At 29.1% G+C, this 57,671-nt stretch carries 52 protein-coding genes and 1 riboswitch (1 of these 53 running past the window's edge); of the genes, 13 read left to right on the top strand and 39 right to left on the bottom strand.

Going from position 1 to position 57,671, the window contains the following annotated elements; genetic code table 11:
• Positions 1 to 911 carry the 3' portion of a transposase gene (locus Q5O44_RS10945; RefSeq protein WP_368074945.1) on the top strand. 115 nt of this gene lie to the left of the window's left edge, so the window shows 911 of its 1,026 coding nt (coding positions 116-1,026); the start codon falls outside the window, past its left edge; the stop codon is at positions 909 to 911.
• Positions 912 to 1,099: 188 nt separating this feature from the next.
• On the opposite strand, the gene Q5O44_RS10940 is transcribed toward Q5O44_RS10945, so the two are convergent.
• The 3 genes from Q5O44_RS10940 to Q5O44_RS10930 form a co-directional block, all read right to left on the bottom strand.
• On the bottom strand, positions 1,100 to 2,797 hold the full coding sequence (locus Q5O44_RS10940; protein ID WP_022168466.1) for a PAS domain-containing sensor histidine kinase: 1,698 nt from the start codon (positions 2,795 to 2,797) through the stop codon (positions 1,100 to 1,102).
• A 153-nt stretch (positions 2,798 to 2,950) separates the two neighbouring features.
• Positions 2,951 to 3,700 carry a TraX family protein gene (locus Q5O44_RS10935; RefSeq protein ID WP_022168465.1) on the bottom strand — a complete coding sequence of 250 codons (750 nt, stop codon included), beginning with the start codon at positions 3,698 to 3,700 and terminating at the stop codon, positions 2,951 to 2,953.
• A gap of 439 nt (positions 3,701 to 4,139) precedes the next feature.
• Entirely contained in the window at positions 4,140 to 4,946 is an 807-nt protein-coding gene (locus Q5O44_RS10930) for a cation diffusion facilitator family transporter (protein WP_022168464.1), read from the bottom strand.
• A gap of 428 nt (positions 4,947 to 5,374) precedes the next feature.
• Here Q5O44_RS10930 and Q5O44_RS10925 point away from each other — a divergent pair, with 428 nt between their 5' ends.
• From Q5O44_RS10925 to Q5O44_RS10895, 7 genes are all read left to right on the top strand, one after another.
• Positions 5,375 to 5,914, top strand: a complete 540-nt coding sequence (locus Q5O44_RS10925) for a chromate transporter (RefSeq protein ID WP_022168463.1) — start codon at positions 5,375 to 5,377, stop codon at positions 5,912 to 5,914.
• Complete coding sequence (locus Q5O44_RS10920; protein ID WP_022168462.1) at positions 5,914 to 6,477, top strand: chromate transporter; 564 nt, start codon at positions 5,914 to 5,916, stop codon at positions 6,475 to 6,477. The genes Q5O44_RS10925 and Q5O44_RS10920 overlap by 1 nt, the downstream gene beginning before the upstream one ends.
• A gap of 182 nt (positions 6,478 to 6,659) precedes the next feature.
• A complete protein-coding gene (gene nadA, locus Q5O44_RS10915) occupies positions 6,660 to 7,565 on the top strand; it encodes a quinolinate synthase NadA (protein ID WP_022168461.1) in 906 nt (301 codons plus the stop codon).
• A gap of 17 nt (positions 7,566 to 7,582) precedes the next feature.
• Entirely contained in the window at positions 7,583 to 8,884 is a 1,302-nt protein-coding gene (locus Q5O44_RS10910) for an L-aspartate oxidase (RefSeq protein WP_308002294.1), read from the top strand.
• The gene (nadC, locus tag Q5O44_RS10905) at positions 8,865 to 9,701 is read left to right on the top strand and encodes a carboxylating nicotinate-nucleotide diphosphorylase (protein ID WP_022168459.1); all 837 of its coding nucleotides are present in this window, start codon (positions 8,865 to 8,867) and stop codon (positions 9,699 to 9,701) included. Before Q5O44_RS10910 ends, nadC begins: the two co-directional genes overlap by 20 nt.
• Before the next feature lie 384 nt (positions 9,702 to 10,085).
• On the top strand, positions 10,086 to 12,317 hold the full coding sequence (gene pflB / locus Q5O44_RS10900) for a formate C-acetyltransferase (protein WP_302637859.1): 2,232 nt from the start codon (positions 10,086 to 10,088) through the stop codon (positions 12,315 to 12,317).
• A gap of 165 nt (positions 12,318 to 12,482) precedes the next feature.
• Entirely contained in the window at positions 12,483 to 13,724 is a 1,242-nt protein-coding gene (locus tag Q5O44_RS10895) for a L,D-transpeptidase (RefSeq protein ID WP_022168457.1), read from the top strand.
• A gap of 49 nt (positions 13,725 to 13,773) precedes the next feature.
• On the opposite strand, the gene Q5O44_RS10890 is transcribed toward Q5O44_RS10895, so the two are convergent.
• From Q5O44_RS10890 to Q5O44_RS10880, 3 genes are all read right to left on the bottom strand, one after another.
• Positions 13,774 to 13,983 carry a heavy-metal-associated domain-containing protein gene (locus Q5O44_RS10890; protein WP_022168456.1) on the bottom strand — a complete coding sequence of 70 codons (210 nt, stop codon included), beginning with the start codon at positions 13,981 to 13,983 and terminating at the stop codon, positions 13,774 to 13,776.
• A 151-nt stretch (positions 13,984 to 14,134) separates the two neighbouring features.
• The gene (locus Q5O44_RS10885) at positions 14,135 to 16,564 is read right to left on the bottom strand and encodes a heavy metal translocating P-type ATPase (protein ID WP_022168455.1); all 2,430 of its coding nucleotides are present in this window, start codon (positions 16,562 to 16,564) and stop codon (positions 14,135 to 14,137) included.
• Positions 16,565 to 16,575: 11 nt separating this feature from the next.
• On the bottom strand, positions 16,576 to 16,842 hold the full coding sequence (locus Q5O44_RS10880; RefSeq protein WP_022168454.1) for a metal-sensing transcriptional repressor: 267 nt from the start codon (positions 16,840 to 16,842) through the stop codon (positions 16,576 to 16,578).
• 311 nt (positions 16,843 to 17,153) lie between these two features.
• Here Q5O44_RS10880 and Q5O44_RS10875 point away from each other — a divergent pair, with 311 nt between their 5' ends.
• A complete protein-coding gene (locus tag Q5O44_RS10875; RefSeq protein WP_022168453.1) occupies positions 17,154 to 17,711 on the top strand; it encodes an NUDIX hydrolase in 558 nt (185 codons plus the stop codon).
• Positions 17,712 to 17,748: 37 nt separating this feature from the next.
• Here the strand turns inward: Q5O44_RS10875 and Q5O44_RS10870 are convergent, their stop codons facing one another.
• Positions 17,749 to 18,588 carry a metallophosphoesterase gene (locus tag Q5O44_RS10870; protein ID WP_022168452.1) on the bottom strand — a complete coding sequence of 280 codons (840 nt, stop codon included), beginning with the start codon at positions 18,586 to 18,588 and terminating at the stop codon, positions 17,749 to 17,751.
• Between the two features lie 182 nt (positions 18,589 to 18,770).
• Between Q5O44_RS10870 and Q5O44_RS10865 the strand changes: the two genes are divergently transcribed.
• The gene (locus tag Q5O44_RS10865) at positions 18,771 to 19,271 is read left to right on the top strand and encodes a hypothetical protein (protein ID WP_022168451.1); all 501 of its coding nucleotides are present in this window, start codon (positions 18,771 to 18,773) and stop codon (positions 19,269 to 19,271) included.
• A gap of 44 nt (positions 19,272 to 19,315) precedes the next feature.
• Here Q5O44_RS10865 and Q5O44_RS10860 read toward each other — a convergent pair whose 3' ends face one another.
• The 3 genes from Q5O44_RS10860 to Q5O44_RS10850 all read right to left on the bottom strand — a co-directional run bounded on the left by Q5O44_RS10860 (position 19,316) and on the right by Q5O44_RS10850 (position 25,113).
• Positions 19,316 to 20,137, bottom strand: coding sequence for a MerR family transcriptional regulator (locus Q5O44_RS10860; RefSeq protein WP_022168450.1), 822 nt, complete (start codon positions 20,135 to 20,137; stop codon positions 19,316 to 19,318).
• A gap of 613 nt (positions 20,138 to 20,750) precedes the next feature.
• Positions 20,751 to 24,290, bottom strand: coding sequence for a pyruvate:ferredoxin (flavodoxin) oxidoreductase (gene nifJ, locus Q5O44_RS10855; protein ID WP_022168449.1), 3,540 nt, complete (start codon positions 24,288 to 24,290; stop codon positions 20,751 to 20,753).
• 142 nt (positions 24,291 to 24,432) lie between these two features.
• The gene (locus Q5O44_RS10850; protein ID WP_022168448.1) at positions 24,433 to 25,113 is read right to left on the bottom strand and encodes a Crp/Fnr family transcriptional regulator; all 681 of its coding nucleotides are present in this window, start codon (positions 25,111 to 25,113) and stop codon (positions 24,433 to 24,435) included.
• A 280-nt stretch (positions 25,114 to 25,393) separates the two neighbouring features.
• Here Q5O44_RS10850 and Q5O44_RS10845 point away from each other — a divergent pair, with 280 nt between their 5' ends.
• Both Q5O44_RS10845 and Q5O44_RS10840 read left to right on the top strand, forming a co-directional pair.
• Positions 25,394 to 26,641 carry an FprA family A-type flavoprotein gene (locus Q5O44_RS10845; protein ID WP_022168447.1) on the top strand — a complete coding sequence of 416 codons (1,248 nt, stop codon included), beginning with the start codon at positions 25,394 to 25,396 and terminating at the stop codon, positions 26,639 to 26,641.
• 109 nt (positions 26,642 to 26,750) lie between these two features.
• Positions 26,751 to 28,277: a bifunctional UDP-sugar hydrolase/5'-nucleotidase gene (locus Q5O44_RS10840; RefSeq protein ID WP_302637853.1), complete on the top strand. Its 1,527-nt coding sequence runs from the start codon at positions 26,751 to 26,753 to the stop codon at positions 28,275 to 28,277.
• 154 nt (positions 28,278 to 28,431) lie between these two features.
• On the opposite strand, the gene Q5O44_RS10835 is transcribed toward Q5O44_RS10840, so the two are convergent.
• From Q5O44_RS10835 to Q5O44_RS10765, 15 genes are all read right to left on the bottom strand, one after another.
• Positions 28,432 to 29,184 (bottom strand): ABC transporter ATP-binding protein, encoded by a 753-nt coding sequence (locus Q5O44_RS10835; RefSeq protein ID WP_022168445.1) that lies wholly within the window; start codon positions 29,182 to 29,184, stop codon positions 28,432 to 28,434.
• A gap of 15 nt (positions 29,185 to 29,199) precedes the next feature.
• Positions 29,200 to 29,991, bottom strand: coding sequence for an ABC transporter ATP-binding protein (locus Q5O44_RS10830; RefSeq protein WP_022168444.1), 792 nt, complete (start codon positions 29,989 to 29,991; stop codon positions 29,200 to 29,202).
• Between the two features lie 12 nt (positions 29,992 to 30,003).
• The gene (locus tag Q5O44_RS10825; RefSeq protein WP_022168443.1) at positions 30,004 to 31,563 is read right to left on the bottom strand and encodes an ABC transporter substrate-binding protein; all 1,560 of its coding nucleotides are present in this window, start codon (positions 31,561 to 31,563) and stop codon (positions 30,004 to 30,006) included.
• Between the two features lie 39 nt (positions 31,564 to 31,602).
• Complete coding sequence (gene nikC / locus Q5O44_RS10820) at positions 31,603 to 32,391, bottom strand: nickel transporter permease (protein WP_368074948.1); 789 nt, start codon at positions 32,389 to 32,391, stop codon at positions 31,603 to 31,605.
• Between the two features lie 34 nt (positions 32,392 to 32,425).
• The gene (locus Q5O44_RS10815; protein ID WP_022168441.1) at positions 32,426 to 33,370 is read right to left on the bottom strand and encodes an ABC transporter permease; all 945 of its coding nucleotides are present in this window, start codon (positions 33,368 to 33,370) and stop codon (positions 32,426 to 32,428) included.
• Between the two features lie 187 nt (positions 33,371 to 33,557).
• Positions 33,558 to 33,917 (bottom strand): metal-sensing transcriptional repressor, encoded by a 360-nt coding sequence (locus Q5O44_RS10810; RefSeq protein WP_022168440.1) that lies wholly within the window; start codon positions 33,915 to 33,917, stop codon positions 33,558 to 33,560.
• A gap of 227 nt (positions 33,918 to 34,144) precedes the next feature.
• Positions 34,145 to 34,951 carry a phosphonate ABC transporter, permease protein PhnE gene (phnE, locus tag Q5O44_RS10805; protein WP_022168439.1) on the bottom strand — a complete coding sequence of 269 codons (807 nt, stop codon included), beginning with the start codon at positions 34,949 to 34,951 and terminating at the stop codon, positions 34,145 to 34,147.
• Position 34,952: 1 nt separating this feature from the next.
• Positions 34,953 to 35,777 carry a phosphonate ABC transporter, permease protein PhnE gene (phnE, locus tag Q5O44_RS10800; RefSeq protein WP_022168438.1) on the bottom strand — a complete coding sequence of 275 codons (825 nt, stop codon included), beginning with the start codon at positions 35,775 to 35,777 and terminating at the stop codon, positions 34,953 to 34,955.
• Between the two features lie 2 nt (positions 35,778 to 35,779).
• Positions 35,780 to 36,544 (bottom strand): phosphonate ABC transporter ATP-binding protein, encoded by a 765-nt coding sequence (phnC, locus tag Q5O44_RS10795; RefSeq protein ID WP_022168437.1) that lies wholly within the window; start codon positions 36,542 to 36,544, stop codon positions 35,780 to 35,782.
• 112 nt (positions 36,545 to 36,656) lie between these two features.
• Positions 36,657 to 37,667 carry a phosphate/phosphite/phosphonate ABC transporter substrate-binding protein gene (locus tag Q5O44_RS10790; protein WP_022168436.1) on the bottom strand — a complete coding sequence of 337 codons (1,011 nt, stop codon included), beginning with the start codon at positions 37,665 to 37,667 and terminating at the stop codon, positions 36,657 to 36,659.
• 267 nt (positions 37,668 to 37,934) lie between these two features.
• Positions 37,935 to 39,524 (bottom strand): AarF/ABC1/UbiB kinase family protein, encoded by a 1,590-nt coding sequence (locus Q5O44_RS10785; RefSeq protein WP_022168435.1) that lies wholly within the window; start codon positions 39,522 to 39,524, stop codon positions 37,935 to 37,937.
• A 20-nt stretch (positions 39,525 to 39,544) separates the two neighbouring features.
• On the bottom strand, positions 39,545 to 39,862 hold the full coding sequence (locus Q5O44_RS10780) for a phasin family protein (RefSeq protein WP_022168434.1): 318 nt from the start codon (positions 39,860 to 39,862) through the stop codon (positions 39,545 to 39,547).
• A 728-nt stretch (positions 39,863 to 40,590) separates the two neighbouring features.
• Positions 40,591 to 41,319: a hypothetical protein gene (locus Q5O44_RS10775; protein WP_022168433.1), complete on the bottom strand. Its 729-nt coding sequence runs from the start codon at positions 41,317 to 41,319 to the stop codon at positions 40,591 to 40,593.
• The gene (locus tag Q5O44_RS10770; RefSeq protein WP_022168432.1) at positions 41,312 to 41,785 is read right to left on the bottom strand and encodes a hypothetical protein; all 474 of its coding nucleotides are present in this window, start codon (positions 41,783 to 41,785) and stop codon (positions 41,312 to 41,314) included. Before Q5O44_RS10770 ends, Q5O44_RS10775 begins: the two co-directional genes overlap by 8 nt.
• Positions 41,786 to 42,004: 219 nt before the next feature.
• On the bottom strand, positions 42,005 to 42,274 hold the full coding sequence (locus Q5O44_RS10765) for a hypothetical protein (RefSeq protein ID WP_022168431.1): 270 nt from the start codon (positions 42,272 to 42,274) through the stop codon (positions 42,005 to 42,007).
• Positions 42,275 to 42,424: 150 nt separating this feature from the next.
• Between Q5O44_RS10765 and Q5O44_RS10760 the strand changes: the two genes are divergently transcribed.
• Positions 42,425 to 42,691, top strand: a complete 267-nt coding sequence (locus tag Q5O44_RS10760; protein ID WP_022168430.1) for a hypothetical protein — start codon at positions 42,425 to 42,427, stop codon at positions 42,689 to 42,691.
• A gap of 108 nt (positions 42,692 to 42,799) precedes the next feature.
• On the opposite strand, the gene Q5O44_RS10755 is transcribed toward Q5O44_RS10760, so the two are convergent.
• From Q5O44_RS10755 to Q5O44_RS10690, 14 genes are all read right to left on the bottom strand, one after another.
• Positions 42,800 to 44,965: a UvrD-helicase domain-containing protein gene (locus Q5O44_RS10755; protein ID WP_022168429.1), complete on the bottom strand. Its 2,166-nt coding sequence runs from the start codon at positions 44,963 to 44,965 to the stop codon at positions 42,800 to 42,802.
• A gap of 62 nt (positions 44,966 to 45,027) precedes the next feature.
• Positions 45,028 to 46,212: a cation:proton antiporter gene (locus tag Q5O44_RS10750; RefSeq protein ID WP_022168428.1), complete on the bottom strand. Its 1,185-nt coding sequence runs from the start codon at positions 46,210 to 46,212 to the stop codon at positions 45,028 to 45,030.
• A 106-nt stretch (positions 46,213 to 46,318) separates the two neighbouring features.
• Positions 46,319 to 46,933, bottom strand: coding sequence for a thiamine phosphate synthase (thiE, locus tag Q5O44_RS10745; protein ID WP_022168427.1), 615 nt, complete (start codon positions 46,931 to 46,933; stop codon positions 46,319 to 46,321).
• Positions 46,934 to 47,007: 74 nt separating this feature from the next.
• Positions 47,008 to 47,598, bottom strand: coding sequence for an energy-coupled thiamine transporter ThiT (thiT, locus tag Q5O44_RS10740; RefSeq protein ID WP_022168426.1), 591 nt, complete (start codon positions 47,596 to 47,598; stop codon positions 47,008 to 47,010).
• 18 nt (positions 47,599 to 47,616) lie between these two features.
• Complete coding sequence (thiM, locus tag Q5O44_RS10735) at positions 47,617 to 48,417, bottom strand: hydroxyethylthiazole kinase (RefSeq protein WP_022168425.1); 801 nt, start codon at positions 48,415 to 48,417, stop codon at positions 47,617 to 47,619.
• 32 nt (positions 48,418 to 48,449) lie between these two features.
• Complete coding sequence (gene thiD, locus Q5O44_RS10730; RefSeq protein WP_022168424.1) at positions 48,450 to 49,259, bottom strand: bifunctional hydroxymethylpyrimidine kinase/phosphomethylpyrimidine kinase; 810 nt, start codon at positions 49,257 to 49,259, stop codon at positions 48,450 to 48,452.
• Positions 49,260 to 49,505: 246 nt separating this feature from the next.
• Positions 49,506 to 50,852 (bottom strand): magnesium transporter, encoded by a 1,347-nt coding sequence (mgtE, locus tag Q5O44_RS10725; protein ID WP_022168423.1) that lies wholly within the window; start codon positions 50,850 to 50,852, stop codon positions 49,506 to 49,508.
• A gap of 489 nt (positions 50,853 to 51,341) precedes the next feature.
• A riboswitch (TPP riboswitch) is annotated at positions 51,342 to 51,443 on the bottom strand.
• 86 nt (positions 51,444 to 51,529) lie between these two features.
• Positions 51,530 to 53,287, bottom strand: coding sequence for an aminopeptidase P family protein (locus Q5O44_RS10720; RefSeq protein WP_022168422.1), 1,758 nt, complete (start codon positions 53,285 to 53,287; stop codon positions 51,530 to 51,532).
• Positions 53,288 to 53,495: 208 nt separating this feature from the next.
• Positions 53,496 to 53,639 carry a hypothetical protein gene (locus Q5O44_RS10715; protein WP_022168421.1) on the bottom strand — a complete coding sequence of 48 codons (144 nt, stop codon included), beginning with the start codon at positions 53,637 to 53,639 and terminating at the stop codon, positions 53,496 to 53,498.
• Positions 53,640 to 53,699: 60 nt separating this feature from the next.
• Positions 53,700 to 53,867, bottom strand: a complete 168-nt coding sequence (locus Q5O44_RS10710; RefSeq protein ID WP_022168420.1) for a hypothetical protein — start codon at positions 53,865 to 53,867, stop codon at positions 53,700 to 53,702.
• A 38-nt stretch (positions 53,868 to 53,905) separates the two neighbouring features.
• On the bottom strand, positions 53,906 to 54,766 hold the full coding sequence (locus tag Q5O44_RS10705) for a hypothetical protein (protein WP_022168419.1): 861 nt from the start codon (positions 54,764 to 54,766) through the stop codon (positions 53,906 to 53,908).
• A gap of 91 nt (positions 54,767 to 54,857) precedes the next feature.
• Entirely contained in the window at positions 54,858 to 55,433 is a 576-nt protein-coding gene (locus Q5O44_RS10700) for a hypothetical protein (RefSeq protein WP_022168418.1), read from the bottom strand.
• 56 nt (positions 55,434 to 55,489) lie between these two features.
• Positions 55,490 to 56,041 carry a hypothetical protein gene (locus tag Q5O44_RS10695; protein WP_022168417.1) on the bottom strand — a complete coding sequence of 184 codons (552 nt, stop codon included), beginning with the start codon at positions 56,039 to 56,041 and terminating at the stop codon, positions 55,490 to 55,492.
• 191 nt (positions 56,042 to 56,232) lie between these two features.
• Entirely contained in the window at positions 56,233 to 57,438 is a 1,206-nt protein-coding gene (locus Q5O44_RS10690) for an NAD(P)/FAD-dependent oxidoreductase (RefSeq protein ID WP_022168416.1), read from the bottom strand.
• Positions 57,439 to 57,671 lie beyond the last annotated feature (233 nt).

Genomic DNA, 57,671 nt, shown 5'->3' with positions numbered 1-57,671 from the left:
TACTTCGTCAATGTAAAGCATTGAGCAAAAATAATCCCACATTTAATGCTCATTCATTTGCTTGCAGTAAAATGCCTAAAGTTTCTTATGCAAACCCTGATATTAAACTTTCATATATGAATGGTCATTATTGTTATGCTTTAAAAACTTCAATAGTTACAAATGGTCTAGGTATAATCAGAGATATAGATTTCCTAAATGATAAATCAACTAATATCACCGAAGCAGCTACCGCTAGCGAAGCTAAAGATACATATGATTCAAAATCTCTAATTCCAACATTAAATAAATTCTTCTCCAAACATGATTTTAAATACAAATACTTTCTTGGCGATGCTAGTTTTGATGCTGTTGATAATTATAAATACCTTTATAAAGATAAGAATATAATTCCCATAATCCCGCTACGCAGGGCGCCATCATCTCCTATGCCTGGATTTAATGAAAATGGTGTACCAACTTGCCCAAATGATAATAAACTACTTATGAAATTTGATGGAATAACACGTGAAAAAGGACGTTCAGATAGGATTAAATGGATTTGTCCCAAATCTAAAAAAACTAGAATCAATGGGAAAACTCAATATATCTTAACTTGTGAAAATCCTTGCACAACATCTAAGTGTGGCAAGATTTATCAAGTTCCCATTGATAATAATATAAGAATGCATACTGTTATCCCAAGAAATTCAAGCAAATGGAATAATCTTTATAAAACAAGAACCATCATTGAAAGAACAAATTTCATGATGAAGTATCCACTTGCTTTACAGTACACAAAACTTAACAACACAGAATCACTTAAATCTGAAGTGATTTTATCAGCTATAACACAACTAATCGTTGTGTTAATAGCTAACAATATGAATAATACCCAAAATATATTATCAATAAAAAAAGTTATATCTTAAAATTTGGTAATTATTTTAGGCTTTTTTAGTGTGCGCTTTTTTAGAAATTTTTATGCATACTCCAATTATTTCCTATATTTAGCTTTTATCAATAGTTTTGTTCAATTTTTAAAGTTAGTTTTGCAATCAACTATAATTCTTTAATATAATTCCTATAATACACTATTAATATCTTTTAATAAATGTACTTATGTATATATATCAGAAAATTCAATATTACATTTCTCTATAAGACTATCTTTCTGTATTATAGGATTATTTATTTTTTCCTCTGTAATATTTATCGGTAAATAAAACGAAAACTGAGTACCATTATCTATATTATCTAAAAATATTTCTCCCCCATGCATTTCTATAAACTTTCTACATAAAAATAATCCTATACCGCAACCTTCATTTTTCCTATTTAACGAATTATCTACTCTATAAAATCTTTCAAAAATCTTTTCTCTATCTTTAAACTCTATATTAGAACCATAATTTTTAACAGATATATATACTCTATTTAAATCTACATTTCTCTTTATTTTTATTTCAATATCTGTATGGAGCTGAGAAAATTTAATGGCATTAGATATTAAATTAAGCATAATTCTTTCAATTTTATCTTCATCACAAGCTAAAATTATTTCCTCACTATCTGTATCAAAAATTATATTTCTTTTCTTTTCACTTGCATATAATACAGTAGACATAACTATTTCTTCTAAAACACTAACAATATTACAATTTACTAAATTCAATTTATCTGAATCACTATTTACTTTCGTTATATCCATAACATTGTTCACCAATCTCAATAATCTATATGAATTTTGCTTTAATATGTTTAAATATTCTTTATATTTTTCATCACCTAATGGCTTATTATGTAAATTCAATAATTGCACAATAGCAAGTATTATATTAATAGGAGTTCTAAATTCATGAGACATATTAGATAAAAATTCCACCTTCATGGCTTCTAATTTAATAAACTCCTCTAATTCCCTTTTCTTATCGGTTATATATTTAATTTCACTTTTATTTTCTATCTGTTTAACTATATATCCTATTTTACTTAAAGTTTCATTTAAATAAGATTCCTCTTTAGTAAAACAATTTTTACTTTCATCATAAGTTATTACTACTAACCCAAATAATTTATTCGCTAGTTCTATATGCCTAATTTCTAAACTTTCTTTTTTTTCTTTAAACATTTCTAATTTATTATATATTTCTTCATATTTATCTTTAATAATTTCTTTACTACATAACTTATTTTCTATTTCTTTATTTATATGTATATCTACATTAAAATTATTTTCTTCTTCATTTTCGCTTAAATAAAATTTAAATTTCTCACTATCTTTATCATATAAAAATATAGATATATTCTTATATTCAACAATATTTTTTATTTCTTTTAACAATAAATGAATAGTTTTTTTAGTATTATATCTTTTTTCTTCATCTATATTTAAATAACTCATTAAGTTTGATTCAATTTCTAATTGTACATTCTTATCTAATGATATCTCTCGTGCTACTCCTCCTATAATTTCTTTTTTATTCTCTTTATGTAAAATAAATTTATATACCTTATGCCATATTTCATTATCATCTATTTTACTATACTCTTCATTATAAATATCAGCTTTTTTCTCTATAACTTCTATATCTGTTTTATCACATTCCTTAGCAATATCATACTCTCTAAATTCATAATCACTTTTTCCGATTATTTGCTCTTTACTAAGTCCCAACTTTTCTGCACCTAGTTTATTTATGTATATATATCTTTTTTGGTCATTTTTTAACCATATTTGATAAGGTAATTTATCTAATAATTCTTCCAAGTCCTCTATAGTATAATTTCTTGTTATTTTCTCCTTTGTATCCGACACTAAATTCTCCCCCCAATTGTTGTTTATTTTAATATTATTATAAAATTATAAATAATTCCATATGCTATACTTAAAAAATATCTAAACATAATAATATAAAATAATAGAGAGTATATCTTATTTATATATACTCTCTATTATTTAACTTATACTTTATAATATAGCCTTTAATAGACCTAAAATAATTAAATGTAATGGATAAAAAATATAAAATACCCATTTACTGAATTTTTTATGCTTCTCTGCAAATTTACCCTTCTTGCCATTATATAAATATAAAATAGGTAAAGCTAAAATCATTCCCAATTGAAAAAATCCATAAGTAATAGGATATCCTGCACTATAATATATCCAACACATAATACCTACAAAAATAAAAGTTATTGAACAATGACCTATTGCCTGCTTTTTAAAATTTCCTCTATGTTTCCAAAAATTTAATGTCATAAATATAGCAATACACATCCAATCACCTAAAAAAGCCATAATACTTAACGCTGTAATGCTTAAATATTTTAATAATCTATTTTTTATCTTATGGTAGGCTATTAATGCTATTAAACTTAAGCACAATGTATATATTACACCTGTATTCCCTAAAATGCTTATATTTTCTGTTTCAAAAAATATGAATGGTACATGTGATATTAAAGCAAAAATAGCTAATCTAAGAACATATTTCTTAACATTTTTTGTATAATAATATCCTTCTGCAACAAAGAAACACATTATTGATGCCGTTATTCTTCCTATAACATGCATTATCTGCCCAAATACTGAATATGTTGGAACAAAAGCCCATGCAATATGATCTATAAGCATAGCAGCAATGGCTATAAACTTTATAGTTGTCCCACTTAATCCTTTTACCTTAGTTTTTTCTTCCACTAATGTTTCACTCAAAAATACCCCACCTTTTTAAATATTACATATCCATATTTTACTATATTGCAAATGTAATTAAATGGCAAACTAATTAGTTAAGTGGCCTTTGGCTAGTTAAGAATTAAAAATGAAAAATGAAGAATTGAGGAGGAAACTCCTTAGGAGTTTCTTAAACATATATTTAAAAGAATTTCGTAGAAATTCTATCCTTAATTTTTTATATACTTGTATATAAAAAATTTAATTAGTAAATAAGCGTAGCGATATTTACGACTTAACTTAGCCATTTATGACGACTTAATTAAGTGAATTAGCGTAGTGTTGTTCACTGATTAACTTAATTTCTAAACTCCTTATAGGAGTTTATTCCATAATTCATCATTCATCATTCATCATTCATAATTAATAGATTGCTTTACAATCTATAAAAAAAACGAAGGATTTCTCCTTCGCTTTTTTAGATGGCCCATTTTTTGTCTCCAGTGAAAGAAACATTCAGCCATTTATTATAATCTATATGTTTTATCGCATCATAAACTTTTTCTCTAACACAATCCATTTGATCTAAATCTTTTAATTTACTTTCTTCATTATATATAAAATCTATTTCAATTCTTAACTCTCCACCAATTTTTGATACTCTTGATATTGAATCTTCAAATTTATATTCTTTTTCAATTTCTTTTACAATTAAATATATATCATCATTTATTTCATCATCTGCTTTTACACATAATATTTCTTTAAATGCATTTATAAAAGATTGTACAGGCATCTTTATAAATACAACTGATACCATTATTACCATCATTGGATCTATATACACATTTAGTCCACTAAACCTTGTATTTCTAAGAATCATTGCTATTACAAATCCAACTAATACACCAATACTTAATAAAGTGTCCATAAGCCATTGACTTGCTTCAACTTTAATTAATTCAGAAGAAATTTTATCACCCTTTTTCTTCATGAAAATATATACACCACCGCATCCTATTACTGAAACAATAGAATATATTAATGCTGATCCATATTCTACAGTATTTCCTCCATGCACTACATCCTGTATAGCTCCTATCAGAGAATATAAACACATTCCCCCTATGATAAGTGATTTAAAGGATATAACTAAAGGCTCTAATATATATTTTCCAAAAGGATATTTATCTAACTCCTTCTTTGCAATAAAATTATTTATATATAAAGACAACATTGTTAATGCTAAACTGATAAATGAATATAATCCATCGAATATAATCATTTCAGATTGTGCAGTTCATCCCCATGCTATACCAAATAGTGCAAAGAATAACGCACCTACCATTGATATTTTTAAAATTTTATTTTCTAGTTTCATTATCTTCACCTCTATTCAAGTTTTATTATATACAAATATAATACGCTAAATTATCATTCTTTGTAATGATTAAAATGCTGCCTTTTTGCAACTTTTCCCTTATATTTAAACTTAGATTCTTATATCAAAAAGCATAAATGTACTTAAATAAAGCTTCAAATACGGTACTATTATTAGTTTTTTTCTTATTTTCATATTATTACTACTTAATCTACACGCATTTTACAATAAAATATGTAATATCGTTATATTTATTATATATTTTGCTATTTCATATTGTGATATACTATTTCTTGAATATTATTAAATTAACATAGGAGAGATCTAAATTTATGAAGACATTAATTGATTTATTCTTCACTTTCTGCCGAATTGGAGGTTTAACTTTTGGTGGTGGTTATGCCATGCTTCCAATTATACAAAAAGAAATTGTTGAAGAAAAAAAATGGGCTACTGAAGAAGAAGTTCTAGATTATTATGCTGTAGGCCAATGTACTCCAGGTATAATTGCTGTAAATACAGCAACTTTTATAGGCTATAAAGTTCATGGAATAATTGGTGCAATAGTTGCAACCTTAGGAGTTGTTTTTCCTTCATTAATAATAATAACTATTATTGCTGCATTATTAAAAAACTTCGCAAACTATTCTATTGTACAGCATGCTTTTTCTGGTATACGTGTAGTTGTTATTGCTTTAATCGTTAGTGCCATATTAAAACTAGCTAAAACATCTATTAAAAATTCTACAACATTAATAATTGCTATTATAGCATTTATATTAGTAGCATTTGTTAATTTATCACCAATTTATATAGTAATTGCAGCAGCATGTATTGGATTAATATTAAAATTTATAAGAGGTAGAAAATAATGATTTATATAACTTTATTTTATGAATTCTTTAAAATAGGACTATTTGCCATAGGTGGAGGTCTTGCTACACTTCCTTTCTTATACGATCTTTGTGGAAGATACTCTTGGATAACTACAGATAACATTGCTGATATGGTTGCCATATCTCAATCTACACCAGGTCCACTTGGAATAAATATGGCTACATATGCAGGATATCAAGGCGGAGGTCTTTTAGGCGGAATTATTGCCACTATAGGGCTTATTACACCATCAATAATTATAATTATTATAATTGCTCATATTTTAAACAAGTTTAAAGAAAGTCATTATGTAGAATCAGTATTTTATGGTTTAAGACCTGCTGTTACAGGGCTTATAGCTGCTGCTGGTTTTGCAGTATTTAAAATTGCTATTCTTAATATAGAAAAATTCAATTTAACAAATAAGCTTTTAGACATAATTAACTATAAGGCTACACTACTATTAATAAGTATTTTTGTAGTAATGAAATACTTTAAAAAACACCCTATATTTTATATATTCTTAGGAGCAATAGCTGGGATATTATTAAAAGTATAATTATCTATAATGAAAAAGAACTAATTTAATATGATTGTTCATTGCAATAGCAGTTTAAACAATCATCATTTAATTAGTTCTTTTTACTTTTCTCTTTTTAAAGTTTACAATTTTTACATGCAATGTTATATTATTAACATGTGTATATACATCTGACAACTATATGAGAGAGGTAATTTAAAATGGACTTAAAAAAAGAAATACAACTATTAAAAACAGAAAAAAACGCTTTAATATTGGCGCATTATTATCAGCGTCCAGAAGTTCAAGAAATCGCTGATTATGTAGGGGACTCATACTATTTAAGTAAGATTGCAAAGGATAGTCCTAATAAACTTATAGTATTTTGTGGTGTTAAATTCATGGCTGAAAGTGCAAAAATACTTTCCCCTGAAAAAACTGTACTTCTTCCTGCTTTTGATGCTGGATGCCCAATGGCTGATATGGCTGATGTAGAGGGCTTAGCAGAACTTAAAGAAAAACACCCAGATGCTGCTGTAGTATGTTATATCAACTCAACTAGTGATGTGAAAGCTCTTTGTGATGTAACAGTAACTTCCTCAAATGCTTTAAAAGTAATTAAAAAGCTTCCTCAAAAGAAAATTATATTCCTTCCTGACAAGAATTTAGGAGGATATATTGCAGAACAAATGCCAGAAAAAGATTTTATATTATGGAACGGATTTTGTGTTACTCATAAAAAGATTAGTAGTGAAAACATATTAAAATCTAAAAATGCAATAAATGATATTGTTGTTTTAGCTCATCCAGAATGTGAAAAAGAAATTAGGGATTTAGCAGACTATATAGGAAGTACAGGTGAAATGATAAACTATGCTACTAATTGCCCTGCTAAAAACTATCTTGTTTGTACTGAAGAAGGGATTCACTATGAATTAAGCAAAAGAAATCCTGATAAAAACTTCTATTTCCCTGGTACAAGCACCCTATGTCCTAATATGAAAAAAACCAGGCTAGAAGACATTGCTAACGTATTAAAAAATAATTGCAACGAAATAACTATAGAAGAAGAGGTTAGATTAAAGGCTTTAAATTGTTTATTAAATATGCATGAATTGGCTAGGTGATATATATGAATAAGATAATTAATATTGATACTGATATTGTAATAGTTGGTTCAGGAATTGCCGGATTATATTCTGCACTAAATATTCCTGAAAAATATAGCATAACTATTGTCACAAAAAAAGCTCTAGAAGATAGTAACAGTGCCTTAGCTCAAGGTGGAATATGTGTTTCTAAAGGCGAGTATGATATTAAACCATATATTGAAGATACTTTAAAGGCAGGTAAATATGAAAATGATATTGATGCTGTCACTGCTTTAGTTAATGAATCAAAGGAAAATGTAGACAAGCTTATTGAGTATGGAGTTGATTTTGATAAGCAACATGGAGAACTTTGTTATACTAAAGAAGCTGCTCACTCTACCAATAGAATTCTTCATGTTAAAGATGAAACTGGCAGATATATAATGGAATCTCTTTGTGAAAAGATCAAGCTAAGAAAAAATACTTTTATTTTAGAAAATACATTATGTTCAGATATCATTGAAAATAATAACAGTTGTCATGGAATAATTGCACTGAATAATAATATTCAATACAATATTCACTCACAATTTGTAATTATGGCTACAGGAGGAATTGGTGGATTATTTAAAAATTCTACTAATAGAAGACATATAACTGGAGATGGACTTAGTATTTGTAAAAAACATAATATTAAGTTAAAAAACTTAAACTATGTGCAATTCCATCCAACTGCTCTTTATATTAAAGGCTCTAGTGACAGAAGGCTTCTTATATCTGAGAGCGTTCGTGGAGAAGGTGCCTTAATAAAAAATAAACAAGGTGAACGCTTTATTGATGAACTACTTCCTCGTGATGTGGTTGCTAATGCTATTTATAATGAACTTAATTCTTCTGGTGAAGAGTGTGTTTATCTTGATTTAAGCACTATGAAACCTGAATATATAAAAAATAGATTTCCTTATATATATAAAGAATGCTTATCTCATGGTATAGATATTACCAAAGAATATATCCCTATCCATCCAGTACAGCATTACTTTATGGGAGGAATAGATGTTAACTTAAACAGTGAATCCTCCATGAAAAAACTTTATGCTGTTGGAGAATGTAGCTGCACTGGAGTTCATGGTGCCAATAGGCTTGCTAGCAACTCTTTACTAGAAGGATTGGTTTTTTCTAAACGAGCTGTTAATGATATATTAAGCAAATTTAAAGAAAATCAAGCACCATACGAAGCAACAAACATTAAAGCTTCATCTATGAGATTAGCAGAAGCAGAATTATTTGATACTGCTATTAATTTATTTAAAGATATGATTGGAGAAAAGAAAAATGAATTGGTTAATTGTTGATGAAATAATTAAAAATGCACTTAAAGAAGATATTCCTTCTGAAGATATAACAACCACTCCACTGGTAACAGAAAATAGTCTTTGTAGTGTAAACTTAATATCAAAAGAAGATGGTATTTTAGCTGGTGCCGAGGTATTTGCAAGAGTCTTTGCTCTACTAGGTGATGTAGATGTTTCTTTTAATAAAGAAGATGGAGATACTTTAAAAAAAGGTGAAATAATTGCTATTATCAAAGGTAAAACAAAAAATGTCCTTTTAGGAGAAAGAGTTGCTTTAAATTTATTACAAAGAATGTGCGGTATAGCAACTTTAACAAATAATTTCAACAAAAAACTTGTAGGAACTAAGACTAAATTAGCTGACACTCGTAAAACTACTCCTAATCTTAGGATTTTAGAAAAATATTCAGTAAAAATTGGTGGTGGAATAAATCATCGCTGTAATTTATCTGATGGAATATTAATAAAAGATAATCATATAGATGCTGCTGGTTCAATTACAAATGCTATAAATTTAATAAAAAAGAATTCTTCTTTCGTAAGAAAAATTGAAGTTGAAACAGAAAATTTAGATATGGTTAAAGAAGCACTGGAATGTAATGCTGATATAATAATGCTAGATAATATGTCTATAGATGAAATGAAAGAAGCTGTAGAACTTATTGGTAATAAAGCTATTATTGAAGCTTCCGGTAACGTAAATATGGAAACCATTCGCTCTATTGCAGAAACTGGTGTAGACTTAATTTCCGTAGGGGCTTTGACACATTCATACAAATCTTTTGATATTAGTATGAAAAATTTAATTTTACTTTAATCCTTTTTTGTTATACAATTTAATAGAATAAAATATATAAAGATATTGTTAAAATATTAACGATATCTTTTTGTTTTCTTATCGAATTATAGTATTTTTAAATTTCTAAGACATTTTTTAAGTTTTTATATTTTATTGAATTTTCAGTAAATTCAAACTTCTAAAAAATAATAACTTACTTTATTTTCCATTATGGTTTACCCTAGTATTTTCAAGGGTTTTCGGCTTTTTTTCTTTTTTTTTAATCGTTTAAATTTCTATTGCATTTTTCTAATAAAAATGATATATTTTATTTAACAACTATTATTAATTAATAGTATTTTTTACCAAATTGATTGTTTAACAATCGTTAAATTTTTTGTTTACAAAAAGAGGGGAGCAAACATGATGAAGGAATGGAATAACTTTAAACCAGGTAACTGGACTAAGGAAATCGATGTAAGAAACTTTATTCAACTTAACTACACTCCATACGAAGGAGATGATAGTTTCTTAGCTGGTGCTACTGAAGCTACAACTAAGTTATGGGCTGAAGTTAGTGAATTATTCAAAAAAGAAAGAGAAAACGGTGGAGTTTTAGATGTAGATACTGAAACAGTTTCAGGAATCAACGAATATGCTCCAGGATATATAGATCAAGCATTAGAAAAAATCGTTGGTGTTCAAACTGATGCACCTTTAAAGAGAGCTGTTATGCCTCAAGGTGGTATAAGAATGGCAGAAAGCGCTGCTAAATCTTACGGATATGAAGTATCTGCTAGAATATCTGAAATATTCTCAAAATACAGAAAAACTCATAACCAAGGTGTTTTCGATGCTTATACTGATGAAATGAGATTAGCTAGAAAATCTGGTATAATCACTGGTCTTCCAGATGCTTACGGTAGAGGAAGAATCATAGGTGACTACAGAAGAGTTGCTCTATACGGAGTTGACAGATTAATCGAAGATAAATTAGTTCAAAAGAAATCTTTAGAAGTTAAAACTATCGATGAAGATGTAATCAGATTAAGAGAAGAAATTTCTGATCAAATAGTTGCATTAAAAGAATTAAAAGCTATGGCTGCTTCTTACGGATTAGATATATCAGGACCAGCTTCAAACGCTAGAGAAGCTGTACAATGGTTATACTTCGGATTCTTAGCTGCTATAAAACAACAAAACGGTGCTGCTATGTCATTAGGTAGAACTTCTACTTTCTTAGACATCTACATCGAAAGAGATTTACAAAACGGTGTTATCACTGAAGAAGAAGCTCAAGAAATAATGGACCACTTCGTAATGAAGTTAAGATTAGTTAAGTTCTTAAGAACTCCAGAATACAACGACTTATTCTCAGGAGATCCAACTTGGGTTACTGAATCAATCGGTGGTATGGGATTAAACGGTAAAACATTAGTAACTAAGAACTCATTCAGAGTACTTAACACACTTTACACTTTAGGACCATCACCAGAACCAAACTTAACAGTTTTATGGTCAACTAGATTACCTCAAGGATTCAAAGATTTCTGTTCAAAGGTATCAATTGACACAAGTTCAGTTCAATACGAAAATGATGATTTAATGGCTCCATACTGGGGAGATGACTACGCTATCGCTTGTTGTGTATCTGCAATGAGAGTTGGTAAGCAAATGCAATTCTTCGGTGCAAGAGTTAACTTAGCTAAGACTTTACTATACGCTATAAACGGTGGTAGAGACGAAAAATCAGGTGTTCAAGTTGGACCTCAATTAGCTCCATTAACTGGTGAATATATAACTTACGACGAAGTAATGAACAGATTTGAAATAATGACAGACTGGTTAGCTAACCTTTATGTTAATACTTTAAATGTAATTCACTACATGCACGATAAATACTCATATGAAAGCTTACAAATGGCTTTACATGATAGAGATGTATTCAGAACTATGGCTTGTGGTATAGCTGGTTTATCTGTTTGTGCAGATTCATTATCAGCAATCAAATACGCTAAAGTTAAGCCAATAAGAAACGAAGAAGGAATAGCTGTTGATTTCGAAGTTGAAGGAGACTTCCCTAAATACGGAAACGACGATGATAGAGCTGATGAAATTGCTGTATACTTAGTTGAAAACATGATGAAGAAAATCAGACAAAACAAGACATACAGAAATGCATACCACACTCAATCAGTATTAACTATAACTTCAAACGTTGTTTACGGTAAGAAGACTGGTACTACTCCATGTGGTAGAAAAGCTGGTGAACCATTTGCTCCAGGTGCTAACCCAATGCACGGAAGAGATAACAGTGGATCTTTAGCTTCATTAAACTCAGTTGCTAAATTACCATATGAACATTCACAAGATGGTATCTCAAATACATTCTCAATAGTACCAGATGCTTTAGGAAAAACTCCTGAAGATAGAATCACTAACTTAAGTGCTATGATGGATGGATACTTCGGTCAAGATGCTCATCACTTAAACGTAAATGTATTTAACAGAGAAACTTTATTAGATGCTATGGATCACCCAGAAGAGTATCCACAATTAACTATCAGAGTTTCAGGATACGCTGTTAACTTCATTAAATTAACAAGAGAACAACAATTAGACGTTATAAACAGAACATTCCACAAATCAATGTAATTTATAATGTTTAATATGTAATAAGGGATAGCTTAGTCTATCCCTTATTTTTTATTTATGGAGGATTTACTAAATATGAAATAAAAAAATATACTAAAGAATAATGCAACTCTAATAATTACAATATTTCTAGCGTTAACCATTGCCATACTCTCTGCAAAATGTATGCTTTCTTCAAATAAAGATTATTTATCTATCATTAATAATCTTATTGAAGAACAAAATTATGATGATGCTTTAAACAAGATAAAAGAATTGCAAAATGATGACTCTATCACTTTAACTGATGAAGAAAATACTTCTTTAAACAACCACGAAAGCTTATTAAAAGATTATTTAAAGCTTGACCTTATTGATAGCCTTACAGAATATAATACTCAAATGCAGCTATTGCTTTCTAATCCATTATTGGAAAATAAATCATTTACAAAGATGTTTATATCATTAAAAAATTATGATGCTCTTCTTCAAATTGAGCTTGCTAGCTTTAATGACACAAAGAAAATAATCTTTGAAAGTATGGAAGAAAATATAGAAGAAGCTAAAAATTGCTTTAATCAATTAAAGGAAAAATATCCAAATGAAGATTATATCCAATTAGAAGAAGCCTTAAAAGCAAAAGAAGAACAAATAGCCATTGAAAAAGAAGAAGCTGCTAGATTAGAAGCTGAAGAAAAGGCTTTGGAGGAAGCCGCAAAATTAGAAGCTGAAAAAATATTAGAAACTGAAAATAACATAGAAACATCATCAATTACTTCTTCAAGTGAATCACACTCTTCTAATACTGTTTCTCAACCTAAAATAGCTTATACAAGTGCAGCTGCCAATTCAAGCCAGCTAATCACAGTTGTAAGCACTGGCGGTTCTAGTGCAGAACTAACATTATGGCAAAAAGATTCATCTGGTAACTGGTTTGAATATGACAGCATGTTCGCTCGTTTAGGTTCTGGAGGTATGAAATCTGCTAGCTTAGTTTACGAAATGGATATGTGTACTCCTACTGGAATTTATAGTTTATCAGAAGCCTTTGGCATAAACTCCAATCCTGGTTCTGGACTTCCTTATAGAGTTCTTGATGGATCAGAATACTGGGTAGATGATGAAAACTCACCATACTATAATACAATGCAATTTGGTGAGCCTAATGGTAGATGGTCTTCTGCTGAACACTTAAGTAGCATGGGTAGATCTTACTACTACTCTATTGTAGTTGATTATAACAGATGGCCTGTTATTCCTGGTAAAAGCTCAGCTATTTTCCTGCATGTTGATGTTGGTGTTCCAACTTGGGGCTGCATTGCCGTTGAAGAATCGAAAATGGTGAAAATCTTAAATTGGATTAGTTCTTCCGCAAACCCAAAAATCATTTTAGACTTTAGCTACGATAATATTTATAATAATTATTAATACATAATAATTAAAAAAGGTTCAGAATTTTACATCTGAACCTTTTTTATTATAAAACTTCTATTTTAACTACATCATATCCTTCATCTTCAATTACTTCTTTTAAAGCTTCATCATTAGCTGTAGTTTCAACTATTGCATTTTTTCCTTCTAAGCTAACTTCAACTGAAGTAACTCCATCTAAATCTTCTAAAGCTTCCTTAACATGACCTACACATTTATTACAGCTCATTCCTTCAATTAATATTTTCTTTTTCATAAAATCATCCCTTCTAATTTAATTATGAATTATGAATTACGAATGATGAATTTATGATGAAACTCACAGAGTTTCTAAAAGATACTATTTTTCTAAACTCCCTTAAAGGAGTTTATTCCTTAATTCATAACTCATCATTCATAATTCATAATTATTTAAATTTTTTCAGTCTTAATGCATTTAAAAGTACTGATACTGAACTAAAGCTCATGGCTGCTGCTGCAATCATTGGGTTTAACAATGGACCTCCAAAGATATGAAGTACTCCCATGGCAACTGGTATTCCTAAAACATTATATCCAAATGCCCAGAATAAATTTTCTTTAATATTCTTAATAGTTGCCTTGCTTAATCTTATTGCAGTAACAACATCTTTTAAATCACTTTTCATAAGAACTATATCTGCTGATTCAATGGCAACATCAGTTCCTGAACCAATGGCTATTCCTACATCTGCCTGTACAAGAGCAGGTGCATCATTGATTCCGTCACCAACCATAGCTACTTTTCTATTTTGTCCCTGTAGCTTTTTCACTTCATTTGCCTTATCTTCTGGCAGTACTTCAGCTAAAACTATATCTATTCCCACTGATTTAGCAATAGCTTCTGCTGTTTTTTTATTATCTCCTGTTATCATTGCTACATTCACATTCATTTTTTTAAGTTCCTCAATGGCAGCTTTACTATTTTCTTTTACAGTATCTGCTACTGCTATTATTCCACTTAATTTATTATTTATAGCAATATACATTGGAGTCTTTCCTTCTGTTGCAAGTCTATCACTTTCAACATGTAATGATTCGATATTTATATTGTTTTCTATCATTAACTTTTTATTTCCTAATAAAATATCTTTTCCTTCAATAGTAACTTCTATTCCATGTCCAGGAACTGCTTTAAAATGTTCAAGGCTTTTAAACTCTAAGCTTCTATCTTCTGCCTCTCTTACTATTGCTTCTCCTAGAGGATGCTCTGATCCCTTTTCTGCACTGGCTGCTAAAACTAATACTTCCTCTTCCTTTATACCATTACAAATTATATCAGTAACTTTAGGCTTTCCTTCAGTTATTGTTCCTGTTTTATCAAATACTATAGTATCTATCTTATATGTGGTTTCTAAAGCTTCTCCACCTTTAATTAATACACCATTTTCAGCACCTTTTCCTGTTCCAACCATAATTGCTGTTGGTGTTGCTAAACCTAATGCACATGGACATGCAATTACTAGTACCGAAATAAATATAGTTAAAGCAAATACAGTACTTTCACCAGCAATAAGCCATCCTACTGCAGCTATTATAGCTAAAGCCATAACTGTTGGAACAAAGTATGCAGCAATGATATCTGCCATTTTAGCTATTGGTGCTTTTGTTCCTTGAGCTTCTTCCACTAACTTTACAATTTGCGCTAAGGCTGTATCTTTGCCAACTTTAGTAGCTTTATATTTTATAAACCCAGCCTTATTTATACTAGCTCCTATTACAGTGCTTCCTATATTCTTTTCCACAGGAATACTTTCTCCTGTCAGCATTGATTCATCAATAGAAGTGCTTCCTTCTATAATTTCACCATCTACTGGAAGCTTTTCACCAGGCTTCACTAAAATTATATCCCCTACTATAACTTCTTCTATGGGAATACTTACTTCTTTTCCATTTTTAATAATAGTTGCAGTTTTAGGTGCTAACCCCATAAGCTTCTTTATAGCTTCTGAAGTTTTTCCCTTTGAAACAGCTTCAAGATATTTACCTAAAGTTATAAGTGTTAATATGACAACTGCTGATTCAAAATATAAATGCATTGCATAGTGAGTTTCCCCATTTAATATCTTATATATTGCAAATAAGCCATAAGCTACTGCTGCAGATGTCCCTATAGCAATTAATGAATCCATATTAGGACTTAGCTTAAATAAATTTTTATATCCAATCTTATAAAACTTATATCCTGCCACCATTACTGGTATAGTAAGAACTAATTGTATAAGTGCAAAATTTAATGGATTTTTCATAGGATCAATTATTGAAGGTAACGGCATACCTACCATATGACCCATACTTATAATAAGTAAAGGAACAGTAAATATCAGTGAAAAAATAAATCTATTTAAAAGTATCTTACTTTCATCTTTCTTTTTAGACACTTCTTTTATTTGATCCTCTTCTTTTATAAGTTTAAATCCAGCCTTGTCTACAGCTAATTTAATATCAGAATATCTTACTTTTTCTGCATCAACTCTTACCGTCAGTTTTTCTGTTGCAAAATTAACATTTGCACTTTCAACACCATCTATCTTTTTAGTTATTCTTTCAACTCTATTGGCACAAGCTGAACAACTCATTCCTTCAACCTTAAAGGTATAATCTCTCATATCTTTTCTCACAGAATATCCAGCCTTTACTATTGCTTCTTCAATTTTAGGAGCATCAATCTTGGCATCATCAAACTTTACCAATAAAGTTTCCGTAGCAAAATTTACACTTGCTTCTTCAACTCCATTCATTTTTTTCACTACTCTTTCGACTCTATTAGCACAAGCTGAACAAGTCATTCCATCAATTTTAAATGAACTACTTTTCATCTTTCCTCCTTTTACTTAGACATAACCTTTTGAAGTATGCTTATTATTTCTTCTATTTTTTCATCTCCATTATCATTCATACAGGCATCTTTAACACAGCTATGTAAATGATTTTCTAGAATAGTTAAATTTGCTTTTCTTAAAAGTGATTGTGCAGCCATAATTTGATTAGATATATCTACACAATATCTTTCATCTTCTATCATCTTAATAATTCCATCTATTTGCCCTCTTGCAGTTTTTAAAGATTGCAGAGCTTTTTTTCTTTCATCATTCATTACTTTTCCCTCTATTTACTACCCCTCCCCTAGGGGGTCTATTTAATTTTATTATATTCTTTAAATTTTCCTTGTCAATAATATTTTTCACTTTATATAATGCTATTTTATTAGATAAATTATAAGTGAATTCAGTAGCAAAAATAATTGTTTTATTTTCAATACTTTCACCTCATGGTGCGTACCAACCTAATATATAACAGTGTCTTAATGATTATCACTTTACCTAGAGTTTTTTTCAATTTTGTAGTAATATATTCTTAATTATTAATAATAAAAATCAAAACAATTTAATGTATAGAGGTAAAAATATGGAATGGGTAAAGCAAATAGAAAGATATAATCCTATTAATGAACAAGAGAAAAAAGATAAAGAAATTATACTAGACTTTATAAATAAAAATGATAATGTTTTATTTAGAGATAATGAAATAGCACATATAACAAGTTCTGGATTTATAGTAAATAAGTCTAGAAACAAAACTTTAATGATACATCATAATATTTACAATTCATGGGGATGGACTGGTGGTCATGCTGATGGTAATAGTGATTTAATTAAAGTTGCTATAAAAGAGGCTCAAGAAGAAACAGGTATAAAACATGTAAAACCTATAATAGATGATATATGTTCTATAGATATATTACCAGTAAATGCTCATATAAAAAGAGGAAAATATGTAGCAAGTCATCTTCATTTATCAGTAGCATATCTTTTAGAAGCAGATGAAAATGAAAAATTAGTTGTTAAAGTAGATGAAAATAGCGATGTTAAGTGGATCGATATAGATAAAATTTTTGAAGTAATTAATGAAGAACATATGAAGGATATTTATAAAAAACTAATTGAAAAAAGTAAAATGTATTAAAATAAGTAACTATCATAATAATCTCCTCAGGTGAATTTTATTCTATTGTTACAGTAACTATTTCCGGTCTATTAAATAACCTTAAAGGAAAACCGCTATTTCCAAGTCCTCTGTTAATAATAAGTTTTTTACTAGCTTCACTATGAACTCCTGCTGTATATTTAGGTAAAATTCCCTGCCCTGGTGCATAAAGTCCACCTACAAAAGGTAGTCTAAACTGCCCTCCATGAGCATGTCCTGAAAACATTAAATCAAATTTATATTTATAATATGATTTATCACCTATTGCTTTAAAATTTTCTGGATAATGGCACAAAACAAGCTTTATACCTGGTAGCTTGGCAAATTCCTGAAAAATTATAGAATAATCTTTGTACTGAAAATTTCCTTTTGCTCTTTTCATATAAGCTTCTGCTGAACCTTGTTCTTCCACCAAACCTAAAATATTAATCTTATTACCCTTAATAGTTATTGTTCTTATTTCATCTAATAAGACATTAACGTTATTCTCTCTTAATTTTATAATTATTTCTTCATACTTTACTGCTCTTGTTTCATGATTTCCAGGTATATAATATGTAGGAATCTTCATACTTATTTTTGATATAAAGTTTATTATCTCCATATATTTTTTTGAACTACAATCTATTATATCTCCTGTTAACAATATTAAATCTGGTTCTTCCTTTAATATCTTACTTAATAATTTATTATTTTCTTTTCCAAACTCCTTGCTATGTAAATCGGATAATTGAACTATTTTTATTTTTTCATTTAATTCCTTATTTATTGTAATTCTATTTATACTTATATTGTTATTTTCATAAAAACAAATAGCTCCTGCCATTGCTATTCCTATTGCTGATAAAAAATACATATCTTAACCTCTAAAATTTTTATCATTATTATACCATATAACTGGCATTTTTATTTTCTTTATATTTCATAAATTTTATTGCCTATTATTATTTCTTTCCAGTAATCTACTTATTACATTATCTTTCATTTGAAAGTATAATTTAAATAGCTTTAAAATTTATCTACATATTGGGGGATATTATGGATTGTATATCTTTTAAAGAAAATAATATGGACAACTTTAAGAACTATATTTGTAAATTTGAAGACAATAAACTTCTCTCTTCTTTTTTACTAAAAACAGATAGTAATACCATACATTCTATTAAAAATAGTATGACTATCTCACTTAAAAATATATCTTATTTTTCTAATAATAAAACTGCTTTACTTTTACTATTTAAATTTGCTGATAATGATAAATTAATTTATGGCAAATGGTTTAATTACTCTAATAATGCTGATAAAGAGCATTTAGAAATGATGCTTTTTCAAAAAGAAATACCTATTTTATTAATAGATTCAAAAACAAATGAGCAGTTTACTTTCTATGTAACTAATGATTTTTCATCTGGTATAAAAGAGCATATAAAAAAGACTAATTCTATAAAAATGAGCGATTTTGATTTTAATTCATATATTACTTACCTTGAAAGAAATATAAAATCTTTACCTAAGCTTTGGTATAGTATAGATGCATGAAAAAGAAGCTGTAATTTTACAGCTTCTTTCTCATATAAATTCTTTTATAGATTGTTTTTAGATACTATAGGAACTTGTATTTCAGTAAGCCATTCTTCTGGATCTTCCTTATTCCATATTCCATCTATATAGCTTTCTCTTGGGTTATCACAAGGTATATAATTATTTTCTTCAATCCATTTATACACTGCACTATATGCTTCTCCTAAAGTACTATAAGGTCCTTTATGCATTACACATGCTGCACTATCAACTTTATCAATTTTCTTAAATTTTATAGTTTCTGTATCTTTACCTCTTTTAGGAACAGCTTCACAAAATTCAATGTCTATATCTTTTTCTTTATATTCTCCATCATGATAAATATTAAAACAGTATTCAGGAACGCTGCACTTCATGCCTGGATTAGCATCACCTATCTCTTTGCCTATAGCTGGTATCACTTTAAAATAATCGTCATAGCTTTTTAGTATCATTCTTTTAGAATAAACAATAACCTCTGGTAATTCTTTTACTAACACTTCATATTTCATAATGAAATCCTCCTTTAAATTATGAAGATAATAATTAATTTGAGAAGCTTGCTTGTTACTTTCCTCTATGGCTTTTTCTAATTCTTTTTTTCTGTTTTCAAATATTTCTGTGGCTTTAATACCTTTTATTATTAAAGTTATTTCATCAATTGTAAAACCCATCTGTCTTAAAGCTTTTATCTTATGAATAATAGGAAGTTGCTCAGAAGTATAATACCGATAACCATTTTCCTCATCAACATAAGCTGGAATCAATAATCCTACTTCATCGTAATACCTAAGTGTTTTTACAGTTACTTTGTTAATCTTTGAAAACATACCTATTCTATACATTGCTTAATCCTCTCTTATTAATTACTTTTCCTTATGAAATAAGCATAAAACCTCCCCTAAGGGAAGAGTCAAGTGTAGTTTTTAAATTTTTTTTATATTTTTATTCTATCACTTTTACAGCCTTTAAATCACTATTAAATATGGTGAAACAGTGAATAACGCTACGCTAATTCACTTAATTAAGTCGTCACAATTCAGTTAAACAGTGCATATCGTTGCACTTATGCACTTAATTAAATCGCCATAAATGGCTAATGAAACGCTTATATTGCTACGCTCATAAGCTAGTTAAATTTTCAAATGCAAGCATATGAAAATTTAAGGTGAGAATTTCTCCGAAATTCTTTTCCAATATATATTTTTAGAAATTCCCTAAAAGGAATTTCCACCTTCATTAGCGAAAGCATTCATTAACGAAGTGTTCATTAGCTTGTCGTTTAATTAGCGTAGCGTTAATTTATAGAAACTCCCTTAAGAGTTTCCTCCTCAATTCATAATTCATAATTCATAATTCATAATTAAAAAAGTCAATTCCTTATTAGGAATTGACTTTTTTTGTTGTGTGTTATTAATAGAAGTATTTGTACTTATTTTATATTAAGTTTTATAAAAATTATTCTTGTTCTGCTAATTTTTTGTATTCTTCATATTTTCTCTTAGCATCTGCTTCTGCCATTGCAAATAACTCATCAGCTTGTTCTGGGTATTGTTTTGCAATTGCTGAGTATCTTACTTGATCCATTATGAAGTCTTTGAAGCTTCCTTGTGGCTCTTTTGAATCTAATACAAATGGATTCTTTCCTTGTTCTTTTAATGCTGGATTGAATCTATATAGATGCCAGTATCCTGCTTTAACAGCTTCATCCATGTTTCTTATAGAGAATCCCATTCCCTTCTTTAATCCATGGCTGATACAAGTTGAGTAAGCAATGATGATTGATGGACCATCATGAGCCTCTGCTTCTAACATAGCCTTAACTACTTGGTTCTTATCTGCTCCTATAGCTACTTGTGCTACATAAACATTTCCGTAAGACATCATCATTCTACCTAAGTTCTTCTTAGCTGATTTCTTACCTGATGCTGCAAATTTAGCCATTGCTGCTATTGGTGTAGATTTAGAACTTTGTCCACCTGTATTTGAGTAAATTTCTGTATCAAATACAAGAACATTTATATTATCTCCTGAAGCTAGTACGTGATCTAATCCACCGTATCCGATGTCATAAGCCCATCCGTCTCCTCCAAGGATCCATTGAGATCTCTTAACTAAGTAATCTCTTCTGTTGTTGATTTCTGCTAATAATTCTAATGCTTTAGCATCTTCTATATTGTTGTTATCTAATATAGCTTCAACTTCTGCACTGTAAACTTTTGAAAGTTCTCCATTTTCTTTGTTAGCTATCCAATTTCTGAAAGTTTCTTTATATTCTTCAGCTATTGAAGTTTCTAATAAAGCTTCCATATTCATAGCTATGTTGCTTCTCATTTGGTTTACAGCTAAGAACATACCATATCCAAATTCAGCATTATCTTCAAATAATGAGTTAGCCCAAGCTGGTCCCTTACCTTCGTGGTTAGTTGTGTATGGTGTTGAAGGTGCTGATCCACCCCAAATTGATGAACATCCAGTTGCATTAGCAATCATCATTCTATCTCCGAATAATTGAGTTGCTAGCTTAATGTATGCTGTTTCACCACAACCTGCACAAGCTCCTGAGAACTCGATAAGTGGAGTTTTAAATTGACTATCTTTAACTGTCTTACCTGGAGTTAAATCACCCTTGTAAGAAACTTTTTCTGATACTGCGAAATCCCAGTTTGGTATTTCTTTTTCTGTTTGAGTTGCAAGTGGCTCCATTTTTAATGCTTTACCTGGTGCTGGACATATGTCAACACAGTTAGCACATCCTGTACAGTCTAATGTACTTACTTGGATTCTGTAATTTAATCCTGCTAAAGCCTTTCCTGTAGCTTTCTTAGTTTCAAATCCTTCTGGTGCATTAGCTAATTCTTCATCACTTACAAGAACTGGTCTAATACATGCATGTGGACAAACAAAAGCACATTGGTTACATTGGATACATTTTGCAGTTTCCCATTCTGGTACTTCTGAAGCAATTCCTCTCTTTTCATATGCTGCAGTTCCTGCTGGGAATGTACCATCTTCTATTCCATTGAATGCACTTACTGGTAACTTATCTCCTTCAAGTGCGTTCATTGGGTTCATGATATTCTTAACGAAATCAGTAACTTTCTTAGTTTCAACAACTTCTGCATCTTCTGCATCTTTCCATGAAGCTGGAACATTTATCTTAACTAATGAGTTCATACCTCTTTCAACAGCTTCAAAGTTCATGTTAACAACCTTGTCACCTTTTTTACCGTAAGCTTTTTTAATTGAAGCCTTTAAGTAATCTTTAGCTTCATCTTCTGGTATGATTTCAGCTAATTTGAAGAATGCTGATTGCATTATCATGTTGATTCTTCTACCTAAACCAATTTCAGTAGCTATTTTAGTAGCATTAATTGTATATAAGTTTATTTCATTTTCAGCAATGAATCTCTTCATTTTTGCTGGTAATTTACTTTCTAATTCTTCTTCAGTCCAGATACAGTTTAATACGAAGTTTCCACCTTTTCTAAGACCTTTTAATACGTCATATTGATTTACGTATGCTTGAACGTGGCATCCAATATAATCAGCTTCATCTATAAGGTAAGTTGATCTTATTGGTTGATCTCCAAATCTTAAGTGAGACATTGTAGCTCCACCAGATTTCTTTGAGTCATATGCAAAGTAAGCTTGTACATATTTATCTGTATTTTCACCGATAATCTTGATTGCTTGTTTGTTAGCACCAACAGTTCCGTCTGATCCTAATCCCCAGAACTTACATCTTACTGTTCCTGGAGTTACAACTCTTAATTCTTCTTCAACTGGAATTGAAGTGTTTGTAACGTCATCTTCTATACCAACAGTAAAGTTATTTTTAGCATCTTCTTTCTTAAGGTTGTCAAATATAGCCTTAATGTGTGTTGGAGTAACATCTTTTGAAGCTAATCCGTAACGTCCACCAATGATTACTGGTCTATTTTCTTTTTCATAGAATGCAGTACGTACATCTAAGTATAGAGGCTCTCCAATTGAACCTGGTTCTTTAGTTCTATCCATTACACAAATTTTTTCTGCTGTAGCTGGTATAGCCTTTAAGAAGTGTTCAGTTGAGAATGGTCTAAATAAGTGAACTTTAACTAAACCATATTTTTCTCCTCTAGCATTTAATTCATCTATAGTTTCCTCAATTGCTTCTGTAACTGATCCCATAGCAACAATAACATGCTTAGCATCTTCAGCTCCATAGTAATTGAATAATCCGTAATTTCTTCCTGTAAGTTCACTCATTTTACCCATGTATTCTTCAACTACAGGTATTATGTTATTGTAGAACTTATTTGAAGCTTCTCTTGTTTGGAAGTAGATATCTGAGTTTTGAGCTGTTCCTCTTGTCACTGGGTGATTTGGAGATAATGCTCTGTTTCTAAACTCTTGAAGTGCTTCCATATCTACTAAGCTTGCATAATCTTCATAATCTAAAACTTCAACTTTTTGAATTTCATGTGATGTTCTAAATCCATCAAAGAAATTAATGAAAGGTAATCTTCCTTTAATTGCTGCAAGGTGTGATACTGGAGCTAAGTCAGCTACTTCTTGAACTGAACCAGCAGCAAGCATTACACATCCTGTCATTCTTGCTGACATAACGTCTTGATGGTCACCAAATATTGATAATGCTTGAGAAGCTAATGCTCTAGCACTTACATGGAATACACCTGGTAATAATTCTCCTGCTACTTTATACATATTTGGAAGCATTAATAATAAACCTTGTGATGCAGTAAATGTAGTAGTTAATGCACCTGCTTGTAATGAACCGTGGAATGCTCCAGCAGCACCTGCTTCTGATTGCATTTCAACAACATTAACAGTTTGTCCAAATATATTTTTCTTTCCTTGAGCTGCCCATTCATCTACAACTTCTGCCATTGTAGTTGAAGGAGTTATAGGGAATATAGCTGCAACATCTGTATATGCATAAGCAACATAAGCAGCAGCAGTATTTCCATCAATAGTCATCATTTTCTTTGCCATGATAAATACCGTCCTTTTCTACTAGTTAAGTAATAATAATTATCTTCTAGGAAGTATTATAACTTCTATTTTTTATTTTTTCTAGTGTTTTATATAAGATTATCAGATTGAAATTTACTATTATATCCATAAAAAAAATTTATTATAATAATTCATTTAAATCTTTTAATATCTGAATCTTTCCTCTAAGCATTTTAATGAATCCTTGTTTTTCAATCTTCTTTAAGCTTCTACTTACAACTTCTCTAGTAGAATCAATCTCAAAGGCTAATTCACTATGAGTAGCATAAATACTCTTAGAATTCTTACTCATTAAAAGCTTAACTAATCTCTTTTCGAGACTTTCATGCCTATTAGATTCCTTATCTCTAATAATAATTTGATGTTTTCTATATAGGTCATTATACATATATCTTAAAAATTTTATATCCTGCTTCAAATACCTTTTGGCAATTCCACAAGGAATTACGCAAATTTCTGAATCAACAAGTGCTCTTGCGCAGATATTTAAGTTATCTTCTTCCTTAAAACAATTAGACAATTCATTACAAAGCTGGCCTTCCTTTAAATCATATAGATTTGTTTCTTTTCCTCCAGCATTCATTCTTTGAATTTTTATAAGTCCTTTAACTATGAAGATAAATCCCTTACACCCTTCCCCATCGTTAGATAGGTATTGATCTGTATTTAAAGTCTTAAAAACAGCATTTTGGCTTAATATACCATCGCTTTTTTCATCTAAAATTTTTAATAGAGGGTATACTTCATAAAGAGAATCTATTTTTCTCTTTTGCTCATTAACATCTTTAACATAGGTTAACATTTTCATTCCTCACTTATTACTTTACAACTTTCAACATTTTTTTTGTGTGACTTAGTCACATTATATCTTCTTTTTTAATAATAAACTAGAAAAATTTTAAAATAGATTTTATGGAATAATATAACTATATAAAAACACATGCTTTCTATTGTATAATAATTTAGTATTTTTGAAATTCTCTGAATATTTCATAAATTTAACAGTTGTTGACAATAGTTATCCATAGATTATAATTATTATATGAATAAAAATTTGATAAATAGAAGAGGTGCTTATATTCATGTGTAAAACAATAAGTATTAATCCTGATTTAACTTGGGTTGGAGCTTTAGATCCAAACTTAAGAATTTTTGATATTATAATGGAGACAAAGTTTGGTACAACTTACAATTCATACGTATTAAAAGGTACTGAGGGAGTTGCCATATTTGAAACAGTAAAAGAAAAATTCTTTGATGAACATTTAGAAAAGATAAAATCAGTTGTAAAACCTGAAGATATAACATATATAGTGGTAAACCACACAGAGCCTGATCATGCTGGTTCAGTTGGAAAACTTTTAGAGTTTGCTCCTAATGCCACTGTTGTTGGAAGCAGTCTTGCAATAAGATACATGGGACAAATAATGAATAAACCTTTCAAGAACAAAATTGTTAAAGATGGCGAAACTATTTCACTTGGAAATAAGACAATCAAGTTCTTAAGCGTACCTCAATTACACTGGCCAGATACAATGTATTCATATGTAATTGAAGATGAAACTCTTATAACTTGTGACTCATTTGGAGCTCACTACAGCGATGAACGTGTTATAAAAAGTCAATTAGAAGCTGAAAAAGAAGATGACTATATAGAAGCATATAACTACTACTTCTCAATGATAATGGGACCTTTCAAACCTTTTGTATTAAAGGCATTAGATAAGATAAAAGATTTATCAATTAAATTTATTTGCCCTGGTCATGGTATGGTTTTAGATGGTGCTAACATTGAAAAATACATGGAATTATATAGAGAATGGAGTCAACCAGTTAAAAGAGAAACTCCTAGCATAGTTATTCCATATGTAAGTGCTTATGGCTACACTGCTGAACTAGCTGAAAAAGTTAAAGAAGGTATTGAATCTTTAGAGGAAAATGTTGATGTATTAATGTATGACTTAGTTTATGCCGATATAAATGAAGTTATTGCTGAAATTAATAAATGTAGTGGATTATTAATAGGTTCACCTACTTTATTAGCTGATACACTTCCTCCAATTTGGACTATACTTGGATCATTAAATCCTGTAATTCATAGAGGATTACATGCAAGCTGCTTTGGTTCATATGGATGGAGCGGAGATGCACTTAAAAATATTGAACAAAGATTTAATCAACTTAAATTCACAATTCCAGTTGCACCACTTGGAGTTATGTTTAAGCCAAGCGAAGATGAATTAGAAAAAGCATTTGCTTTTGGACATGACTTTGCTAAAGAAACTTTACAATGTGTAAATGGCGGACAATGCAATATTCAAGCACAATAAATTAATGAAAGGGAATTCAACTTAGAATTCCCTTTCATTTTAAATTTTAATCAAATTATTTATCATTGTGTTATAATTTATGTGCTTAAAAATTTACTAAATAAGAGGAATGATACTTGCAATGAAAGAACTAAAGATTTATTTCACCTCTGATCTTCATGGATATGTTTATCCAACAGACTATACTCAAAGATCAGAAAAAAATATTGGATTACTAAATATTATTAATGAGTTTAATAAAGATGGTAACACATTAATAATTGATGCTGGAGATACTATACAAGGATCACCATTTACTAATTATTTAAGTAGCTCTCAGTTTGATTTACATCCAATTGCTGCTATTATGAATGCTGGTGGATATGATTTTATTACCCTTGGTAATCATGATTTTAATTATGGCAGAGAATACTTAAAAAAATATTTAAATAACTTAAACGCCACATGTCTTTGTGCTAATGTTACAGATACAACTGGGGAACTACCAATAGTACCTTACAAAATTAAAACTATGGAAAATGGATTAAAAATAGGTTTACTTGGATTTACTACTGACTTTATTAATAGATGGGAACGTCCTGAAAATATAGAAAATATATCTATAACAGATACTTTTGATGCAGTAAAAAAATATTATGATATTGTAAAGAAACAATGTGATTTAATCATAGGTATTTATCATGGTGGATTTGAAAACGACTTAGAATCACATAAGCAATTAAGTACTACTACTGAAAATATTGCTTATAAAATATGTAAAGAGTTTGATTTTGATATTCTTCTTACTGGACATCAACATATGTCTATAGCAAATATGAATATTCATGGTACCCATATAGCTCAAACTCCTCATAACGGAAGCAAATTCTTAGAATTAAACCTTACTATAAATGATGATAACTCAATTAATATAAAGTCAGCTTTAAAAGATATATCAATTAATCCAAACAAAGAAATGTATGATAAATTCTTGCCTCTTGAAAATAAAGTTCAACACTGGCTAGATACACCTGTAGGCTTCTTAGATAGCGAGCTTCAGCCTACGTCACATTTAGATATGGCTTTAAATGGTTCAAATTTAGCTAACTTTATAAATCAAGTTCAACTTGAAACTAGTAAAGCAGATATATCATGCACTTCTTTTGCAAATGTAATAAAAGGCTTCAATAAAAATGTTACTGTAAGAGATATTTTATCAACTTATCCATATCCAAATACATTAGCTGTTATTGAAGTTAATAGAGAAATATTAAAATTAGCTTTAGAAAGATGTGCTAGTTACTTTGATAATGATAATGGTAAAATATCAATATCTGAAAATTTCTTAAAACCTAAAGTAGAGCACTATAATTATGACTACTTTGCAAATATAAACTATACTTTTGATTTAAATAAGGAAGTTGGTAATAGAGTTGTTTCAATTAAATATAAAAATGAAGAATTATCAAACGATGAAACTTTAACACTAGTTATGAATAATTATAGATCTAGTGGTGCTGGTGGATATGAATTCTATGAAAACTGCAAAGTTATTAAAGAAATATTAGTTGAAATGCCTGAAATAATTATAAATTACTTTAAAAACAATCCTAAAGTAGTTGTAGATACAGCTAGATACTATACTACTTTAATATAATAAAAAATCATATTTTAAGCTACGTCTTTTTTCTCAAAATGACGTAGCTTTTATTTATTACAATTAATCTATATTTCACATACAATCTTAAAATCTTTTATTAATTAAATGATTCATTTTTCCCCTCCATATTTACTGAAATATTATATTAAAATTAAATAACTGAACTAATAAGCTTTTTAGTAAACATTTGACTTGGATTTAAAATCACCTCATTTGGAATACCTTCTTCAATAATTTTTCCCTTATCCATAACTAATACATAATCACAAAACTGTTGTACTAATGCTATATCATGACAAATAAATAGTATTGCCATATTTCTATTTCTTTGTATATTTTTTAATAAATTCATAATTTTATATTGAACTGTTACATCCAATGCACTAGTTGCTTCATCACAAATAAGTAATTGTGGATCACTGGCTAAAGCCCTTGCTATTGCAGCTCTTTGACATTGACCTCCACTTACCTCCTTAGGATATCTATCTGCTAAATCATATGATAACTGGCATTCTTCAAAAAGCTTTTTTAATTTAACTTCTTTTTCTTCTGAAGTTAATATTTTTTTCATAGCTTCTTTAATGGATTTTCCTAATTTAATTCTTGGATTAAATGATTCTGTAGGCATTTGAAATACCATCTGGATTTTCCCTTGAATTTCTTTAAGTCTAATTTTATTTTGAGGACTTAACTTATTTCCACTTAGTATAATTTCCCCTTCATCAAAATTAAGCAATCCTAAGATAACTCTAACTGTTGTGCTTTTCCCACAACCACTTTCTCCAACAATTCCAACGCACTGCCCTTTCTTAACAGTAAAGCTAACATCATTTATTACAGTATTACTTTCACCATCTTTTAAAAATGTTTTTTTTATAGATGAAACCTTCAATATTTCTTGCAATAATAATCACCTCCACTAAACTACCTTTTTCCTTAATTTTGGCATTGCATTAATTAATTCTTTAGTATACGTCATTGTAGGATAGTTAAATATATTTTCTGTTAAATTCTGTTCCACACATTTTCCATCTTTCATTACTAATGCTTTGTCGGTCATTAAGGAAATTACCCCCATATTATGACTTACAATTATTATTGTAGTTCCAAATTTTTTTCTTAAATTCATAAGTTCACCTATAACTTTACATTGAACTGTTACATCTAATGCACTAGTAGGTTCATCAGCTAATATTATTTTAGGATTACATGCCATAGCCATCATTATTCCTGCCCTTTGATTCATACCACCTGATAATTCAAAAGGATAACTCTTAAGAAACTTTTTCGGATCTTTAATATTAAGTTCTCTTAATATTTCTTCTCCCCTTGCTAGTGCTTCCTTTTTAGTAATTTTCATATTAGCTTTCATTAAATCATATAATTGATTTCCTATTGTTCTAATTGGACAGAAAGATGATTTACAATCTTGAAATATCATCCCTATAGCCTTACCTCTAATTTTCATCAATTCTCTTTTATTTAAATTAGTAATATCTTTTCCTTCATATAGTATATTTCCTTCTATAATTTGGCCTCCCTCTCCTAGAATACCTATTATAGATTTTATAAGTGTACTTTTTCCACTTCCTGATTCTCCTACTATTCCAATGATTTCTCCCTCTTGCACAGTGATAGAAATATCATTAACTACAATCTTATCATCATATTTTATAGATATATTTTTTAACTCAAGTAAAGGCTTGCTCATATGTCCCCCTATTTATTCTACTGAAAGTTCTGATGTAATCTCATAATAATCTGAAGGATGAGCTTCAAATCCAGAAATGTTTGATTTCATTACAAACGACATTTTTAAATGTGAAGCAAAAATAAATGAACAATCATCTAAAATAATTTGTTGCATTTTTGTTGCTAATTTTGCTCTTTCCTCAGTATCAAATGTATTACTCATTTCAATATATAAATTTTCTAATTCTTCACTGTAATATTTTCCACGATTCTTAGCTGATTCTTTTAAAGCATGTGTTGTAAAGAAATATGCTGGATCTCCTGTAGGTGCTGTAACAAAGGCACTGGCATAAATATCCCATTCTCCACTCTTTAAAAAGTCTGAATGATTTGCTGTTGAATTAACTTGTACATCAATTCCTATTTCCTTTAAAGTTGATTGTACTGATTCAGCAAGAAGTGGTAATTCTTGTCTACCAGGATATGTTAACCATCTTATAGTTAAATTTTCTCCATTTTTATCTACATATCCATCTCCATTTGTATCTTCCCAACCTGATTCACCTAATAATTTCTTTGCTTCATCAAGATTGTATTCTGGAGCTATTACAGTTTTATCACCAAATGTAAAGTTCTCTGGAAATGGTCCTACTGCTGGGCTTCCATTACCATTTAATAATACAGTTGTAAATCCTTCTTTATCTATAGCTGATGCTATTGCCTTACGAACATTAATATCTTTAAGATTTTCATTATCATAATTTATAGCTCCAAAAAACGTACGTGATGTATTTGTTGAGCTTATCTTATAATCATCATTATTTTCAAACAATTGTAAACTTGCATATGGTAAACCTTGTGTTGCATCTATTTCACCACTTTGAAGTGCCATAGTAAGGGTATCTCCATCTGTAATTGTCTTAACTATTACACGGTCAGTTTTTACTTTACCACCCCAATAATTATCATTTTTCACCAATTCAATTTCTGAATCTGATATTTTCTCTGCTATAAATGGTCCTGTTCCAGCTACATTTCTATCCTCAGTAACTCCATATTCCATATCTATTATTGCTCCATACGGATCACTTAAATAATTTAATAAGTCTACAACCTTTTTGTTGCAAGTTATTGTAATACTTTGACCATCAGCTTCTATTTTAGATATATCTAAGTCACCAGGTGCTCTATCATGAACAGCAATAAGATTTTCTAAACATTCCTTAACTGACTCTCCATCCATTTTTCTTCCACTACTAAAATAAACATCATCTCTTAAATTTATCTTCATAGTATTATCATCAATTTTTTCATATCCAGTTGCAAGCCATGGCTCTAATTCCATACTTTCATTAAATTTAAATAATGTTTCTCCAACACCATATCTTACAGTTGACCACCCTGAATAATTATCATGAGGATTTAATCCTGCATTCCCCATTTCTGGACCATAGGCTGTTGTTCCATAAGTAAATACCTTTTCATTTACTTTATCAATATTAGTTTTTTCTGAATTATTTCCACATCCAGTTAACATAGATGCAAATATACAACCTGCCATTAATAAAGTTATTAATTTATTTTTTCTCATTTAATCTTCTCCCTTTTATTTCAAATTTATATTGTAAATTTATTTAGTATCAAAATAATCTCTAATTGTATCACCTAATAAATTAAAGCACATTATAGTAATAAAAATAGCTATTCCAGGTGCTAAAATCATCCATGGAGATGTTTGAATCATACTTCTACCATCATTCATCATACTTCCCCATTCTGCAGCTGGAGCTACAGCTCCTAATCCTAAAAAAGAAAGCGCTGCCAATTCCATCATCATTGTTCCAATATCTACTGCTGCCATTACAATTATTGTCCCTATACTATTAGGTAAAATATGTTTAATTATTATTTTTCCATTACTTAATCCATTAAGCCTTGCTGCATCAACAAATGGCTGATTTTTTAAACTCATTGCTTGAGTTCTTGCTATTCTTGCATACTTAGGCCAACTAATTGCAGCTAATGCAATTACTGCATTTTGCATTCCACCACCAAGAACTGCTGCTACTGCAATGGCAAATACCATTCCTGGAAAAGCTAAAAACATATCAGCTATTCTCATAAATACGACATCTCTAATTCCGCCATATATACCACAATATAGTCCTATTGTAGTTCCTACTATAGTAATTATTAATATCAATGCAATAGTAGAAAAAATACTACTTTTTCCTCCAACTAGCACCCTTGAAAATACATCTCTTCCGTATCTATCCGTTCCAAAAAAATGTGCTAAAGATGGAGATTGGAGTGCCTTATTTAAATCTTGAGCATATGGATCATATGGAACTATATACTCTGAAATTAAGGCTATTACACATATAATTGCACATATACTAGCAAAAATAATTAGTTTCATATTGGTTTTCTTCTTTTTATTCATACTAACAGTTCTATTCCTTTCCTAATCTGATACGAGGATCTAAATAATGATGTACTATATCAGATATAAGATTTATTGCAACATATATAAATGCCATCCAAATAACGTATGCTTGAATCATAGGATAGTCATACATATTAATAGAATCAATTGCTAACTTTCCTACTCCATCCCACATAAAAATGGTTTCAACTATGGCTGTTCCACCAAGAAGAGAGGCAATAGATAATGTTAATAATGTAATAATGGTCATTATTGAACATCTAAATACACTTTTAAATAAAACAGTTTTATATCCTATTCCTCTGGCATAAGCTGCAATAACATAATCTTTATTTAACTCCTCTAATACTACAGCTCTTACTTGCCTAGTATATTTACATATCATTGCTATAGAAAGAGTTAATGTTGGCATAATTAAATTTTTTAAATTAGTAATACCTGCAGAAGCTATAATAGGTAACCATTTTAACTTTACAGAAAATAATAGAATTAATAATAACGCTAAGAAAAATCCTGGAAGTGAATTTCCTATAAAACTTAAAACTCTTATAATATAATCTATAAATTTATTTTGAAAGACTGCTGCAATAATGCCCAATGGAATAGATATTATTACAGTTAATAATATAGATGATGCCATCAAAAGAAATGTATTAGGTAATTTTGATATTATAGTACTAAATACATCCTTACCTGAAACGTAAGAATTCCCCATATCCCCTTTAAAAATTCCTAATAGCCACTGTCCATACTGAACTAAAAATGGCTTATCTAATCCTAGTTCATTTCTCATACTCTCTTCCACCTCTTGTGAAACTACACTCCCTGTATTCTCCAATAGTTTATCTACAGTATCTACAGCTGTTGTATTCATCATTGTAAAAGTAATAAATGTTATTCCAAATAAAATTGGTATAAGCTGTAGAAACCTTTTTCCTATATACTTTATCACTGCTTTTCTATCCTTTCTTTTATAAATCCTCAAATTAATATTCTTATTAGCAATATGCTAATCCTTTACAACTTTTCTTAATAAAGTATATCAATGGTAATTATATCTAACAACCCTCCCCCTAGGGTAATTTTTTGCTTTTTTTAAAACAAATAAAACTATTACTGGTGAAAAACCAGTAATAGTTTTATTTAATAAATTTAATTATGGCTTTATTTAAATCTTCTATAGCTTTTTCTTCTCCTGATTTCACAGCAATAACTATGCAATCCTCAATATATTCTTGTAAAATAAGTTTTCCTGTATTATTTAAAGCTGAAATTACTGCCGCTAATTGAATTAATGTCTCGTTAGCTTCCCTCTCATCTTGAACCATTCTTTTTACGCATTCTAAATGTCCTATTGCACGTGATAATCTATTTACAATAGCTTTAGTATTTTTATGTGTATGTTTATGAGTATGACTTTTATTTTCTTCATGAACATGAGTATATATCTGTCCATCTTTTCCTATATGTATATGTTCATTAATATTATTTTCTGCCATAATACTCCCCTTGTATAAAAAAATATATTAGATATAAATCCCAGTAATATAATTATATACTATTAAACCCGTTTTTTATTAATAAAATTATTTTTTATTTTCATTATAAATATTTATCTGTTAATTCAAATAGTAAAAATGCACCTCTATCGCTTTAATCAATCAAAAAAAACTAAAAGATTATTCATCTATAAGATGAACTCTTTTAGTTTTTTATTAAATATTATTTATCCTCTAGTAAGCTTAGTTCTAATTTTAGTTGATAAAATTTCTACCACTAATACTAAAACTATTAAACCACAAAGAATAGCTCCAACTTTTTCCCAGTTAAATGCATTCATTGCAAATATTAATGGTGCACCTATACCACCAGCGCCAACTAAACCTAATACTGATGCATCTTTTATATTAATTTCAAATCTATATATTGCAGTTGATATGAAATTAGTAAATAATTGAGGAAGTATACCATATCTTATTTTTTCAAAAGTATTACATCCTGCAGCATCTAAAGATTCTAATATCTTAGTATCTAAATCTTCTATTGCTTCAATAAATAACTTAGCTATCATACCAATTGATATTACTGAAACTGTAAGAACACCTGCAAAAGCCCCTGGACCTGTTACACGTATGAACATTAACCCATAAACAAAGGCTGGGAATGTTCTAAGACCTGCTATAATAAATAACCCTATAGAACTTACCCATTTAGGCATTAAATTACTTGCTGATACAAAAGCAAGTGGTATTGCTAATATTGTTCCTATTAAAGTCCCAATTAATGCAATACAAACAGTTTCTAATAATAATGCTGGAACTCCAGCTTTAAAATCAAATAGCATTTCCATATCAGGATGTATTATTCCTGATATTACATTTTTAGCAATATCTATACCACTTTCTTTTACACCGTTGAAGTTAATACCTATAGATGCCCATGCTACTATTGCTAAAACAAATAATACAGTTAGGGCTTTTTTTATCCATAAATTTGGTTCTTTTTGTAATTGATCTTTAACTGTTAATTCCATATTACCCCAACCTTTCTCTTATATATTTACTTACATTTTCTATAATTACAACTGTGATGAATAACATAAGCAGGATCATTCCAACCTTATCATATTCTCTCCAACCAATCTTTTCATTTAATATAAGACCTATTCCTCCAGCCCCTACGTATCCTAAGATTGCAGCTGCTCTAACATTAATCTCTAAACTATAAAGGCAAATTGATAAATATGATGGCATTATTTGTGGCATTATTGCTCCAACAAAAGCTTTTACTCTTGTTGCTCCAACTGCTTCCATAGCCTCAAAAGGTCCCATGTCAACTGTTTCAATTTTTTCATATAGCATTTTTGTAACTATACCAAAAGTAAAGATAGATATTGCCACTGTTCCAGCAAAAGTACCTAATCCAAATATATAAGTTGCTATTAATGCAATTATTAATGTTGGTAATGTTCTTGTAATACTCATTACAACTCTAACTAAATTTAATATTATTTTAGATTTATTAATATTAACTGAACATAACATTGCAAAAGGAATTGCAACAAAGCTACCAATCATAGATCCTAAAATAGAAATCTTTATTGTTTCTATAAGCGGAGAAATAACCGCCTTTGCATAACTAAAATCAGGATGGAACATATCTTTTAATATAACAAAGAATTGATTCCCTCTCCTAATTATTGTTTCAAAATTAAAACCAGTTACATTGGCAGAAACTATTATTGCTAAAACTAATCCTAATATCACAAAAGGTGCAATTGGAGTTGGTGGTTGAATTTCTCTACCATCACTTAAAATAATCTTTTTTGGCTTAAAAATATTTTTTATTTTATCTAACATAATTAAGCCCCCATTACTTCATCAGCAGCTAATTCACGACCATATATTTGTTTTAATACTTCATTAGTTACATCTTTAGCTGCTCCGTCGTATACTATTTCTCCTGCTTTTATTCCAATAACTCTATCAGCATATTTTAATGCTAAATCAACGTGGTGAATATTAATTAATACAGACATATTTAATTCTTTATTAATCTTCTTAAAGTCATCCATAACTTGAGTTGCAGTTATTGGGTCAAGAGCTGCAACTGGCTCATCTGCAAGTATTATTTCTGGTTTTTGTGCTAATGTTCTAGCTAAAGCAACTCTTTGTTGTTGCCCACCTGAAAGTTGATCTGCTCTAACATACGCCTTATCTAATATACCTACTTTATCTAAAGCTTCTAATGCTATGATTTTATCTTCTTTAGAATATAATCCTATAATTGATTTCCATAATGGCATATCTGGAACTCTTGAAGTTAATACATTGTTTATTACAGTAGTTCTAGTTACTAAGTTAAATGATTGGAATACCATTCCTACTTTACGTCTAAATGTTCTTAAATCTTTACCTTTTAAGTTTTTTATCTCTTGTCCATTTACAATTAATGAACCTTCACTAATGTCATGCATTCTGTTAATTGTTCTTAATAATGTAGATTTACCTGCTCCTGATAAACCTATTATTGCTACAAACTCACCTTGATTTATTTCAAGTGATACATTTTTTAGTGCATGTAATCCATTGGGATAAACCTTATTTACTTTATCAAATTTAATCACGAGTGTCCCTCACATTCTAATATTATGTATTTTATGAATATATTGTATATTCTGCCCTTATATAAAAAATGAGTCCATGTTAAACATAAACTCATTTTTATATCTTTAATTACTACTGCATAGACTTAATTAATTCTTGTGCATCTCTTTCACCATCATAGTTAGCATCATCAGCTATTTCATAACCTTTGTGGCTGTAAATAGAGATGATCTTTTGTCCTTCTTCAGTATTACCTATGTTAATGAACGCTTTTTGAATAGCTTCTTTTAATTCTGGTGTCATTGAAGGATCTTTAGTTACTGATATTGTATCATTGTATATACCTTCAGTTACACCAATAACATTTGTTTCATCCCATATAGAATTTGTTCTTCCAAACTCTGAAGTCCATTGGTCAGCATAATCTAAACGAGCATCAGCATATGTTACCATTATATCAATTTGACCACTTGCTAATTGAGATAATGCTGTAGCATAGTTATCTAAAGCTACTTTACTTTGAAGGTCAGTTATTGATATTCCAAAGTTATCTTGTAATAAAAGGCTTGGATAAATATATCCTGCTGGTGAAGTTGTATTTGATGAAACTCCCCATGTAGCACTTTGAATATCTTCTAATGTTAACTCTTCACCATTATTAACTTTAGCTGCTAATTCTTGTCCTTTTTTACTTGGACCAGCTATTATTAATGATCTGTAGTAAGTAACTTTTTCGTCTGTATTTTCTGTTGGAGCTGTGTTCCAATCAGCAGCATATTCTGAATCATGACTTAATCCAAATCTTGTAGCTGTTAACGCAACATCTACTCCATCATCGTATAAAACATAAGTTCCACCAGGTATAAATCCAACTTGAGCTGTTCCTGAAGCTAAAGCTTCTCCAACTGCTTCAAAGCTTGTACCAACTTCAACTCTTACTTTTTCAAAATCAAATCCTAATGATGATAATTCATTCTTTAACATTTCTGCTAAAGGAGCTGTAGCACTTTGAATTTCTTCTGGATTTCTTGATGGAACAAAGTATACAACTAATTCATCATTAGTAGCTTTACTTGAACCACATCCAACAAACATTGACATACTTAGTACAAAAACTGAAAGTAATGCTAATATTTTTTTCATTTTTTCCCCTCCATCTTTTGTGATTTATTTTTTCTTTAGAATTATATCATCTTTTTCGATATTTTTATACTATTTTTTACACTTTATATTTTCTTATGCTTTTAATAGTATATTGCATAAATATAATAGTATATTACATAAACGTAATATACCCCAAAAATAAATTTGTAATATTATTTATTTTTCAGGGTATATATTTTCACTTAATATTAAATAATGGTCATTTCTCTAATTTTGCCTTGTACATAAATATATTATTAATATTTTTTACTTTAAGCTACCGGAACGTATTATGGAAATTAACAGCCATAAACCTAAAATAGCTGATACTATATATCCAACTACACCAATTATGGATATACCATGAATTTTAGGTCCAGGATTTGAGTTTATTATTATGGAGGAACCTACAATCATCCCTGCTATTATAAGAGAAAAAGATAATCTATTAATCATCTTGTTAAATTCATCCATATACTTGTTATTATCTATTTTTAAATTTACTTTTGCCCTACCTTTAGTAAGAGTATTAGTTAGCTCTACTAGTTTTTCTGGTATCTTTGAAACCTTATAACCCTTAATAAATAAATCTTCCTTACTAATATTATTAAATAAATATTTTTTACTATTATCTTTTACATAAGAAATAACTAGTGAAATAATGTTAACATCTGGTGATAGTTCTGCTATTATGCCTTCTAAAATTATCATACACCTAATTAGCATAGTAAACTCACTGGGAAGCCTTAAATTATTTTTCTTTGCAACATCCATAACTTCTTCTAATATTATTGATAGTTTTATATTCTTAATAGAAATAGTAAAATATTTATTATATAAATATTCAACGTCTTCATATAATTGTTCTCTCTTTACAGTTCCTGTCTGTATTCCAACATATAAAATAAAATCTACAACTATATCAATATCTTCAATAACTAAGCCAATAATTACATTATTTAATCTAGAAATAAACTCATTTGATAATTCTCCTATCATTCCAAAATCTATAAAGCATATCTTTCCATTGTTTATTAATATATTACCTGGATGTGGATCCGCATGAAAGAATCCATCCTCCATCACTTGTTTAAAATAAGAAATTGCCAATTCCTTTGCAAGCTTATCTCTATCATATCCATATTCATCTATAGCTTTTATATCATTAATTTTAAATCCATTTATATTTTCTAAGGTTAATACTTTTTCACCACTTAATTCATCAACTATATATGGAGCATATATGTAATCACTTCCTTGGTTTAGTTTTCTAAATCTTTTAATATTATTTGCTTCTAAGATAAAATCTAACTCATTTACTGTAGATTTTCTTATTTCCATTAATGTATCCTTTATATTTACAACAGATTCCTTAAAAATATGATCATATTTCTCACTTAAACCAATAAGTATATCTAAATCTATATACATTCTTTCCTTAATATTAGGTCTTTGAATTTTAATTACCACTTCACGGCCATCTTTTAATACACCAAGATATACTTGTGCTATAGATGCAGATGCAATTGGGTCCTTATTTATATAAAGAAAACTATCTATTAATTCCTTTGAAAATTCATCTCTAAAAATTTCTTCAAATTCTGAAAATTCCTCAATTGCTGCTCTATCCTGTAATTTAGATAATTCTTTAATATACTCTTCTCCTATTAAATCAGCTCTAGTACTTAATATCTGACCTATTTTAATAAAAGTAGGTCCAAGCTCCTCAAAAGCTTTCCTTAGGTTGGCAGGAGATTTTTTATCTTTTTTATTTTTCTTATCTACAATATAGCTTAATCCATATTTAGTAAAAATCCTTACTATTTCTTTAACTCTTTCTCCAGAAGTGTAAACCATAAAAAACCTCCCCTATAAATTTACTTTATGCGTTTTATTTCCTCTTCTAGTTCAACTACCCTTTCTTTTAATAAATCAAATTCAGTTCTTGATATGAAATTATATTCTGCAATTATTTTAAGTACTTCTTCCTTTGTAAGATATTTTTTATTATTATCATTTATAATAGAAGCCTTTTCCTTCATAGTTTTTCTTAATTCATCACCTATCTGCTTCCCTTCTTCTAATGTAAGCTTTCCCTTCTTTACCATATCATTTATTATTTCCATGGACTTTTCATAAGTTATTGATGCTGCTCCTATTCCAAGTAAAAATATTTTCTTAAATTCTTCCATCATAAATAAAACCACCTTTTAATTTTTTAACTTTTTTAAGTATTCCCTATACTGAAAAATTTTATACTTTCCTAAGCGTTAAAAAAAGAGCCACTTCTATCCCTGTATGGGACGAAATGACTCGTGGTGCCACCCAAATTTATATACTTAGTTACCTTATAATTATGAATTATGAGTGATGAATGATGAATTGTGGAATAAACTCACAGAGTTTAGAAAAAATATGTTTCTTAGAAATTCTTTTAGTTTCAACATTAATTCATAATTCTTAATTAAAAAATGGTATTTTGCCCTAATAGGACGAAATACCATTACTTCGCTATGCCACCTAAGTATAACTCTTTACCAGATACAGACTTTTTCCATAATAAAAACGTCGATATCCTGTCCTTTTAACGGTAGACTTACCGAAAACCACTACTTAGATAATGATGAATTATGAATGCTGAGTGATGAGTTGAGGAATAAACTCCTTCTGGAGTTTAAAAAATATTAATTTTAAGAAACTCTTTGAGTTTCCTCCTTAATTCATCATTTATAATTCTTAATTCATAATTCTGTTCATGATTTCATCTCAAAGGCCCATTCACTAGCTGCTACAGTATTTGGCTTTCACCATCCCAAAATCGCTTTAACTAAACTCAACTAGCTACTCTTCTTATCATAGACTTTATCTTTAATAATATTATATGCTGAACATCCAATATTTGTGAATTAATTTAAAAATATTTTTAATAGCTTGTCCACTTATTTAGATGTTTTTTATATTTCTCATACCATTGAAGATTCCATCCATTATCTATACATAAATCATATAATTCATCTTCATCATTTATTTCTTTTCTTGTTATTTTATCATGAGTTTCTTTATTTACTATTAATCCATTTTCAATATTATCACTATATTCTTGGTACATAGATACACTTCTTATATGAGAAAACTCACAAGTTCGTATATCTATATTTTTTCCTGTTAATTCATCTTCTTTTATATTATATTTTTTTATTCTTTTAGATTTTAGCTTTCTTTTTTGAGCTTTTAAATAATTATCAAACTCTAATCTTACTAGCTTAACATCATTGCTAGTATTTATTAAGTTATAATATTCGTTAACTATAGGTAAATATTTGTTATTACCTTTTTCTTCCATAAATTTATTTATAAATGATATAAATACAAACCCTCTAATATATTGTTTTCCATTGATACTTATTTCATATTCTTTCGGAACAGATTGTAAATAATATCTTGCATCTGCTTTTGTTTTAACTCGTAAAAGAGAATGAATACTCTCTTCTTCAATCCATATCCATCCTCTTTTATCTAATATAGCTTTATCAAAAGCGTTTTTAATGGCCTTAACAGTACGATTGTTTAAATTTTGTGCTCTTTCAGGCTCCTTATAGTGAACATCTTTAAGATAACTTTTTACCAAAATAAGAGCTTTACTATCATCCATTACCAATCATCTTATTATAAATGCTTGTAAGTTCAGCCATTGCCTCTACTGCCCTGGCATCCCTGTTAGTATCTGGATGAATTTTTCTTACTATATCATAATACCACCTTTTGGCAGCTTCCTTATTTCTATAATGAGTCCTATTAATATTTAATTTTCTCATTCTTGTTTCTCCTTCTAACTCAAGGAGATAATAAATATATTTTGTACTTTCATTAAGAAAATACTTTTTATCATTACATCCTATAGATTGGCCATTGTTTTCTGCAACTACTAATCCTATTTTTTTTAAATATTGAATTTTATCAAAAACACCTTTCCAGCTGTTACTTCCCATTTTTATAAAACTATCTATCTTCTGCTTCCCAATTATTTCTCTAATGTCCTTATTAATCATTGATTTAACAGTCTTTAATTTTCCTAAAGTCTTCAAGTCCTCAGGAGAGCTTGCTTCATACCATCTCATAAAATCACCCTTTAATATTAATACTCCTACTTCTATATATTAACGCTATTATAAAAACATAACTAAAATATTCCACTTTAAAGAATGAAGAATTAAAAATTAAGAATTAAAAATGAAAAATTAAATAAGCACATTCATTTTTAATTCTTCATTTTACATTCTACATTTTCAATTGGCGACTTAACTAAGTGAATTAGCGTAGCGTTATTCACTGATTAACTATAAAGGGCTTACTTTAATATATTGATTTTTTACTGCATTAGGCAATAAATATGATTTTGAATCCTTCTCACTTTCTCTACTTTCTATAGCTTCATCATCTGTTTCCACACTATCTTTATATTGAATAAGTAAATTTGTTTCTTTTTCATTGGACTCTGTTTTAGATGCCTTCACTGCTCTAAATTGATCTATGCTTAAAACAATTAAAAATCCTATAAAAGTAACTATAGTAATATAAGTTATAATAGTTATTAATTTCTTTACCATAACACAGCACCACCTTTATACTTCATAATATTATTTATATGCCAATAATATTATTACTATCTTAAGTATTTCCATAATTATTTCTATAAATTCTCATAATTTTTTCTTAATTGATAAAACTATATATAAAATACTTATGGAGGTATATTCATGCTAAAAAAACATTTTAAAATGTTATGTACAATGGCCTTATTATCATTATTTTTACAACAATCTGCAATTGCTTCAACTATGTATCCTAATGCTTTTGATAATATATTTGAAAAATTAGATAATTTTTTTCATTCTGATGGAGGTCATAAAGAAATAAATGTGCCTGAAGAAGAATTTTTAGAAAATCAATATTTACAAGACTATTATGAGGAAGATGAGAAATACTTAGAAAGACCAGAAGCACAACAATTTTATAAAGATTAATTAGATTTAGGACGTTAAAAAGGATGTATTTACATACACCATGCAAGAAAGTATAAACATATTAAAAAAGCTAAAAATAAGCAAATACTTATTTTTAGCTTTCTATTATCATTCTTCAACTTCATATAAAGTCTTATCTTTTGGTAGCATTTCTGCCAAATCCTTGTTAGTAAATATTTTTAATTCATGTAAAGCTCTAGTACATACTGTATAGAATAAGTTCTTATTGCTTTCATTTAAATATTCTTCACCATCTGCCACTATTACCCCATCAAACTCAAGTCCTTTAGATAAGTAAGAAGAAATTGCATTTACTCCTACTTTAAACTCTGAAGTCTCAGTGTCAATAAGATTAATTTCATCTAAAACCTCTTTAAGCTTACTATAAACATCATTGGTTATAGCTTTGGTCTTACATATAACTGCTATAGATTTATAACCTTTTTCTTGCATAGCTTCAATAGTCTTAGCTATATCGGCTATTTTATTTTCTGTAAGTATAACTTTAGGATTATCTCCTATTCTTTCTACTGCTTCTATTGGCTCATGTGTATCCAGTAGCTCTCTTGTAAAATTAGTTATATTTGCTGTTGAACGATAACTTTTTGATAACACTTCAATTTTTATGTCATTGAATATTTCTGTTATTGCATTTCTACTCTTAACGTTTGAATGCTCATCTATTCTTTGATTTAAATCTCCCATAATTGTTATTGCTGCATTTTTAAATGATTTTCTAATCAATTCATAAAATAATGGACTATAGTCTTGTGCTTCATCTATTAAGATATGCTTAACATTCTTATAACTTCTAAACCCTTCCATGGCAGCTCTTATATATAGCATAGGTGTTATATCTTCATATTTTACTTCTCTGTTATTTAAATATGCTAAAGTAATTTCTTTTACCTCGCCTAAATCATCATTGCAATATTTTTCAATATCACTCCATAATAATTTATATATTTCTACAGTATTGAATGTTAACACCATATTATCTATTTGAGCATTAATTTCTGCCCTACAATGTTCATAGAAGTTTTCTTTATCTTCTACATATTCAAAATCATAATCTCCTGAATCGCTATTTAAAAATCTATTTTCAACCTGTGAAAAAATGCTTTGTTTAACTACATTAATTCTGTTTAATAAAGGTATATCATTAAACCTCTTTAAAAATGTATTAGCAACGTTTTTAACAGGAATAATCTGCTTTCCTTCAATAAATATAGGTTTACATTTCACTAACTTTTCTGGCAGATCCTTGCAGAAGTCTTCTATAATCTCCATAAACTTTATACTATTTTTATATTCCATTGCTAAAGTTCTATTTGCTAACTGACTATCATTACTATATAAATAATCTAAATGCTCCGCCTTATTTTCAAAATGGTAATCTGTTGGCAGAGATTTTTTTGCATAAGCATCAAAAGTAGTTTGAAGCACATTATTTTCTCCAAGTTCCGGCAATACATCACTTATATATTCAGCAAACACTTCATTAGGACTGAAAATCAAGATGTTATCTGCTTGGAGATCCTTTCTATGCTTATATAAAAGGTATGCTGCTCTATGAAGAGCTATAGATGTTTTTCCTGAACCTGCTGCACCTTGAATAAATAAAGTTCTAGCATCATCATTTCTAATGATATCATTTTGTTCTTTTTGTATAGTAGCTACTATATTCTTCATTTTATCAGTAGCATTTCTACCTAACATTGCTGTTAATGATTCATCACATAAAGCTGCTCCTGAATCATGAGTAAATACAATTTTTGAATTCTTAATATTAAACTGTCTACTAAACTCAATGGTACCTTCTATCTTTCCTATAGGTGCATTATAAAATGCTGGACCTACTTCAAAATCATAAAACATATTTGCCACAGGTGAACGCCAATCAAAAACATAAAAATCAAAATTATCCTTGTCCTCAACACTAGCAAGTCCTATATAGAAACTTTCTCCTTCTTCACCTTCTTCTTTAAAATCCAATCTGGCAAAGTAAGGAGATTTCAATTGCCTTTCTAAAGTTCTTAATTTATTTATTTTATTAGCATAAGTCTTTTCTTCTAAAGCAATTTGACTGCAATTTTCTAAAACCTCAAATTCATCAAATTCACTTCTATTGTCCCATAAAAACTTTCTTTGTTTTCTTATTTCTTTATCCTGTTCAGTACTTAATCCACCATATTCATCTATAAGTTCATTAATAGCATTAATGGTTGTATTTAAATACTTTTCTTCCTCTTGCTGACTTCTACCAATATACATCTCTTTTTCTCCTCTGTATTTAATAATCAGTTTATTATTATACTTGATTACTTTCTATAAAATCAACTTGGAACGCTACTTTTATCTTTTGAAAAAACAATTTTTAATAATATTGGTGTAAATATACTTGTGAATACTACCATTAGTATAACTGGTGTTAAAAAATAACTACTCATTAAACCTAAAGCTAATCCTTTACTGGCAATAATAAGTGTTACTTCACCTCTAGTAATCATACCGCTACCAATCTGTATTGACTCCATATTATTATATCCACATAATTTGGCACCTAAACCACAGCCTATAATCTTTGTAAGAATAGCCACTACAATTAATGCTATAGTAATAATCACTATTTCTCCATTTAAATCTGGTAGCTTTACATTTAAACCAACACTGGCAAAAAATACTGGTGATAATAATATATATGATAATGTTTCAAATCTCTTTGTTATATATATAGTTTCTTTGTTGGATGAAAGTACAAGACCTGCTATATATGCCCCTGTTATATCGGCAACACCAAAAAATTCTTCTGCACTAAATGATAGTAATAAACATATTACGAAAGATACTATGACAAACCTCCTTTTATCAATATCATATTTATCCACCCATTTATTAAATAATTTATACGTAATAATTCCTACAATAATACTAAATATAAAAAATCCTACTATTTTTACAATAACCTTTATTACACTTACAGATGAACCAGCCAAACTTGTAATAATAGTTAAAACTAGCATTCCTAAGACATCGTCAATAATGGCTGCTCCTACAATTATATTTCCTACAGAAGTAGATACCTTTCCAAGCTCCCTTAAAGTTTCCACTGTTATGCTAACAGATGTTGCTGTTAAAACAGAGCCTATAAATATATTTTGCACAAAAGCACTTACATTTTCTACTTTACCATGGTTTATACAATATGCTAAAATTGTACCTCCAATTAAAGGTATAATTACTCCCATTACTGCTACTATAAATGAAGTCTTTCCACTTTTCTTAAATTCACTTAAGTTGCTTTCAAGTCCTGCATTAAATAATAATACTATAACTCCCACTTCTGCCAACTGCCTAATAAAATCTGTTTCCTCTATTATATTAAATACCGCAGGTCCTAATATTAAACCTGCCAATAATGCTCCAACCACCTGTGGTAATTTAAATCTTTTCGTAACTAACGATAAAACTTTTGTACTTAGTAAAATAAGCGCAAGATCTAATAAATACCGATATGACATACCTCATTACCTCCCATAAACTCCATCTCATATAAATTTTACCACTTATTAATAATAAAAAGTCATAGAAAAATAATCGTTTTTTTCCTATGACTTGTCACATTTATTAATTATTTATTTTTATTATCCAGCTTTCACATTCTTTTTTAATATTTTCTTTGGCCAATATAGCTGAAATAACAGCATATCCATCAATATTACATTTTTTAACATAATCTAAGTTATCTAAGTTTAAACCACCTATTGCTGTTATTGGCAAATTTACTTTCTCCTTAATGTCTTTTAATGTATCTAATGATACTCTTTTGGCATCAAGCTTTGTTTGGGTACCAAATATATCTCCTACCCCTAGATAATCTGCTCCATCTTCCTTTGCCTTTTCAGCTTCTTCTACTGTCCTACAAGAAACACCAATTATTTTTCCTGGCATCAATTTTCTTGCTTCCTTTGCTGGAATATCACTTTGCCCAAGATGCACTCCATCAGCATCACAAAGCATTGCTATATCTATTCTATCATTTATGATAAATTTAACACCATACTTCCTAGTAAGCTCTCTAAGGTTCATAGCTTTTTCTAAAAATTCTTTACCATCAGCTTCTTTTTCCCTTAACTGCAACATGGTAACTCCACCCTTTAAAGCCTCTTCTATACAATGATAAAAATCACGGCCCTTTAATATATCACTATCAGTAATTAAATATAGTTTTAGCTCTTCCATAACTCCCCCTTATTTGAATGTAAAATGAAGTTTATTCCTCAATTCATCATTCATCATTCATAATTCATAACTTACTAAGCTCTTGCGTGTTTCTTTAGTCTGTCAAATGGTAAAATGGCTAGTATTACAATGCAAAGAATTCCTTCAACTCCTGCTGTTGAACCGTTATATATTAATGAATATAACACCGCTCCCATATTTTCTGGTGCAAAGGCTCCAAAGAAAACAACACCTGATAAGAATTTTGAAAATACATTAAGAGCTACCGCCATTAAAGGTCCACATATTCTTTTCATTTTTGTATCACTTCCAAAAGTACCCGCTAATCCTAATGCCATTGTTGGGAAGATATAATCTAGTAAAAATTGCACTGGATGAATTACATAAGGCCCATCTAATAGTGATAATAATCCAAATACAAGCCCTGCAGTTACCCCTGCTGTCTTACCATAAAGTAATGAAAAAAGCATTACTGGCAACATTGAAAACAGTGCAATCCCTCCACCTTGTGGATATCTTACTATTTGAATAAGGCTTAGCACAAAAGAAATTGCAGCTATTAATGATGCCATTACCATTTCCTTAGTGCTCATTCTATTGTTTTTAAAATCAATTACATATGATATTACTATAATTGCTGAAATTATTCCTAAAAATATTGTCATCTTTATTCCCCCTGCTTATTATTTTATTTTTTCTTCTATTTTTGTTATTCTTGCATTTTCTTCAATTAGATTCTTATTTAACTTATTTATGTTATCCATTAATTTTACTTTGAAGCTTCCTAAAGGAGTATTACCTTCATCTGCTAATTCTCCTGCAATACCCATAACAAGCGTCCCCATAGCAGCTGATTCTAATCTATTTTTTCCTGTTCCTAAGAAGCTTCCTATTAAACTACCAGTCATACATCCAGTACCTGTTATTCCTTTTAGTTTTGCTGTTCCATTTTCAATCTTTATAACATTTTTACCATCAGATACATAATCAATAACTCCAGTAGCAACTATTACGCATTCTAATCTTTTAGCTGCTTTCTTCACTATTTCACTTATATCTTCTACATCATCAAAAGAGTCCACACCTTTTCCATTAACATCTAGACCACATATATATTTAATTTCTGCTACATTTCCCTTGACCACATCAAATTTCACTTCATTTAAAAGCTTATTAACAAATTCACTTCTTGTCTTTGTTGCAAAAACTCCCACTGGGTCAAAAATCACAGGTTTATTATATTTATTAGCTGCTTTTCCAGCTTGTACAAACAAATCTAGTCTTGATGAATTCATAGTTCCTATATTGATAACTACTGCTGAAGAAATGCCTATTACCTCTTCTACCTCTTCATAACTATAACTCATAAGAGGACTGGCTCCCAGTGCCAAAGTCACATTTGCACAATCATTTATTGTTACTTCGTTAGTATAATGTACTACCAATGGGTTTATTTCTTTAACCTTGTCTATTAACTCATACATAGTTTATATCACCAATACTTTCTCTTTCTTCTTTACTTTATCTTTGATTCTTCAAATTTATAAAAATGATGAACTGGCCCTACCCCGTGTCCCATATCAAAACTATGCTCAATGGCTTCCGTAATATACTTCTTACTTAATGCTACAGATTCCTTAATATCATATCCCAATGCAAGATGAGCTGTTATTGCAGATGATATTGTACATCCAGTACCATGGGTATTTTTTCTATTTAGCCTCTTTGATTTAAATACGTGAAAAATATTCTCACCTATTAATACATCTACTGCATCTCCATCTAAATGGCCACCTTTCATCAACACAAATTTAGGCCCCAGTTCCAATATTTTTTCTCCTGCCAGTTTCATATCTGTAACAGAATTAATCTTTATACCTGTAATTTCTTCTGCTTCAGGAACATTAGGCGTTACCAAGTAAGCCATAGGAATTAGATATTTTATTAAATTTTCCTTTGCTTCAGGTTTTAATAATGAATATCCGCTTTTAGAAATCATCACTGGATCAACTACTAAAAAACTTGGATTATATTTCTTAATGGTATTTACTATATCCACTATTATTTCCGGACTAGATACCATACCTATTTTTACGGCTGCTGGCTCAATATCATCAAAGACTGCTTTTATTTGACTTTTTATTATTTCACCACTTAACTCCTCAACAGCAAAGACACCTTCTGTATTTTGCGCTGTTACTGCCGTAATAACACTCATTCCATATGTACCAATAGCACTAAATGTTTTTAAATCTGCTTGTACTCCTGCTCCCCCCGAAGAATCAGAGCCTGCAATGGTCAGTGTTGGCACTCTATAATTTTTCAAAATTATTCTCCCTCCTTGGTTAATTATGAATTATGAATGATAAATGATGGATTATGAATAGTACAAAAGTGGCTGACTTTAATACAATAAAATCCAGAACATCAAAATCTCACTTTTTTCTTCTGATGTCCTGGATTATTAAGGTTACTATTTTTCTTTTATTATATATTATTATTTTAACATATTTTTATTCACTTATATGATTAAGTAAATATGGTTTTTTTATATTTTTTCTTACAAGAGCTACTAATTTAAATAACTAATGAAAATAGTAGCTAATCCTAAAAAGAAGAAAAATCCTAAAACATCAGTTACTGTGGTAACAAATACAGCAGATGCTAATGCTGGATCTACATTTACTTTTTTTAATATTACTGGAACTATAAAGCCAGCTATTGTGGCAACCACCATATTTAAAATCATTGCTGTACCTATAACTATACCAAACATAAAGTTTCTTTCCCATAGATAACCTATTACTGCAATGGCAGCACCTATGGCGATTCCTGTTGTAAACCCTACTAAAATCTCTTTTTTTAATATTCTTTTAGCATTTTCACCTGTAAGCTCACCTAAAGCTATACCTCTTACTATGATTGTTAATGTCTGTGTTCCTGCATTTCCTCCCATACCAGTAACTATAGGCATAAATGTTGCAAGTGTTACTACTTGTGAAATAGTTCCTTCAAAAATACCTACTACCGCTGAAGCTAAAAGTGCTGTAAGCAAATTTACCATCAGCCATGGAAGCCTACTTTTTATTGATTCTCTTAAGGTTCCATCAACTTTTTCTTCTTCATCTATTCCTCCTAGACGATGAATATCCTCAGTGGATTCATCTTTTATTACTTCCATGATATCATCAGCAGTTACTATCCCTAAAAGCTTTTCCTTTTCATCAACTACTGGCATTGATATAAAACCATACTTTTCAAAGGCATTGGCTACTTCCTCCTGATCCATATCATATCTTAAGGCTATAACATTAGTATTGGTTATTTCTGAAATTTTCATATCAAAATCAGTACATACTATATCTCTTAGTGATACTACACCTCTTAAAATCCTCTTCTTATCCACTACGTATAGATAATATATACTTTCAGCATCTGGTGCTTCCTTTTGAAGATATTTTAAAGTTTCCCTAATAGATTTATTTTCATCTATAGAAATAAATTCTGTAGCCATTATACCACCAGCTGTTTCTGGTTCGTAAGCTAATAATCTTTGGACATCTTTTCTATCTTCCGCATTTATTTTCTCTAAAACGGCTTCAGATTCTTTATCATCTAGCACTCCTATTAAATCTGTTATTTCATCTGAGGACATCTCATTTAAAATCTTCTTCTGTTTACTTTCAGGAAACTTCTTTAAAAGCTTATACTTTTCTTCATCATCATCTTCCTCTTCAATAACTGCTGCAATCATCCATTCTGGTAATCTATTTAATATTTTTCCTACTTCATTTTCATTTTCATGAATTGCATCTAAAATATCTGCTGGATGAATATCTTCAATTATTTCTGCCAACTCTTTATCAGTACCATGAATCAATATTTTTAATAATCTTTTTTCTGTCATTTCTAGATTCATTTTTACTCCTCCTTAAAGGCAGGAAGATTAAAGCTTGCCAGTGAGGCAAACCTCTTCTTCCATAGCTTTATTCACTTTTTTATTTTTACTCTTCAGCTTAATCGGACCAGATTCCATTTACCTCACCACCTCTCAAATATCTAAGCAAAAGTACAAAAGTGGCTAACGCCACGCTTCAGCGAAGGAAGCAACTTTTGTTAGCCAACCAAAAGGTTCTAAAAGAAAAATAAGTCCTTACAAAAATTTAATTAATTTATTTTTCTTTTACGGTTCTTTTGGGGCACTATAATTTTCTTTTTAACGCATTAGTAACACTGTATATAAGAAATGGCTAATTTATTAGTATTCCCTATGCTAAAAATTTTATACTTTTCTAAGCGTTAAAAAAGCTGCACTCTTACCAGAGTACAGCTCTTGAATATAAATAAATAATTAAGCTACTTAAATAAAAGTAGTTTTCTTTTAATTCATCATTCATAATTCGTCATTCATCATTGATTTACGCTTTCCTCCGCTGGCATTATCCAGTTCAGGTACAAGGGTTGATTATGTCATATCTCTCAGCTTTTTGTAGCACCCCTAGCAAATTTTATATATTATTGTCCCTTTTATTGTAAACTTATCTATATATTTTTACAACACTTTATTTTTTAAAATTAACCTATTATATCTTATGTCTATATTTCTCTGGTTTCATATTTTAAAAATTCTTTTTCTTCTTTATTTAAATATGGACTCAATCTTTCATAAACATTTCTATGATATCTATTAAGCCATAATCTTTCTTCCTTGTTTAGCATTTTTACATTAACACCATTTAAATCTATTGGGCAATATGAAATAGTATTAAATCTATAGAATTGTCCATTTTCATTTAATTCATCTTTTACAACTAATAATGTATTTTCAATTCTTATACCATGCTTTCCTTCTTTATATACTCCTGGCTCATTAGTTATTACCATACCTAGCTCCAATGGAACCTTATTTCCACTTTGCCTTAATCCCTGAGGTCCCTCATGAACATTTAAGAAGAAACCTACTCCATGACCAGTTCCACATTTATAATCTAATCCATGTTTCCATAATGGTCCTCTTGCAAGAATATCTAAATTTTCTCCATGGGTTCCCTTTAGAAACTTAGCTCTAGCTAAATTTATATGTCCTTTTAAAACTAAAGTATAATCTTTCTTTTCTTCTTCAGTAAGCTTTCCTAAAACAAATGTCCTTGTTATATCAGTAGTGCCATCAAGATATTGTCCGCCAGAATCAACTAGGAATAATCCTTCTGCTTTTAATTCATAATCACTTTCTTCACTAGCAGAATAATGCATCATTGCTGCATGTTCCTTATATCCAGCTATGGTCTTAAAGCTATCACCTTTAGATAGTTCTCCTTCTGCTCTTAACTGAGACAATTTTTCACTGGCAGAAATTTCTGTAATCTTTTCCTTACCCACATTTTCCTTAAGCCATTTAATAAATTTAACCATTGCAACGCCATCTCTTACCTGACATTTACCTAAGTTCATAATTTCCACTTCATTTTTTATGGCTTTTAAGTCTGTAGTTATATTGCTCTTAAAAATAATTTCACAATTAATTAATGAATATAACCTTGCATTTACTTTTGACGGATCTAATATGACCTTTCCTTTTAACTGTGCTACTGCTTCTTCAATATGATTATAGTCATGGACTTCAATACCTTCCATTAAAAGCAATTCTCTAACTTCATCAGAAACCTTTGACTTATCTATATATAGCTGTGCACTATTTTTAGTTATTATTGCATAACTTAAAACTACAGGGTTAAATAATATATCATTTCCTCTAATATTAAAAAGCCATGCTATATCATCTAATGAAGATATTAACATAGCATCTCCATTCATCATTTCAATAGCTTGTCTTACATCTTCAATCTTATCTTTTGCCATCATTCCACAATATTTAATATCATGTATAAATACTTCTCCTTTAGGCAATTCTGGTCTTTCCTGCCACACATCTTCTAATAAATCATGGGCCATATCTATATTAAATTTATTTTCATTAGCAATTTCTAATAATTCCTTATACTGATTTATTGAATAACATCTTCCATCAAACCCTACAGTTTCTCCGCTCTTTACGTTTTTCTTAATCCACATAGGTAATGTATCAACACCAGCTGTGGCCATCTTCATTAAATCTATCCCTGATTGGTTTAATTCTTCCTGTGCTTGAATAAAATATCGTCCATCAGTCCAAAGCTTTGCTTCATTTTCCCCTACCAATAAAGTACCTGCTGAACCAGTAAAACCTGAAATATATGCTCTTCCCCTATAATGTTCTGAAACATATTCACTTTGATGTGGATCACTACTTGGAATTATATAATAATTTATATTATTTCTTTTCATAGCCTCTCTTAAATTTTCAACATTTCTCACAAATAAGCCTCCTTTTTATTTCATTCACAATTTTATTATACATGTTAATTATTATTTTCAAATATAAAAAACTTATATTTGAAAAATAAAGATAATCTAATTCAATTTAATCATAAAATAAAGCTGCATTAATGCTTACAAAGCTTTTATACTTCTTCTACATTAATCAGCTTTACAATTATATTATTTCTCAAATTTTTTCATATTATTATTCTTTTAATATACTATTAATTTTCCTTTTAATCTTATTTAAAGGATCATCCTTAGAATATGATAAACCTATTTTTTTAGGGCCTACACCACCTTTAGCCTTTATATCTCTTGCTAATTTAATACTTTCTTCTCTATTCATGTACGCCTTCCTAAAATTGCTTCCATATACTATATGATTTACTTTTCTTTTTAGTTAATTTTATTGCTTTAATGATTTTAAAATATGCTCACTTTTTAAATTAGCTTTATTTAGAGAATCTCCTCTATTGGATAAATCAACAGTTTTTGCTCCTACTCCGCCTTTTACCTTTATTCTCTTTGCTAACTTTATGGCTTCTTTAAATGATAGTTCAGATATTTTACTCATAATAAAATGCCTTCTTTCTATGGTTTTAATGTAACCTTTTAATATTCTAATGTTGCAATTATATCAGTTACATAATTTTCAAATATTTTAAATAAATTCACTATAAATCTTTGTTCTACTTCAAAAATATATTCTCGACCTTTTAATATAATAACAATTTTTTTATTATAATATACTGGCGTATAAGGAATAAATAACAATTGATATCTTTGTGCCACAATAGTTGATTTATTTTCATTAATATCTTTTATTACTGTATTTATATTAGTATCCGTTAGATTATATGTTAATTTTAGCTCTCTATTAAATAAGTCATCCATAATTAAATAAGCTACTTTTATATTACTACTTTGAAAATTACAGTAATATTGAGTCAATTCTTTAAATTCCTCTGGCCAATTAAAATGTTCAAAATCTTGTTCTAACTTTTTCCTTATACATTGCCTTTGTATATACTCTTCAAAATTTTGAATTACTTCATATTCAGACTCTATTTTATCTAATATTTTATCCATATTATTTTTTTGTTCTTCAATATTAGCTTGTACTTCATCTTTTGAAATTTTAGCCCACCCTAAAGATACTTCCTTTAAGCCACTAGCTGATATTATTAATATATCTAATATTACAGCCGTTACCATTGAAGCTATAAACACTAAAAAAACCATCCAGATAACTTTTGGTATACCAAAACTATTATTGATTTCTAGCTTTTTTACATCTATTATATTTATGATTACAGCTGCAATAAACAGCCATATACTATAATAAATTCTTCTAATTATCTTAATGTTTTTGCTTATAGCATCTTCTCTACCATAAGTAGTAAATGTAAATATTAAATATAATATGGGAATTATAAAAAATAATAATAATGGATTAAAACATTTATCTATCACAGAATTACCTCTTTATACAGTTATTTTTTTCCATATATTAATATTATATAATTATAAATAAAAAAATAAAATGTAAAGCTATTTTGCTAACTTACATTTTATTTTTTAATTCCTGTATTTCTTTTTCCAGTGCACTAATTCTATCATTTAATTGTCTTATAATATCTTCTTCATATTTCTCATTATAACTTTGCTTTTTTTCTTTATGAGATTTCTTTTTGTTTTTCTTCTTAACAATTCGTTCACCGCCATCAGAAGTTTCTGGTTCTGCTATAAAGGGATTAGATATATTTCGATATTCTGGGCTATAATACCTTCCTGGGCCTGCTTGATAATATTGTTGTTGAGCATTAAACATTACTATTACTTGGGCAATTAACTGTACCCAATTTCCAAAAGCATTTGCCACATTAGAAGGCATATTGCCTGATAATATGCTTCCAATAACTTCTCCTAAAACAGTAATAAGCATTGGATCTATATCTTGAAAGCCAAAGGGAATATCTAAATCACAATATTTATACTTATTTTCACTTGCACCACCAGTAGGATCTATTTCGCACTCTTTATTTTGTTGATTTTCATAGTAACTTTCTTTATTGTCACTTTTTTTATTCTTATTTTTTCTATTAATTTTATCATTAGTAATATCTGCATCCCAAGCCATATATTTTTCCTACTATATAATACTATTGCTTATTACCATATTACGTATATTTAAACTTAAGGGTTCATATTATCTACTATAGTCTTTTCTAAAAAGCTTACTCTTGCTTTTAATTTTTCTATCTGATCTTTCAATTCTTCAATGATGATTTCTAAGCTTTCACTACTCTTTTTATTGCTACCTTCTGAATTATCTTCAGAATTATAATTGGATTCTTTTGAATTACAACTACAAAATGGATTATTTACATTTTTATATCTTAAGTCATAATAACGTCCTGGACCATTTTGAAAATATTGTTGCTGTGCTCCATAAGTTTCTATAGCTTGCCCTACCAAGTTAAGCCAATTTGATATAGCCACAGCTACATTAAAAGGTACACTTCCTGATATAATATTACCAATAACTTCACCAATAGTTAAAAAAAACATTGGATTTATATCTTGGAATCCTCCAGGAATATCTAAATTTACATTAGCACAGCAATTACTATCAGCTCCCCCTGAAGGATCTATATCTGGAATACTACTTGAAATATTATCTTCCTTTTCTACATAACCATTTCTCTTAAGCATTTCATATATTTCATTTAAATCATATATATTCATTTTTTCTCTAAAATTTATAAATAATTGATTTACTAATATTTTATGCCTACTTTTTATTTTAGTAACATTTTATTATTTCTTTTCATAATATATATTATAACACTTAGCAAATAACACTTAGCAAAAGTTATACTCCTATCTTTCGGCATAAAACTAAGCCTCATAGAAATATCCTATGAGGCTTTTTAAATTTAAAAGTCACTACCTGCTAAATATCCTGTTGAAAATGCCATTTGAAGATTATATCCACCTGTTTCAGCATCTATATCAATTACTTCTCCGGCAAAATATAAATTATTTATTAATTTGGATTCCATGGTAGAAGCATTAATCTCCTTTACTTTAACTCCACCTGAAGTTACCTGTGCTGCCTTTATAGTTAAAGTCTCCCTTGCTGTAAGCTTCATTTCTTTTATATATGAAATTATCTTAATTTCATCTTCTTTTTTTAAATCACTGGCTTTAACTTCCACTAAGTTAAGCATTTCAAATATCTGTTTTAAGAAATTTTGTGGTAAAATTCCCTTTAAATTATTTAATACAGTCTTATTACTGTTACTTCTAATTAATTGTGAAAGTTCATCTTTTGATTTATCTTTAAGAAAATCTAAAACCACTTCTACCTCACCATCAGCTAAAGCCTTATTTAAATATGAAGAAATCTTTAATACTGCTGGACCTGATATTCCAAAATGAGTAAATATCATATCTCCTTCTTTTTCAAACTTCTTCTTTTTAACTTTTGCTTGTATATGTACATCCTTCATAGATACACCTTGAAGTTTTTTAACAAATTCCTCCTTTATAACAAGGGGAATTAAAGCTGGATAAATAGGTGTTATTGTATGGCCATGTTTTTTAAGAACTTCATACATACTTCCATCTGATCCTGTTGTAGGGAAGCTTTTTCCCCCAGTTGTAACTATCACTTTATCACCTGTAATAGACCTACCTGTATCCAGTACCACACCTTTTACTACATTCTCCTTTATTATTAAATCTTCAACTTTTGTATTATATAATATCTTAACACAGTTTTCTCTTAATTCATTTTCAAATAAAGCTATTACTTCATCTGCTTTATCGCTTTTTGTATATACTTTTTCATCATACTCTACCTTATATTCTAATCCTTTTTCACTTAAATACTCTAATAATTGATAGTTTGAAAAAGTATATAAAGCACTATATAAAAATTTATTATTAGTTACTATTTTACCAAAAAACTCTTCAATATCTCTGTTATTAGTGATATTGCATCTTCCGCCACCAGTAAGTTTTAACTTCTTGCCTATTTCATTATTTCTTTCTATTAAAATAACTTCATTATTTTTAGCTGCCGTTATAGCTGCCATAATACCTGCTGGCCCGCCTCCTATAACAATAACCTTTGCCATTTTGCCTACACCTCACTATCAGTCATTTGTTTATTTTCTTATTATAACAGAAAAAATATTATGTATATAGTACAAAAGTGGCTGACGCCATGCTTCAGCGAAGGAAGCAACTTTTGTTAGCCAACCAAAAGGTTCTAAAAGAAAAATAAGTCCTTACAAAAATTTAATTAATTTATTTTTCTTTTACGGTTCTTTTGGGGCACTATAATTTTCTTTTTAACGCATTATTAACG

Origin of the sequence: Clostridium sp. CAG:221 (assembly GCA_000435835.1) — a bacterium.
Lineage (GTDB): Bacteria > Bacillota > Clostridia > Clostridiales > Clostridiaceae > Clostridium.
This window is presented reverse-complemented; position numbering and strand designations above follow the sequence as displayed.

Bases quoted from the DNA above. Each gene is read 5' to 3' on its own strand.
- Q5O44_RS10930 (WP_022168464.1), bottom strand. From the start codon at position 4,946: ATGATTATATTCGATGGATTATATTCATTTATCAGTTTAGCATTAACA.
- Q5O44_RS10925 (WP_022168463.1), top strand. From the start codon at position 5,375: ATGAAGACATTAATTGATTTATTCTTCACTTTCTGCCGAATTGGAGGT.
- Q5O44_RS10920 (WP_022168462.1), top strand. From the start codon at position 5,914: ATGATTTATATAACTTTATTTTATGAATTCTTTAAAATAGGACTATTT.
- nadA (WP_022168461.1), top strand. From the start codon at position 6,660: ATGGACTTAAAAAAAGAAATACAACTATTAAAAACAGAAAAAAACGCT.
- nadC (WP_022168459.1), top strand. From the start codon at position 8,865: ATGAATTGGTTAATTGTTGATGAAATAATTAAAAATGCACTTAAAGAA.
- pflB (WP_302637859.1), top strand. From the start codon at position 10,086: ATGATGAAGGAATGGAATAACTTTAAACCAGGTAACTGGACTAAGGAA.
- Q5O44_RS10895 (WP_022168457.1), top strand. From the start codon at position 12,483: ATGCTTTCTTCAAATAAAGATTATTTATCTATCATTAATAATCTTATT.
- Q5O44_RS10890 (WP_022168456.1), bottom strand. From the start codon at position 13,983: ATGAAAAAGAAAATATTAATTGAAGGAATGAGCTGTAATAAATGTGTA.
- Q5O44_RS10885 (WP_022168455.1), bottom strand. From the start codon at position 16,564: ATGAAAAGTAGTTCATTTAAAATTGATGGAATGACTTGTTCAGCTTGT.
- Q5O44_RS10880 (WP_022168454.1), bottom strand. From the start codon at position 16,842: ATGAATGATGAAAGAAAAAAAGCTCTGCAATCTTTAAAAACTGCAAGA.
- Q5O44_RS10875 (WP_022168453.1), top strand. From the start codon at position 17,154: ATGGAATGGGTAAAGCAAATAGAAAGATATAATCCTATTAATGAACAA.
- Q5O44_RS10870 (WP_022168452.1), bottom strand. From the start codon at position 18,588: ATGTATTTTTTATCAGCAATAGGAATAGCAATGGCAGGAGCTATTTGT.
- Q5O44_RS10865 (WP_022168451.1), top strand. From the start codon at position 18,771: ATGGATTGTATATCTTTTAAAGAAAATAATATGGACAACTTTAAGAAC.
- Q5O44_RS10860 (WP_022168450.1), bottom strand. From the start codon at position 20,137: ATGTATAGAATAGGTATGTTTTCAAAGATTAACAAAGTAACTGTAAAA.
- nifJ (WP_022168449.1), bottom strand. From the start codon at position 24,290: ATGGCAAAGAAAATGATGACTATTGATGGAAATACTGCTGCTGCTTAT.
- Q5O44_RS10850 (WP_022168448.1), bottom strand. From the start codon at position 25,113: ATGTTAACCTATGTTAAAGATGTTAATGAGCAAAAGAGAAAAATAGAT.
- Q5O44_RS10845 (WP_022168447.1), top strand. From the start codon at position 25,394: ATGTGTAAAACAATAAGTATTAATCCTGATTTAACTTGGGTTGGAGCT.
- Q5O44_RS10840 (WP_302637853.1), top strand. From the start codon at position 26,751: ATGATACTTGCAATGAAAGAACTAAAGATTTATTTCACCTCTGATCTT.
- Q5O44_RS10830 (WP_022168444.1), bottom strand. From the start codon at position 29,991: ATGAGCAAGCCTTTACTTGAGTTAAAAAATATATCTATAAAATATGAT.
- Q5O44_RS10825 (WP_022168443.1), bottom strand. From the start codon at position 31,563: ATGAGAAAAAATAAATTAATAACTTTATTAATGGCAGGTTGTATATTT.
- nikC (WP_368074948.1), bottom strand. From the start codon at position 32,391: ATGAAACTAATTATTTTTGCTAGTATATGTGCAATTATATGTGTAATA.
- Q5O44_RS10810 (WP_022168440.1), bottom strand. From the start codon at position 33,917: ATGGCAGAAAATAATATTAATGAACATATACATATAGGAAAAGATGGA.
- phnE (WP_022168439.1), bottom strand. From the start codon at position 34,951: ATGGAATTAACAGTTAAAGATCAATTACAAAAAGAACCAAATTTATGG.
- phnE (WP_022168438.1), bottom strand. From the start codon at position 35,777: ATGTTAGATAAAATAAAAAATATTTTTAAGCCAAAAAAGATTATTTTA.
- Q5O44_RS10790 (WP_022168436.1), bottom strand. From the start codon at position 37,667: ATGAAAAAAATATTAGCATTACTTTCAGTTTTTGTACTAAGTATGTCA.
- Q5O44_RS10785 (WP_022168435.1), bottom strand. From the start codon at position 39,524: ATGGTTTACACTTCTGGAGAAAGAGTTAAAGAAATAGTAAGGATTTTT.
- Q5O44_RS10780 (WP_022168434.1), bottom strand. From the start codon at position 39,862: ATGATGGAAGAATTTAAGAAAATATTTTTACTTGGAATAGGAGCAGCA.
- Q5O44_RS10775 (WP_022168433.1), bottom strand. From the start codon at position 41,319: ATGGATGATAGTAAAGCTCTTATTTTGGTAAAAAGTTATCTTAAAGAT.
- Q5O44_RS10770 (WP_022168432.1), bottom strand. From the start codon at position 41,785: ATGAGATGGTATGAAGCAAGCTCTCCTGAGGACTTGAAGACTTTAGGA.
- Q5O44_RS10765 (WP_022168431.1), bottom strand. From the start codon at position 42,274: ATGGTAAAGAAATTAATAACTATTATAACTTATATTACTATAGTTACT.
- Q5O44_RS10760 (WP_022168430.1), top strand. From the start codon at position 42,425: ATGCTAAAAAAACATTTTAAAATGTTATGTACAATGGCCTTATTATCA.
- Q5O44_RS10755 (WP_022168429.1), bottom strand. From the start codon at position 44,965: ATGTATATTGGTAGAAGTCAGCAAGAGGAAGAAAAGTATTTAAATACA.
- Q5O44_RS10750 (WP_022168428.1), bottom strand. From the start codon at position 46,212: ATGTCATATCGGTATTTATTAGATCTTGCGCTTATTTTACTAAGTACA.
- thiE (WP_022168427.1), bottom strand. From the start codon at position 46,933: ATGGAAGAGCTAAAACTATATTTAATTACTGATAGTGATATATTAAAG.
- thiT (WP_022168426.1), bottom strand. From the start codon at position 47,598: ATGACAATATTTTTAGGAATAATTTCAGCAATTATAGTAATATCATAT.
- thiM (WP_022168425.1), bottom strand. From the start codon at position 48,417: ATGTATGAGTTAATAGACAAGGTTAAAGAAATAAACCCATTGGTAGTA.
- mgtE (WP_022168423.1), bottom strand. From the start codon at position 50,852: ATGAATCTAGAAATGACAGAAAAAAGATTATTAAAAATATTGATTCAT.
- Q5O44_RS10715 (WP_022168421.1), bottom strand. From the start codon at position 53,639: ATGAATAGAGAAGAAAGTATTAAATTAGCAAGAGATATAAAGGCTAAA.
- Q5O44_RS10710 (WP_022168420.1), bottom strand. From the start codon at position 53,867: ATGAGTAAAATATCTGAACTATCATTTAAAGAAGCCATAAAGTTAGCA.
- Q5O44_RS10700 (WP_022168418.1), bottom strand. From the start codon at position 55,433: ATGGCTTGGGATGCAGATATTACTAATGATAAAATTAATAGAAAAAAT.
- Q5O44_RS10695 (WP_022168417.1), bottom strand. From the start codon at position 56,041: ATGAATATATATGATTTAAATGAAATATATGAAATGCTTAAGAGAAAT.
- Q5O44_RS10690 (WP_022168416.1), bottom strand. From the start codon at position 57,438: ATGGCAAAGGTTATTGTTATAGGAGGCGGGCCAGCAGGTATTATGGCA.